At 51.1% G+C, this 57129-nt stretch carries 47 protein-coding genes, 2 pseudogenes and 1 other annotated feature; of the genes and pseudogenes, 13 read left to right on the forward strand and 36 right to left on the reverse strand.

Annotated elements, in window-relative coordinates; all coding sequences use genetic code 11:
• Together AB9F29_RS18525 and AB9F29_RS18530 are read left to right on the forward strand one after the other, a co-directional pair.
• Nucleotides 1-111: pseudogene (locus tag AB9F29_RS18525) on the forward strand (IS30 family transposase); the annotation flags it as partial.
• Nucleotides 112-299: 188 nt separating this feature from the next.
• On the forward strand, nt 300-1628 hold the full coding sequence (locus AB9F29_RS18530) for an MFS transporter (protein WP_369756755.1): 1329 nt from the start codon (nt 300-302) through the stop codon (nt 1626-1628).
• On the opposite strand, the pseudogene AB9F29_RS18535 reads toward AB9F29_RS18530, so the two are convergent.
• Nucleotides 1594-1789: pseudogene (locus AB9F29_RS18535) on the reverse strand (IS5/IS1182 family transposase); the annotation flags it as partial. The gene AB9F29_RS18530 and the pseudogene AB9F29_RS18535 sit on opposite strands and share 35 nt — an antisense overlap.
• A 627-nt stretch (nt 1790-2416) precedes the next feature.
• Here AB9F29_RS18535 and AB9F29_RS18540 point away from each other — a divergent pair.
• Nucleotides 2417-2965 (forward strand): hypothetical protein, encoded by a 549-nt coding sequence (locus AB9F29_RS18540; protein ID WP_369756756.1) that lies wholly within the window; start codon nt 2417-2419, stop codon nt 2963-2965.
• 490 nt (nt 2966-3455) lie between these two features.
• On the opposite strand, the gene AB9F29_RS18545 is transcribed toward AB9F29_RS18540, so the two are convergent.
• From AB9F29_RS18545 to fliF, 5 genes are all read right to left on the reverse strand, one after another.
• Complete coding sequence (locus AB9F29_RS18545) at nt 3456-4475, reverse strand: IS110 family transposase (RefSeq protein WP_369756757.1); 1020 nt, start codon at nt 4473-4475, stop codon at nt 3456-3458.
• A gap of 807 nt (nt 4476-5282) precedes the next feature.
• Nucleotides 5283-6023: a flagellar type III secretion system pore protein FliP gene (gene fliP, locus AB9F29_RS18550; protein WP_369756758.1), complete on the reverse strand. Its 741-nt coding sequence runs from the start codon at nt 6021-6023 to the stop codon at nt 5283-5285.
• Nucleotides 6024-6027: 4 nt separating this feature from the next.
• Nucleotides 6028-6309, reverse strand: coding sequence for a FliM/FliN family flagellar motor switch protein (locus tag AB9F29_RS18555; protein WP_082802213.1), 282 nt, complete (start codon nt 6307-6309; stop codon nt 6028-6030).
• Nucleotides 6302-6904 (reverse strand): flagellar biosynthesis protein, encoded by a 603-nt coding sequence (locus tag AB9F29_RS18560; RefSeq protein WP_369756759.1) that lies wholly within the window; start codon nt 6902-6904, stop codon nt 6302-6304. The genes AB9F29_RS18555 and AB9F29_RS18560 overlap by 8 nt, the downstream gene beginning before the upstream one ends.
• Nucleotides 6904-8580, reverse strand: coding sequence for a flagellar basal-body MS-ring/collar protein FliF (gene fliF / locus AB9F29_RS18565; protein WP_369756760.1), 1677 nt, complete (start codon nt 8578-8580; stop codon nt 6904-6906). Before fliF ends, AB9F29_RS18560 begins: the two co-directional genes overlap by 1 nt.
• 123 nt (nt 8581-8703) lie before the next feature.
• Between fliF and fliL the strand changes: the two genes are divergently transcribed.
• From fliL to AB9F29_RS18595, 6 genes are all read left to right on the forward strand, one after another.
• The gene (gene fliL / locus AB9F29_RS18570; RefSeq protein WP_369756761.1) at nt 8704-9192 is read left to right on the forward strand and encodes a flagellar basal body-associated protein FliL; all 489 of its coding nucleotides are present in this window, start codon (nt 8704-8706) and stop codon (nt 9190-9192) included.
• Between the two features lie 9 nt (nt 9193-9201).
• The gene (locus AB9F29_RS18575) at nt 9202-9594 is read left to right on the forward strand and encodes a hypothetical protein (protein WP_335586844.1); all 393 of its coding nucleotides are present in this window, start codon (nt 9202-9204) and stop codon (nt 9592-9594) included.
• 245 nt (nt 9595-9839) lie between these two features.
• On the forward strand, nt 9840-10202 hold the full coding sequence (locus AB9F29_RS18580) for a MotE family protein (protein WP_369756762.1): 363 nt from the start codon (nt 9840-9842) through the stop codon (nt 10200-10202).
• Nucleotides 10203-10271: 69 nt separating this feature from the next.
• Nucleotides 10272-11141, forward strand: a complete 870-nt coding sequence (motA, locus tag AB9F29_RS18585) for a flagellar motor stator protein MotA (protein WP_335586843.1) — start codon at nt 10272-10274, stop codon at nt 11139-11141.
• Nucleotides 11138-13543, forward strand: a complete 2406-nt coding sequence (locus AB9F29_RS18590) for a hypothetical protein (RefSeq protein WP_369756763.1) — start codon at nt 11138-11140, stop codon at nt 13541-13543. The genes motA and AB9F29_RS18590 overlap by 4 nt, the downstream gene beginning before the upstream one ends.
• Nucleotides 13544-13642: 99 nt before the next feature.
• A complete protein-coding gene (locus AB9F29_RS18595) occupies nt 13643-13792 on the forward strand; it encodes a hypothetical protein (RefSeq protein WP_369756764.1) in 150 nt (49 codons plus the stop codon).
• A gap of 254 nt (nt 13793-14046) precedes the next feature.
• On the opposite strand, the gene AB9F29_RS18600 is transcribed toward AB9F29_RS18595, so the two are convergent.
• The 4 genes from AB9F29_RS18600 to AB9F29_RS18615 all read right to left on the reverse strand — a co-directional run bounded on the left by AB9F29_RS18600 (nt 14047) and on the right by AB9F29_RS18615 (nt 20425).
• On the reverse strand, nt 14047-14394 hold the full coding sequence (locus AB9F29_RS18600) for a hypothetical protein (protein WP_369756793.1): 348 nt from the start codon (nt 14392-14394) through the stop codon (nt 14047-14049).
• A gap of 130 nt (nt 14395-14524) precedes the next feature.
• Nucleotides 14525-14635: a sequence feature (AL1L pseudoknot), on the reverse strand.
• Nucleotides 14636-15313: 678 nt separating this feature from the next.
• Complete coding sequence (locus AB9F29_RS18605) at nt 15314-18382, reverse strand: ubiquitin-activating E1 FCCH domain-containing protein (RefSeq protein WP_369756765.1); 3069 nt, start codon at nt 18380-18382, stop codon at nt 15314-15316.
• 530 nt (nt 18383-18912) lie between these two features.
• A complete protein-coding gene (locus AB9F29_RS18610; protein WP_369756766.1) occupies nt 18913-19677 on the reverse strand; it encodes a metallophosphoesterase family protein in 765 nt (254 codons plus the stop codon).
• Nucleotides 19678-19753: 76 nt separating this feature from the next.
• The gene (locus tag AB9F29_RS18615; RefSeq protein ID WP_335586432.1) at nt 19754-20425 is read right to left on the reverse strand and encodes a sugar transferase; all 672 of its coding nucleotides are present in this window, start codon (nt 20423-20425) and stop codon (nt 19754-19756) included.
• 399 nt (nt 20426-20824) lie between these two features.
• Here AB9F29_RS18615 and AB9F29_RS18620 point away from each other — a divergent pair, with 399 nt between their 5' ends.
• The gene (locus AB9F29_RS18620; RefSeq protein ID WP_369756767.1) at nt 20825-22996 is read left to right on the forward strand and encodes a GumC family protein; all 2172 of its coding nucleotides are present in this window, start codon (nt 20825-20827) and stop codon (nt 22994-22996) included.
• Between the two features lie 124 nt (nt 22997-23120).
• On the opposite strand, the gene AB9F29_RS18625 is transcribed toward AB9F29_RS18620, so the two are convergent.
• From AB9F29_RS18625 to AB9F29_RS18685, 13 genes are all read right to left on the reverse strand, one after another.
• Entirely contained in the window at nt 23121-24479 is a 1359-nt protein-coding gene (locus AB9F29_RS18625; RefSeq protein WP_369756768.1) for a polysaccharide biosynthesis/export family protein, read from the reverse strand.
• Nucleotides 24480-24624: 145 nt separating this feature from the next.
• Nucleotides 24625-24828, reverse strand: a complete 204-nt coding sequence (locus tag AB9F29_RS18630) for a hypothetical protein (protein ID WP_335586435.1) — start codon at nt 24826-24828, stop codon at nt 24625-24627.
• Between the two features lie 104 nt (nt 24829-24932).
• On the reverse strand, nt 24933-25622 hold the full coding sequence (locus AB9F29_RS18635) for a YjbF family lipoprotein (protein ID WP_369756769.1): 690 nt from the start codon (nt 25620-25622) through the stop codon (nt 24933-24935).
• On the reverse strand, nt 25601-27736 hold the full coding sequence (locus tag AB9F29_RS18640) for a YjbH domain-containing protein (RefSeq protein ID WP_369756770.1): 2136 nt from the start codon (nt 27734-27736) through the stop codon (nt 25601-25603). The genes AB9F29_RS18635 and AB9F29_RS18640 overlap by 22 nt, the downstream gene beginning before the upstream one ends.
• A gap of 139 nt (nt 27737-27875) precedes the next feature.
• Nucleotides 27876-29297 carry a mannose-1-phosphate guanylyltransferase/mannose-6-phosphate isomerase gene (locus AB9F29_RS18645; RefSeq protein ID WP_369756771.1) on the reverse strand — a complete coding sequence of 474 codons (1422 nt, stop codon included), beginning with the start codon at nt 29295-29297 and terminating at the stop codon, nt 27876-27878.
• A 21-nt stretch (nt 29298-29318) separates the two neighbouring features.
• Nucleotides 29319-30293, reverse strand: a complete 975-nt coding sequence (locus AB9F29_RS18650; protein ID WP_369756772.1) for a GDP-L-fucose synthase family protein — start codon at nt 30291-30293, stop codon at nt 29319-29321.
• Between the two features lie 3 nt (nt 30294-30296).
• Nucleotides 30297-31418 carry a GDP-mannose 4,6-dehydratase gene (gene gmd / locus AB9F29_RS18655; protein ID WP_369756773.1) on the reverse strand — a complete coding sequence of 374 codons (1122 nt, stop codon included), beginning with the start codon at nt 31416-31418 and terminating at the stop codon, nt 30297-30299.
• Nucleotides 31419-31605: 187 nt separating this feature from the next.
• Nucleotides 31606-32346, reverse strand: coding sequence for a glycosyltransferase family 2 protein (locus AB9F29_RS18660; protein WP_335586441.1), 741 nt, complete (start codon nt 32344-32346; stop codon nt 31606-31608).
• 140 nt (nt 32347-32486) lie between these two features.
• On the reverse strand, nt 32487-33425 hold the full coding sequence (locus AB9F29_RS18665; protein ID WP_369756774.1) for an aldo/keto reductase: 939 nt from the start codon (nt 33423-33425) through the stop codon (nt 32487-32489).
• A gap of 174 nt (nt 33426-33599) precedes the next feature.
• A complete protein-coding gene (locus AB9F29_RS18670; protein ID WP_335586443.1) occupies nt 33600-34331 on the reverse strand; it encodes a peptidase in 732 nt (243 codons plus the stop codon).
• 33 nt (nt 34332-34364) lie between these two features.
• Complete coding sequence (locus AB9F29_RS18675) at nt 34365-35162, reverse strand: transglutaminase domain-containing protein (RefSeq protein WP_369756775.1); 798 nt, start codon at nt 35160-35162, stop codon at nt 34365-34367.
• Complete coding sequence (locus AB9F29_RS18680; RefSeq protein ID WP_369756776.1) at nt 35163-36104, reverse strand: alpha-E domain-containing protein; 942 nt, start codon at nt 36102-36104, stop codon at nt 35163-35165. It abuts the gene before it with no gap.
• Nucleotides 36105-37529: a circularly permuted type 2 ATP-grasp protein gene (locus tag AB9F29_RS18685; RefSeq protein WP_369756777.1), complete on the reverse strand. Its 1425-nt coding sequence runs from the start codon at nt 37527-37529 to the stop codon at nt 36105-36107.
• Between the two features lie 324 nt (nt 37530-37853).
• Between AB9F29_RS18685 and AB9F29_RS18690 the strand changes: the two genes are divergently transcribed.
• Nucleotides 37854-38210: a hypothetical protein gene (locus AB9F29_RS18690; protein ID WP_369756778.1), complete on the forward strand. Its 357-nt coding sequence runs from the start codon at nt 37854-37856 to the stop codon at nt 38208-38210.
• Nucleotides 38211-38364: 154 nt separating this feature from the next.
• Nucleotides 38365-39426: a glutathione S-transferase C-terminal domain-containing protein gene (locus AB9F29_RS18695; protein ID WP_369756779.1), complete on the forward strand. Its 1062-nt coding sequence runs from the start codon at nt 38365-38367 to the stop codon at nt 39424-39426.
• Nucleotides 39427-39456: 30 nt separating this feature from the next.
• On the opposite strand, the gene AB9F29_RS18700 is transcribed toward AB9F29_RS18695, so the two are convergent.
• The 4 genes from AB9F29_RS18700 to AB9F29_RS18715 form a co-directional block, all read right to left on the reverse strand.
• Nucleotides 39457-40212 carry a hypothetical protein gene (locus tag AB9F29_RS18700; RefSeq protein ID WP_335586449.1) on the reverse strand — a complete coding sequence of 252 codons (756 nt, stop codon included), beginning with the start codon at nt 40210-40212 and terminating at the stop codon, nt 39457-39459.
• Between the two features lie 167 nt (nt 40213-40379).
• Nucleotides 40380-41078, reverse strand: coding sequence for a VIT family protein (locus AB9F29_RS18705; RefSeq protein ID WP_369756780.1), 699 nt, complete (start codon nt 41076-41078; stop codon nt 40380-40382).
• Between the two features lie 20 nt (nt 41079-41098).
• Nucleotides 41099-42973: a heavy metal translocating P-type ATPase gene (locus AB9F29_RS18710; RefSeq protein WP_369756781.1), complete on the reverse strand. Its 1875-nt coding sequence runs from the start codon at nt 42971-42973 to the stop codon at nt 41099-41101.
• Nucleotides 42974-43179: 206 nt separating this feature from the next.
• Nucleotides 43180-45375: a response regulator gene (locus AB9F29_RS18715; RefSeq protein WP_369756782.1), complete on the reverse strand. Its 2196-nt coding sequence runs from the start codon at nt 45373-45375 to the stop codon at nt 43180-43182.
• A 296-nt stretch (nt 45376-45671) separates the two neighbouring features.
• Between AB9F29_RS18715 and AB9F29_RS18720 the strand changes: the two genes are divergently transcribed.
• The gene (locus tag AB9F29_RS18720) at nt 45672-46886 is read left to right on the forward strand and encodes an MFS transporter (protein WP_369756783.1); all 1215 of its coding nucleotides are present in this window, start codon (nt 45672-45674) and stop codon (nt 46884-46886) included.
• Nucleotide 46887: 1 nt separating this feature from the next.
• Here the strand turns inward: AB9F29_RS18720 and AB9F29_RS18725 are convergent, their stop codons facing one another.
• The 9 genes from AB9F29_RS18725 to AB9F29_RS18765 form a co-directional block, all read right to left on the reverse strand.
• Entirely contained in the window at nt 46888-47823 is a 936-nt protein-coding gene (locus AB9F29_RS18725; RefSeq protein ID WP_369756784.1) for an MYG1 family protein, read from the reverse strand.
• 97 nt (nt 47824-47920) lie between these two features.
• Nucleotides 47921-49189: a hypothetical protein gene (locus tag AB9F29_RS18730; protein WP_369756785.1), complete on the reverse strand. Its 1269-nt coding sequence runs from the start codon at nt 49187-49189 to the stop codon at nt 47921-47923.
• Nucleotides 49186-50691, reverse strand: a complete 1506-nt coding sequence (locus AB9F29_RS18735) for a VWA domain-containing protein (RefSeq protein ID WP_369756787.1) — start codon at nt 50689-50691, stop codon at nt 49186-49188. Before AB9F29_RS18735 ends, AB9F29_RS18730 begins: the two co-directional genes overlap by 4 nt.
• A complete protein-coding gene (locus AB9F29_RS18740) occupies nt 50684-51670 on the reverse strand; it encodes a VWA domain-containing protein (RefSeq protein ID WP_335586856.1) in 987 nt (328 codons plus the stop codon). Before AB9F29_RS18740 ends, AB9F29_RS18735 begins: the two co-directional genes overlap by 8 nt.
• Nucleotides 51670-52152 (reverse strand): DUF4381 domain-containing protein, encoded by a 483-nt coding sequence (locus tag AB9F29_RS18745; RefSeq protein ID WP_369756788.1) that lies wholly within the window; start codon nt 52150-52152, stop codon nt 51670-51672. Before AB9F29_RS18745 ends, AB9F29_RS18740 begins: the two co-directional genes overlap by 1 nt.
• Complete coding sequence (locus AB9F29_RS18750) at nt 52149-53084, reverse strand: DUF58 domain-containing protein (RefSeq protein ID WP_369756789.1); 936 nt, start codon at nt 53082-53084, stop codon at nt 52149-52151. Before AB9F29_RS18750 ends, AB9F29_RS18745 begins: the two co-directional genes overlap by 4 nt.
• A gap of 9 nt (nt 53085-53093) precedes the next feature.
• Nucleotides 53094-54077: an AAA family ATPase gene (locus AB9F29_RS18755; protein ID WP_369756790.1), complete on the reverse strand. Its 984-nt coding sequence runs from the start codon at nt 54075-54077 to the stop codon at nt 53094-53096.
• Between the two features lie 282 nt (nt 54078-54359).
• Entirely contained in the window at nt 54360-54854 is a 495-nt protein-coding gene (locus tag AB9F29_RS18760) for a sulfatase-like hydrolase/transferase (protein ID WP_369756791.1), read from the reverse strand.
• A 56-nt stretch (nt 54855-54910) separates the two neighbouring features.
• Entirely contained in the window at nt 54911-56887 is a 1977-nt protein-coding gene (locus AB9F29_RS18765) for a multiheme c-type cytochrome (protein ID WP_369756792.1), read from the reverse strand.
• Nucleotides 56888-57129: the final 242 nt, after the last annotated feature.

The following is a 57129-nucleotide window of genomic DNA, read 5'->3' on the forward strand; positions in this document are numbered from 1 at the left end:
CAAGCAAAGCTCAGTGCAATCGCAAGGCAACTCAACGAACGCCCTCGCAAGACCTTGCAATATCAAACGCCAGCAGAGAAGTTCGCAGAGTGTGTTGCGTCGACCGGTTGAGATCGCCGCCTAAAATGGACATTGATGCTCAATGTAGCTAACGGCAGGTTTGAACCCGTTTTACCGAATGCAGCGCGCAGAACGCATGTCGTTTGTCATGGTCATGCGCTATAGGTTGTTTGAAATCTGCCGAGGGTATCCCATAAGATCGGGAGAACTTAGCCATCATTTATCAGGAAAAACAATTGATGAGCCGAGTTGAACGCCTTTCTCTCTATATTGCGCTGACTGCCCTGACTGCTTTCGCTATTGATGGCGTGCTGCCAGTAATGCCGATAATAGAAAGTGCTTTTGACGCTGAATCTTCGTTCTCAGGCGCGCAAATTATTACAGCCTTCGTGTTGGGCATGGCTGCCGGAGAATTGTTGATTGGCCCCATCAGCGACGCCTTCGGACGCCGCCCCGCTGTGATTTCTGGGCTGGTGGTGTTTGTCATTGGCACAGTGGTCGCCGCCACAGCAGAAAGCTTTTCGGCTGTGATTTTTGGAAGGTTCCTTCAGGGCATAGGCGTCGCTGGACCGAAAATTGGAACACGTGCAATGATCCGCGACCGGTATGAAGGCGCGGACATGGCTAGGATAATGTCGGTGATTTTCACCTTGCTTATCCTTGTGCCGATGATTGCGCCCACATTGGGTGCTTTGATCGCAGCCGCCGCTGGTTGGCGAGGCGTGTTCTGGTCGTATCTGATGTTGGCGGCGGGGATGGGCGCATGGCTGTGGCTGCGACATCCCGAGACGCTGCATTTTGAGAAACGCGTGCCCTTAAGTCCGCGCAGGTTGTGGCGAAATATCCGGAAAATGCTGTTTCGCATCGACGTTATGCCCATTGTCATCGCAACCGGTTTCGTCTTTGGCGCACAACTTACCTATTTTGCGGTGGCTGCGAACCTCTTTGGCGCGGTTTATGGTGTCTCGGCAATGATGCCCGTGTTCTTTGCACTTCTGGCAACAGGTACTGCGTTGGCTCTTGTGTTTAACGTTTGGCTGGTCGGGCGCACAGGGATGGAGGTTCCGATATTTGCGGGGCTAATGGTGCTGGGATTGTCGGGGACAGGGCTTTTGATCGCTGCCGTAATTTGCGGTGGTCACCCTCCGCTGGTCTTTCTGCTTGGTCTAACTTGGTTTCTTTGCCCTCGGCCTTTTGTTCGGCAACCTCAATGCGTTTGCTATGCGCCCGCTCGGAGACTTGGCGGGTCTCGGGTCGTCCATCATTGCTTCAGGTTCCAGTCTAGTGGCATTTGCCTTTGCGACTGCTGTAGAAACGGTCGTTGTCGCTCCGGTTTGGGCCCTCGCGTGGGCGTTCACCCTTGCCGCCCCCCTCTCCGCGTTCTTCATCTTACTCGCAATTCCGGCTGGGTCTCGAAAGCAGTTTTTTCAAACTATGCGCAACCAGAAGTGACCCAGCGGACAATGCCAGATCAATTCGGAAGCAAAGCCCTAATTGATCAAATGGCAGTCGCTGCTTGCAGCGATGAGAGGGGCGGCTCTTGGAGAACGTGGAATGATCGGGAATAGGATCCGTCAGACCCAGCTTGCAGAACCAATAACATGCGCATCATTCGTTATGGCTCAATAGAAGGACGACCCGTCGTATTGTAAAACTCAGACAAATGTTGGCGAACACTGGACAAACCAATTGCCCGAGATACGTGGTCAGATGGAACAGGATCCTCAATCCCTCATATCCACAAGGAAGCTGATTCAGCCAGGCGTTCTCAAATCAAGAAGGGTTTTCCAACAGAATAAGACGTGAGCAGACCTTGACGGTCGTCGCAGCGATTTGGTTTTATTCTGGCGCTCGGACTCGTGGCCGGACTTCTCAATTACTTGGTGGTTGACCTCCTTTGAGTTGAAGATCAGCAGGTAAAAAAATCGCTGCCTACGTCAGTGTCATCTTTTCGGAGGAAGCTACACTGGTTATTTTGCACCCAAATTGTTTACAGTCATCTTTCCACATAACTATTTGAAACTAATTTCTTTATCATCCGTTTGATACTTATGTTGTAGCATTGGGAACTATGGTTTCTTTATTTTTTCTGCAAGATCAGAAAATCGCGATTATGACACAGATTAGGTCCCCAAGGTTGTTGTCACTGATTGTAATTCTGCGGAATGCGGCTTCTTTTCTTAAAGTGAGCCTTGTTGTTGTCCTAGCTTTTGTAAACCCACCGGCAACCGCTAACCCCCTAGACAGCTCATTAACACCGATGCCGGAGGAGCGCTTTCCCTGTGCAGCCTTCACGGATGACGCGACCTAGGTTGACTTTTCTATCAGGATGCAGCTTGAGGACCGCCGTGTTCCGATGCGGGTGCCTAAACAGTACTTTGAAGATTTTTGGGATCGTAAAAGCGGCTATGAAACCACGTCGCAGCTGTTCCGCGTTGAAATTGGAAGCTTTGCATTGGTGAGTCGTCCAGAAACGTCAAAACGCAATCGCGTCGGTGTGCATAACTGGTTTACCTTCAATACTACCGACGTTGTCCCTCTCGATGAAGTGGCGGCGATTCATCTGAAACTGTCTATCTTGATAAAAGATCGAAAACGCATCTCTGGTGTTTTTACTCGATTGCCCGGGCCTCATGGATTGTATGAGTTGGGATTTTCAGGGGTACAGCTTCAATTCCGACGTCCGGAAAATGTGTATATAGTGGAAACGCCGAGCAAAGGTTTGACATCCGTCTTGGAATGCGACGCTCCTGAATCCGTTTTGAACCCAGACTGCCAGCTCAATTTTCGTGCGTCGGGCATGGATGTGACCTTAAATTTCCAACGTTCAGACCTTCCGAACTGGCGCAAATTTCAAGCCGATACCACTCGTTTTTTAAACTGTGCAACATCCTCAGGAGCTTGATTTCTCATGACGACTTTCGACCTCGCAACAATAAATGCACCTATCATTTATAGAAGGTGCGTTGTCAGAACGTCCAGTTAGCCCGTGGGCTGGATGCTACGGGCTCACAAAAATGACGCACTATTGGGGAAACCAAGGCCGAGCGATCAAGGGCTAAGAGATCACACTCAAGCCGCGACTCAAATTTCTCTTTCGGGTTTAGCAGAGACCTGATCCAGTTGTTGCAGCGAAGTGCATTTTATCCTGTGTGGATGGCTCCAGCTTTGCAAGCCCTTTTCGGTGATTGATACATTGTCAGATGCAGTCTTGTGTCCGGCCTGTTAGCGCGGCACATTTGACCGCTGGCCCTGATGGTTTCCACGAACCAAGCCCCATTCCGCAGTGCGAACATCAAGCGTTCAGGACAAAACACGGGGTATCTTGGTTTTAGGGCTGACAATTTTTCCATCACTTCATTGGTCTTGCAATCTCTTGTTCTTGATCTCTAGGGTTAGATAACTCTTACTTTGTAAGGTTCGTTGCGGGTTAAAACAGCCCAGATTATTCGCGCTGTTTTGTTGGCCATAGCAACCGCTGCCAACTCGGTTGGTTTTCGTGCCAGTATATCTGCAAACCACGGATCAAAGGCTTCTGGTGTCTTGGCAATCTGCCGTACTCGGGACACCATGCCTAAATAAAGTAAGCGTCGAATGTACTGGTCTCCCATCTTTGAGATGCGTCCCAGGCGTTCTTTTCCACCGCTTGATTTGTTGATTGGCGTCAGCCCTAACCATGCAGCAAACTCTCGACCATTGTTGAACTGTTTGCCGCTTCCAATCGTTGCTACAATCGCCGAAGCAGTAATCGGGCCGACACCCGGAATGGTTTGAAGCCGTGCAACGCGTTTCTCACGCTTGGCAATCTGGATTATCTCGCGGGAACAGCGTAGAATTTTTCCATGTAAAAACAGCATCTGGTCACCAAGCTCGACGATCACATTGCCAGCAACTTCAGGAAGGTCTGGCTGTTCTCCGTCAAGATAATTCTTCGCAAATTGAATAGCATGACCAACGCCCTGGGGAAGGACAACGCCAAACTCGGCCAATTGCGCCCGCAGCATGTTGATCATTTGTGTTCGCTGCCGGACAATAAGATCACGGGTCCGATGAACCGCAAGTATTGCCTGTTGTTCAGGTGTCTTCACTTCGACAAACCGCATTGTAGGGCGAGTGACTGCTTCGCAGATGGCTGCTGCATCAACAGCAACTGATTTACCGCGTTTGACATAAGGCTTCACGTGAACTGGCGGGATCAGCTTGACGTTATGACCCAGTTTGGTCAATTCGCGCGCCCAGTGATGACTCGTCCCACAAGCTTCGATACCAATGAGGCAGGGATCTAAGCATGCAAAGAACGGCAACATTTGCGATCTTCTTAAAGCACGGTTGAACGCTACATCTCCATTGTCGGCGATACCGTGGACTTGGAAAACGTTCTTAGCCAAATCAAGGCCAATCGTTGTAACTTGCATGGGGTGGCTCCTTTCAAACAGTTTATGACATCTGCAGTATGGCGCATTACGACGCCGATGGTGCAGGAGCCATCCACCCCATCCGCAATGCAGCCATCGGCGTGTATCGCGGAGAATGGTCGGTTCTCTGTTTCCTCAACGCCCGCAAGTTCGCTCACGTGGGCATGACAGATCGCACGAACGATAGTTCTTTACCTAAATTCCAACCGCAACCATACGCGACCTAAACGTTCGGCTCCGCAAGCTGCATATCGGACCGTTCCGGTAATGATTTGCACGAAACGAGCGCCTAGTGCTCGAGGCTGTAATCATCAACGGCCGCTAGAATTCGAAAGTCGCGTTCGTCAGTCAGAGCATCAGGCACTAAATCAAAACAAAAGCGTTGGTTTGGTCTTTCCGGCAGTACCTTTGGCTGGCACGTGCCCAAGGGTCGCCGTCCAGCGCCCGCGCCTCATCGGATCCGATGTTTCCCTTAGTCTTTGCAAAACGTTACCGAGATCTTCCGTGCCCCCGACATCTGTCAGCGGACTTAGAGAAAATATATTGCTCTTTGATCATCGATACGATCCGTTCGTCTTTAAATCGTGCCTTTATAGCTGAGTTTTTTTCTTCGAAATTAGGACAGGCGCAAACTCAAAGATTCTCCTTGAGTCTGCGCCTGTTTCTCGAGAAAAACCTCGGTGAGTTAAGGTGCAAAGCCCGTTTTTGAGATGAAATCGATTTCGACGCAGATGTCTCTGAACCCAATAGTAGGATCAGTCGTGCGATACTAAGGTATTATCTGGCGCGTAAATTACCTCAAATTTCTCAAAAATATCCCCTCACAAGAGATGTCGAAATTAAGGTCCATCCATCTGCAACCACGAAGAATGCCAGCTTGAATGGGAGGGACACAACGGCTGGAGGAACCATCATCATACCCATCGACATAAGCACGGCAGCTACCACAAGATCGATAATTAGGAATGGTAGGAAAACCAAAAATCCGATCTCGAACGCACGTTCAATTTCCGACAGCAAGAAAGAAGGCACTAGCAGCGACAATGGGTGGTCCTGCGTGCTTTCGCCAAGAACCGCGTCCGGCCGTAAAGCTGCGAGAGAATTAAACGTTTCGTCATCAATTCGGCCCGCCATGAATTCTCTAAAAGGCGCCATAGCTTCCTTGAAAGCTTCTTCCATTGGTATTTGGTTTTCAATTAATGGCGAAATTCCCTTGATCCAGGCTTCTGTAAAAACGGGCTCCATGACGAAGTATGTCAAAAAGAGCGCTAAACTCACGATCAACATGTTAGGAGGAGATTGTTGTAGGCCAATTGCTTGTCGAAGTATTGACAGAACAGTCACAATAAATGGGAAACAGGTTACCATAATTGCTAGACCCGGAACGATACTTAAGATCGTTATTAAAGCGATCAGTTGAACGCTTCGAGCTGCAATCGAGCCATCGTCCCCCAGTGAGAGGGATAACTCTTGGGCGAAGGCGGGCTGATTTAAAACAACCAAGAATACGGTTGCGGCCCCCATCGCCCAAACTGTTTTAAAATTCATGATCCTAGAGGCTTTCCTGAATATTGATAACTTCCGTCAGGCGAACAGCAAGCTGTCCGGCCTTGTCGCCCTCTAGTTCTTGAAGCTCACCTTTTGCTATGAGTCGATTGCCGACAAACAACTCGACGGGCTGGTCTATTGTTCTGTCGAGTTCAAGGATGGAATCTTGATCCAGAAGTAGTAAGTCTTTCACCAATGGGCGGGCTTTTCCGACCGAAACAGTGATTTCAATAGGTACCTTTGTGAAAGGGTTACCTTTCTTGCCGTCGACCGAAGAGCTATCCATAATTTGTTTCCTTATCTTCCGTTTCAAAAAAACCGTCCAAGGCGCTTGAAAACCCGTCGAGCAACCCGTCCAAATCCACTTGGGTCTCCGCTTCCCCAATGCGGATATAGACCTGCCCGTCACCCAAGGATTCTTCCTCAATTATTTTGAGGGGAAGACTATCTTGTCCTGCCGCTAGTTTTTCCAACGCTTGCCTGTTCATAGGTCCAACGACGAGTTCTACCGGGATCGAGCTTTGCGTTCCGGCCATCTCAATAATTTGGTCGGCGACGAGTGGTCCAATTGCGCTTTTCGCCATTTTTGGAAGGACCTTGGCGACCATTTCTCTCAGGAGTGGCTCTAGCGACTTTAGGATCGTGGCCCTTACTTCGTGGTACGTAAATGCAAGTTCATTGAGGTTTCGGGCGAAATCGGAAGAAATTCTCTCCTGATCAGAAACATGCGATGAAAGAGAATCGTCCCAACCAGCTTTGTAGCCTTGCTCGAAAGCCTCAAGTCTTGTTTCTTCTAGGGACGAAAAATCAAGCGCGTCGTCTTGCACGTGAGACAAAACCTTGCCGCTTTCAAATACTTCAAGTTTAAACGGTTTTGACATTACGCGGTTTCCTCATCTTCCATCCAGCTTTTCAGGGTTGCGACGGTTTCCTCTTGGCGCTCCTTAATCATTTCTCGAAGCCTCGCGACGGGATCATCGGAATCCAACTCATTCATAGAGTTCCCCGCGAAGCCGGAGGCCATTGGGAGACTAGGGAGCCCTCCTAAATCGGGCAGGTCAAAATCAGTAACGGTCGACATCGCGGGAGAAGAGAAGCTGTTATCGTCGATCTCTCCGTTTAAGGCGGGTGGTACCGAAAGGTCAAAACTGGGCATTGGGGGAATTGGCGGTGCGATAACTGGCTGCGGCGCACTACTGGCGATTTCAAGGGTGCCGCTGGTTAAAATTGGCCTTACGACAAACAACCCTAAAATAATTGCAACAAGGCCAAGGACCACCAGTTGAATAACCGTCATAACGTTGACACCCAAGGATGTAATCGTTGAAATTGTGGCCTCGGTGCCAACGTCGGCAAGCGGCTCAAAGGCCATGGATTTGATCGTTATGGTGTCCCCGCGCGATTCGTTGAAGCCCACGGTTGATGCGACAAGGTCTCTCAAGGATGCAATTTCTTCGTCGCTACGGGGTTGGAAGTTCTCGCTTCCATCTGCTTCAATAGTTCGCAATCCATCGACCAATACCGCGACACTTAAGCGCTTTATTGCTCCAGGAACCTTGAGGATTTCCCGCTTAACTTCGGAAACTTCGTAATTTGTGCGCTCCCGGATTTCACTGTTTTGACTGGTGCTGGTATCGCCACCACCTTCCGCATCTCCTGCGGGAAGATTGCTCGCAACAGTAACACTACCGGATCCACTTTCATTTGAATTTGTAGAGCGTTCTTCTGTGTCGGTGCTGATTGCAACCCGAGAATCAGGATCGAAAGTCCGCTCGAAAATGGATTCACTGTCGGTTTCCGTCTCGACGCTTACTTCTACAATAGCTTTTCCGACCCCAACCCGCGCCTCAATAATACGCTCCACACTTCGGCGCATTTCAAGGGCTTTATCGTCCGATGAACTCCCGCCAGACAGCGAATCATCGGCTCCGATAATCACTCCGGCGCGCGCATCGATGATTGACACATTTTCGGGAGTAAGACCCGCAACGGCTGATGCCACTAAATTTCTTAACGCCCGCGCTTGTGCACCGTCCACACCCGCGCCTTGACTGGAAACCGTCACAGATGCTGAAAGGCTCGTGTCGCGTCGGAAAGGTTGTGATGATGAGTTTGAAAGGTGAACTCTCGCGGCTCGAATATTTGGGCTGACCAGAATTGTCCGCGCTAATTCCCCTTCTTTTGCGCGCCAATATGCAGCATCGAACATTTGCGACGTTGTTCCAAATCCGGACAGCGTATCAAGGAGTTCGTAACCCTTAGTACTATTGGCAGGAAGCCCTTCTGCCGCAAGCGTCATGCGCAACTCATCGCGGCGGCTCGAATCGACATAAATCGATTCCCCTCGGACTTCGTAGTCAACATTGCGCTGCTCAAGGCTTTCTACTACATCCCCTGCCGCATTCGCTTCGACGCCTGCATATAAGAGGGCCATTCCGGGATTTGCGGCAATACGGGAGAGCCCCAGAATCGCCGCGAACATGGCCACAGTAGAGACGACGACCATTATTCGGCGGCGCGGGTTGAGAGAAAACCAAACAGACAGGAGCTGTTGCAAATTGATATTCCTTTATTCAGGGCTTCTGCCACTTCTTCAAAAATGACTTTCTGCGAACAGCCTTAACAATCGGTTAGTTTTCGTCTGCCTATAAAGAACATGTTGAAACTTAATGGTGATGACATGGCCGACAATGAGCAGCCTCCTGGCGAGAACGAACAGAAAAAGTCCTCCAAGAAACCTATGGTCATAGGTTTGTTCCTATTGCTTCTAGGCGGAGGCGGTGGCTTTGCTGCCGTTAAAACAGGGATGATTTTTGGCCAGCCAAGCGATGATCCGGAAATTGAACATGTGGAAATAGATGCGCTTCCCAATGTTGAGTTTGTTCCTCTAGATCCGTTGCTCATTTCACTGGGTGGTCCGGGCAGATCAAAGCATCTTCGCTTTACGGCTCAGATCGAAGTTGAGCCAAAAAGCGTTGCGGACGTTACGCGATTGGTTCCGCGCATTGTTGACGTCCTAAATAGTTATCTTCGGGCAGTTGATATCACCGAACTTGAGAGCCCGTCCTCGCTTATTAAGCTACGCGCGCAGATGCTGCGTCGTATTCAAATGGTAACTGGCGAGGGACACGTCCGGGATCTTCTCATCATGGAATTTGTTTTAAATTAGGAGGTTCCTATGACACTTATTGCCGACATATTACTCATCGCTGGCGCCCTTGGTTCCGCTATCTACTGCATCGTACTTTCCCGCCGACTCAAAAAATTCAATGATTTGGAGCATGGAGTGGGTGGTGCCGTGGCTTTGATGTCGACCCAAGTTGACGATATGACCAAAACTCTATCCAAGGCCCAAAACGCCGCAATTTCTTCCACTTCTTCACTATTAGAGTTAACGACGCGTGCTGAAAAATCCGCGCAACATTTGGAACTTCTCGTTGCTTCCTTGCACGACTTACCAAAAGCGTCTGAGCCTGAGTTACGCCCGAAGGATGATGAGAAAGTCGTTGAGTATGAGGATCTTCAGTTTTTGAGGCACAGTCAAAAACCAAAAGAGGAGACTACCGCATGACTGCGAGCAAGCGTTCAACTCCGAAAAAAAGGAAAGCGAGGCAAGGCCGTTACGCTCTTTTCATTGTTTCGGCGCTTTTTGTAATGTCGGGAGTATTAAGGCTCGGTGGTGGAACCGGCATCGCCATAGCTAAGGAAATTGAAGCGCTTCGTGCAAATGAGAGTGATGGGGAATCAGCTTTGTGCGAACCAAGTGCTGGTATTGCAAATTTGCTTTCTGACCTAAGTTCACGAGAAGAACGCGTCATGAACAGAGAACTCGCGCTTGAGAATCGTATGGTCGCTCTCGAGTTGGCAGAGAAAAAATATTCTGAGAGTTTGGCCGAACTCATCGAGGCGGAATTGGCGCTGGACGCCACTATAGTACGAGCGGACTCCGCATCAGAATCGGATTTAGGCCAGTTAACCGCGATGTATGAAAACATGAAGTCAAAAGATGCCGCCGCGCTTTTCGAAGAAATGGATCCAAACTTTTCATCGGGTTTCCTCGTGCGAATGAAGCCAGATGCCGCGGCGGATATTCTGGCGGGGCTCAAACCAGAAACCGCTTATGCGATTAGTGTCATTCTGGCGGGCCGAAATGCCAATGTTCCTCGAGAAGGCCTATAATCGAAAAACATTCTTAACACCCTTTTGCCATAGTGAGTGCAACAAAACTGAAATGGATCGATTTACGCTATGCTGGGAATTATTGGAATCATAGTCATATTTGTTATGGTATTTGGGGGATATCTCGCCGCTGGCGGTAAGATGTCAATTATCCTGAAGTCTCTTCCTTTCGAGTTTATGATGATTGGTGGCGCAGGTACTGGCGCATTTTTGATCTCTAACGATGGAGCCGGCGCGAAATCTACAATCAAAGATCTTGGAAAGGTCTTCAAAGGCGTTAAGTGGAAGCACTCAGACTATCGAGATATGCTTTGCCTGCTTTTTGAACTTATTCGTTTGGCTCGTCAGAACCCCGTTGGGCTTGAGGAGCACATAGAAGCGCCAGAAACATCGTCAATTTTCACAAGATACCCGAAAATCCTGTCGGACAAAGAGGCTGTTGCACTCATTTGTGATACCCTTCGCTCGGCATCGATGAATTATGATGACCCGCATCAAGTAGAAGAAGTGCTTGAGAAGCGCATGGAGGCCAATTTCCACCATGCGATGCACGGAAGCCACGCTATGCAATCACTTGCGGATGGCCTTCCTGCACTTGGAATTGTTGCCGCGGTTCTTGGCGTTATAAAAACAATGGCGTCCATCGACCAGCCGCCAGAAGTTCTTGGGAAACTAATCGGCGGCGCTCTCGTTGGTACCTTTTTGGGTGTATTTTTAGCTTATGGATTGATGGGTCCATTCGCTGCAAAAGTACAGTCTGTTGTAGAGGAGGATTCACACTTTTATGGCCTAATTCGAGTGGTCTTAGTGGCAAATCTACATAATCATTCGACAAACATTTGTATAGAAGTCGGCAGGCAGAATACGCCAAGTCATAGTCGCCCAAGTTTTAGCGAACTGGAAGAAGCTCTAAAAGACGTGAAAACCGAGGCCGCATGAAACGGATCGTTCAAATAGTTTTATTGTTGTTGGTTTCTTTTCCAGCATACTCCCAAACAATTATCGCTAGATCTGGGGAACATGAAAACTTTTCTCGTATTGTTTTGCCTTTTCAAAATGCGGTGACCTGGGAAATGGGGCGGTTTGATGGTGGATACATTGTACGATTTGAAACGCCAATTGATGAAATCGATTTTTCAAATGTGTATCGGCTAATACCGAGAACGCGGATTTCCGATCTCGAGTTTTCATCGCAGAAAAACGAAATTAGGCTGTTTTTGAATTGCACCTGCCATGCAAATGCCTTCGATTTCAAAGAAGGGAAGCTGGTTTTGGACGTTTTAGATGGCCAACCAATCTCGGGCTCTCTGTTTGAAAACGCTCTAAGGAGTATAGAAGATGAGGGGCCAGACGACAGAACTGTGATCGCGGCTCAACCTATTATTCGATTACTTGATACCAATGCGCCTCTTCAAGAAAAGAAAGACAATGATGTTAGTAAGTCAGAAATTGACAAAGCAAAAAATCATGCGCTAGATTTTGCTTTAAAACCACTGCCAGCTTCAGAACGCGGTGTTTCATTGTTGTTCGATACATTTCCTAGGCTTTTGAACGAACCCGCTAACACCGCCATTGCAGAAATTTCTAGTGGCAAAATAACAGGAATGGAATCGAGGTTGGCCAACCAAATTGGGCGCGCCTCCACCCAAGGTCTTCTAGAACCAAATTTGCTGGAAAGGCCGACCTTTCCACCTCAACCGATCATTCTGAATGAACCGCTTGCCTCAGGAAGTGTTGGCCCGACTGCCGAGGTTCCCAACAGAAAAGCTCCACATATCCGCATTCAAGCAACAACCAGCATTGATCAAGGCGTGATTGATGCGTTTGCCAACAGCGGTCCACTTCGAACGAATGGGCTAAAGAACGAATGTCTACCGAAGGAGGCATTTAGTGTTGAAAATTGGGGAACCGAGGGGGCGATATTCTCGGGAATTTCTAACGCTCGCATTCGGCTGTTTAGTGAATTCGACGCAGCATCAAATGAGGCGGCCGAAAGCCTCGCAATGGCGTATATTTACGCTACTTTCGGTAGTGAGGCAATGCAAGTAATTAGAACACAAAGTACTCAGCTTAGTAACCATAATTTGCTTTTTGAAATTGCTTGGACACTTGAGTATGGCAGCGGAATTCAGGAGGGTGTCCTGTCTGAACAGCTTAACTGCGCCACTGCGGGTGCCATGTGGGCAATTCTCTCAGGCAATGAGATTCCGAAAAACCATTCCATTAACCTACCTTTCGTGAAGAAATCGTTTTCTGAACTGCCACTACATCTGCGCCGCTATTTGGGCCCACGATTGGTGGAAAAGTTTTTACAAGCAAGCGATCGCAAAACTGCAGTAGAAATTAGGAATGCAGTTAGTAGGGCGGAAGGGCAACACGGCGACGAATTCACCTTAGCGGATGCCAAATTAGAAATTTCTCAAGGCTACTCGATTAAGGCAATAGATTCATTGTCAACGATTGCTGGAGGTGGCTCGGAAACCTCAATCGAAGCTCTACTTGAAATTGTTCAAAATGAAATTCTAAATAAAAAACCCATTTTAAAATCTAGAATTCTGGAACTCGAAGCTTTGACGTTTGAATTGCGAGGTACTGAAATAGAAGCCAAAATCATACCAACGTTAGTAGCAGCTATAGTGAAAAACAACAGTCTTCAGAAGGCGTGGGACATCTTGGCAGCGTCATCTGAAACGAACGTTTTGACACCAGAAATCAGCTTGAGCTTGTTTTCTCAAACTCTGATTGGGGCATATGAGAATATGGACACTGCGAAATTTCTTGAGTTTGTCTACACTAACGAAGAATTGATTGTTGCGCTGGACCTTTCACGTTCTTTGAAACAACGCTTGGCCAAGCGACTAGTTGACAATGGGTTGTCAAGTTTTCCGGTAAAAATTTTAGGAATTCAAGAGCAGGACGAAGAAGGTGACGCTTTGATATTTGCCGCCGCTGCCAACAATAGAAACGAGCCGCACATGGCTGTAGAGTTGACAGCAAATTACCCCAACAATGAGACAGCTACACGAATCCGAATTAGAGCCGCAGTTTTGTTAAAAGACAATAAGCTTAGAGCTTTTGAGGAAGCTAAGCTTGGCAATGATGACGCAGCCATTGAAGCTCAATGGAGAGGTCGAGACCTTGCGGCCATTTCTAGGCAATCATCTTCAGACTTGAGTGCGGCTGCAACGCTACTTGATGTTCAAGATAAAACTTCCGTGGAGAATAAGGTCGAAGATATCAAACTTGCTTCATTGAGGGGAAAACTGAATGAAATTCGTAACGTTAGGAGAGTCGCAACCGAACTTCTAGTTAAATTTGGGGGCCCTTTAGGAGATAATTGATGCGGTTTTCTTTTCGGAATAATATTGCCAGAATCCCCCCCAAAAACTGGTGGTGTTCGAAAGTAGAATTTCTCGGCAAGATAACTGAGGAGATTTTTGATGAAGACAACACTATTTAGCGACGCACAGATAATGGGTCTCTTGAAGCATGCCGATCTCTGTACGGTGTCGCGTACATGGAACAAACAACGCTTGAATGGTACCCATTTTACCGGAGACTGTTTAGCTCTTCTCAAACGACTTTACTAAACGTGTTCATGTTTGCATAGAATGCCTCCTCTGCTTCGGTTGTTGAACCAATCGGCCCATTTGAAGGTTTCCCATTCGACAGCATCAGCAGACTTCCATAGGACATAATCTATGTATGGCTTCGGCTTTGAGCAGGCCAATCATTGTCTCTGCCAGCGCGTTTTCCTTTACCCAGCTGATACAAAGTATCAATGAGAGGGTCTGTGTATTTGATCGACAGATATCGACTGCCCCGGTTGCCGTGATGGATCAGACTAACAGCGGGCTGTCGTTCGTAAAGCGCTTGTTCCATAGCATCCAGCGCAAATTGTGTTCGCTGTGATCTGGATGCCCGCCGATCGGCAATCTTGTTGGCGAGGTGCCACATACACAAAACCTTGCCACGCCGAGACATAGCTGAAGTCTGACACCCGGAACTTGTTTAACACGGTTGCGCGGAACTGCCTGTTCAGACGATCCATTGCGCAAGGCAGCGCCTTGTCCGGCAAAGTTGTCTTGATCTTCTTTCCGCGCCTACCACCTTCGATCCCAGTGTCATGCATGAGACGTTCAACAGTGCAGCGCGCCAAATCAATGCCTTTCCGTCTTATGGAATTCCACAGTTCGCGAGCACCACCGACCTGCTATCCCCCAAACACGCTTTGTCTCAGGGCGCAGTTCAGCATCCCGCTTTGCGGGAGCCGACGATTTGTCCAGATTGTTCTCGACGGCGAGATGTGCATAGAAAGTCGAGGGGGCAATCTGCAAAACACGGCAGATAGGCTCGCCCCCCCACACCTCTCGGTGCTCCTTATAAAGCTGATCATTTCCGAAACGGGCGGTCGTGCTGCGTCCCGTTACGCGGCAACACATGCTTGCATGTGTTGCCGCGGGAGTAAAATACGCTAATGCTTTCTTCAGGATTTCGTTGGCCTGTCGGAGTTGGTGGTTTTCTCGTTCCAACGCTTTGATCCGATCCCGTTCAGCGGTCGTTACGCCATAACGCCGACTGCTGTCAGTCTCAGCACGCCGAACCCAAGCACGTAGCGTACTTTAGTTAAATATCTGTTTCCACATTTGTTCTTTTCCATAACCCACCATCGTTACTCCTGGGCCTCCGCAGACAAGCGGCGGTTCATCTCCTCCTCCTCCATCTCCTCACTTGGAGAACAAACTCACCCTAAACGCCGGACATTTCACGGTAGAAGGTCACCCAGTTAACTAAGCTTTGAGCATTAACAAGCTTTCGGGAGGGAAAACCATGTGATTATTGCCGCCTATGCTCGGTCTGGGGCGTTTACCCATTTAGGCTGCGATACTCGCCGAATAGGCCATGCCACCTACTGAGCGAGTGCATTCACCCTTGCGAAGTATGAAGAGCGCTCTCGGGAATAAAACCCACGCCTTACTTGAGAGGGCATGGGTTTCAAAAATATAGTTTGGTCTCCTATGCTCGCAATCGAATGCGGATTGGCGAGGCAAGATCCGCACCGCATAGGTCAGCAGATAAAATCGAGAGTGTAGGCTCTACGTTTCCACTAATCAGTTACCCTGTTTCTGTTCGTCAAACTCAACTTCAACTTTGTATAGATATCGCGCGCTGGCTGCCACATCGAGTTTGACGTCAAACGTGAGATAGTGCTGACCACCGTGCTGCATCGTCCAGGAGGTTTCGCCCTCGTTTCCCACATGAACTACATAGTGTTTTTCGAAATTATCGGCGGTCACAATGGCGCTATCGTTTGGCACAACACTATGATTTTGCTGCACATTCAGCGAGTTGCCCTGAGCATCGTATTGGTAATGATATTCAGCGATCGAACGACCAACATTTGTGGTGGCAATGACCCGCAGGATGCCCCACCGCGTTGCTTGGTCTACATTCCCACCATTAAAAGCGCGGTATTTGACCGGAATTGTGTAATAGCGAGAACCCGTTACGCCAGAGGCCCCGTAGTTTTTGACCGCACAATTTAACAAAAGCTTATCTTTAATTCCGCACATTGGATTTGTGGCTGCATCAACAGTATCAACGGCCTCCTTGATTGTTGCCTTGCCGCCGGACGTGTAATCCGTAAACCCTGAGGTATCGAAATCAATGCCGGCGAGATCCGTCAATTCGAAAGTATTCGCAGTCGCGGAGGCAACTTGATAGTGAACTCGGTTCACTTCCGTCATACCGACCACGCCATTGATCCAAACGACATCGCCGTTTGAGTATCCGTGGGCCGCGGACGTAACTACGGCTGGGGTCGCCTTTGTGATCTCCGTGATCGGATGAATCGGTGCTTGGAGGGCGGCCTTTCCGTTCGAAGTATAGGAGTTGAAACCTGAACTATTGGTGCTGTCCAGTGAGTAGGTTTTGCTTGTCAGGATAGTGACGGTGTAAGTGTTGCCGTTCAGCTCGGTCATACCAGAGACGTCACTGACTTTCACTTGATCGCCAGTTGCAAGCAAGTGATCCTCTTTTGTTGTAACAACGGCGGGGTTCGCCCGTGTCACACCCGTGATATCCGCGATGCGTGTTTTGGTGCGATATCCGGTTGTCACGTCAACAGTCGCTCGCTTGCCTTGCATAATCGCACGATCAAACATACTCGATTTCGCAGGGCTGAAAAGTTCCGGCTCAAGGCTTCGAATGCGCGTTAAATCATCGATCTGAACAACAGTGTGATCCGCAATGTAATGCCATTGTGTTAGAGAATAGACATCACTTTCTTTGACGATGAGGCGGCCTTCTTTGCCTCCGCCCAAACCACTGTACGGCGCACGAAGTCGCTCAATACGGCGGTTGAACGTCGCGGCCATTTCCAAGTATTCAGCCTTCAAAAGTGGGGCGCTTGTGTTTGTAGTTCCTGCACCGTTTTTAGAATGAACAGCGCAATCGATCACCGTTTCCCCAAGGCCCCGAAGATCAACTCCAGAGAGGCCAGATTGCGTGACACTATCGTTAATATTGCGCCACGTCGGACGAATGCAGGGATGGCACTGAATGATCCCATCCGTTGAAATGCCTGTGATGTTCTCATAAAGAATATCTTGTGACCATGTATTTGCGTCCATGTGCCTGATTTCTTTGGCAACGCAATTCTTCACAGTGATGAAGCGCGAACCTTCTGTGATTTGAGGTGCGTATCGTAGCTTCTCAAAGTGGTAATTATTATAGGTCAAACGGTCACAGGTCACGGTGTAAAACCCATCGCTCCACCCAGATGACCAACCTGAAACCTGTCCGCATACTTTCCCGTTTTGCACGGTACTGTCGCACAGATACCTAAACGATAGGCTTGTCGCACTAACGCACTCAACGTTGATCTGATCCATATGAAACTGCGCGGGCGCGTAGGATGTAACAGTTGTCGACTCTGCCACAGTAAACCAGAAATCCAGCGCTTGATCGAGGAGAATGGTTGTCCCGTCGATCGCCGAAATTCTGCGTACACATTGCTTATGATATCCCCACCCGGTCTCAACCGCCGTATCGGTGTCGATGTGGATGAGGTCGCCCACTTCCATGTTGCTCACGCTCGTGAGGGTAATATAGCGGTCAAACTGAGCTGCATCTGCTGCAAGGGTTGTGTCTGTGATCTGAGGGGCTTGGATGCGCAGTGCCGAGTCCATAAATAGGGTTGTATTTCCGTCGGAAAACCACCGATGAACAACCCCACGGTTGAGATCTATGTTATTAGCACTGCTCCCAAGGTGAATAATCCCATCGGGAAACTTGAGCGGTATATTCGCCGCTAACGCAGCAGTCACCGCAGCGTTAAACTCTGTCCCAACATCAGTGCCGTCGGTAAGAACCCCAAAGTCTCGCGCATCAATGTACGTAAGCTTCTGGCGAGAATGGTATTTGAAAACAAGCGCGGCGCTCTCGACACGATACCGGGATACCTTTCCACCAAAGCTTTCATCGGCCATGACTTCAACAATATCGTTTTCCGAAAGACCACCTAGGGCCGCATTCGCCTCTCCCTTAGTGTCATAAAAATTAACATCTCCGGACGCTTCGGCTGCAGCCAATGCCTGAGTTGCGGACACCTCCGCCTGGAGTGCGTGTCCCGCAGAATTGGTCGCCTCGACCGCGGCCAGTGCGGCGCTAGCGGCAGCTTCCGCCGCGCTCAGTACCGCCTCATCCGAAGAGACTGACGCCGCCGATGAGGCAATTGCAGCGCTGTTCGCGGCGTCGTCAGCAGCTAAAGTGGCAACTGAGGCCGCCGATTCAGCCGCGGAAACTGAGGACGCAAGTTGCACGATATACTCGTCGACTCCCGCATCTTCTGGTGGTTCAACCGCCAGAAGATCGTCAAGATCGTATTCGCCAGCGCTCGGGACAATGATACTGCCGAGGTCGAAGCGTTGTGATGGAAGCGGGCTGCCTACAAACACGGCTACGTCGTATCGCGTCCCGCGCACACCTGCCGCATTTGGCCATAATTCAGTTAAAAACGTCCCGTCGTTATTGAAGCGTACCGCCAAAGAGTTTGGTAATACTGTTCCATCATCGGTATCGAACCCGCTCAGTGTAAATTCGATATACGAACCAGCGTCGGGTACGGTGTCGTTTGGAAGCGACACGATGCCGCTGATTGTTGCTGTAGTTAATGGCATGATGCTGCTCTCTTTTATCGGGTTTTGTCACGGTTCATGGGGTGGCGTGTCCGAAGAGTTATTCGCCCGTTCCAGAGTCGGTAAAGGAACGGTGCTTCAAACTGATCTGGTGCCAGGGAAGTAATGTCGACGGGTAGGCGCAGAGGCAGATTTACCTTTCGCACCTAAATCCAAAGCAATAGATCCCAGAGGTATTGCGGTTTCTATGATGTTAAGTCTTCGTTTGCTTCAGCTTCCAAAATATGGAAATAAAACTAAAGATTGCCTTCGACAGCGACCTGATCAGAAATGAAATTTTAACTAAGATCATCGGGCGATAGCATCAGTATTCGCCTTAGGAATTGGAGTTTGATCTGGTTCTAAACGGCAGTTGGAGCATCCATTGCCAAAAAAAGGTCGGATATGACGTTTTTTGTGTTCGCACACCTGCGGTTATCCGAATGAGTGTGTTTGCTTTTCAACAGCCGCGAGACAGCGTCAACTAATTGAAAAGTGTTCGAGCAACCCATCGTTTAACTCTGCAGGGCCGGTCAATGCGTATCTAAGAAACGAATAGGCGTATTTTTATCAATGACTGCGGCCGTAAGTCGACCAGTATGGTACGCCCCAGTATCAATCGAAATGCGCCCATTTTTTGCGTGGGCATCTTCGACCACGGTGTGGCCATGGGCTACCCAGTAGCCATCCGAGCGTGGCGTTTTGAAAAACTCTGGGTGCCCCCAAAGATAGGTTGATGGTTTTTGCAACGAGAGGGGAAGCGCGGGATCAACCGCCGCATGGACACAAACCAAATTACCGTTCCGAAAAAGCAGAGGCAATTCACGCAACCATTGTTCAACTTCGTAGCTCAAAGCCGCTTTGAGGTTACTTGCGGCCTCCTCAAGTGCTCTTGGGCCAGCCCCTTCGGCCACTCCGCCGACACCAAAACTCGCAAGAGTTTGCAGCCCACCATTTTTAAGCCATCGGCTACCGGTTCCAATTGGATTGTCTAAAAATTCAATTAACATTTTCTCATGGTTGCCCATAAGGCATGTCACGCGTTCGGATTTGTCCAATTCATACAACCATCGTAAAACTTCCGCGGAATGATCCCCGCGATCCACATAGTCTCCCAAAAAAATGAGATCATGGGGGCTTTCCAAGTCGACTTTTCGAAGTAACTTCTGAAGTAAGTCAAACCTGCCATGAATGTCGCCCACTATTACGCAAGACCTATCCACAACCATCGCGGATGTGAATGCAATATCTTCGGATTTTTTTCGATTGCCAGTAAAGCGTTTTAAAAATGTTAGCATAATGAAAAACTAAAGAAGTGGATCAGATAACCAACAGTAATCGAAATCCGCACTATGCGCCAGTTCCGCAATTTGTTTAAGCACCTGCGCGTAACGCCACGCACCGAATGGTCTCAAAAAAAAGTGCAGTGTCTTGCCTAATGCTTGCGTTTTTCAAGTACTCTAAATCCACAGCCGTCTTCGCATAAGTGCCCGCGGTGCCTTCGATATAGCCTAAGCGTACCTGGGCGAGTCCCGAAATTCCTGGGCGCACAGAATACCGAGAGCGGTAGTTGGGCACAGTCATACAAAACTCTTGAGCATGCTCATAATAATCCGGCCGCGGTCCGATCAAGCTCATATCGCCAATTAGGACATTTATCAGCTGAGGTAACTCATCGATTCTGCTTTTCCTTAGAAACCTACCGGCAATTGTAATACGATCGTGCTCAATTGGGTCTTCTAACCCCCGCTCCAGCTTGGAAATCGGCCGCATGCTCCTAAATTTATATGCAATAAAGGGATTACAGTTCTTGCCCATTCTTTTTTGCTTGTAAATCAATGGGCCCGGGTTCCAAAATGGATTAAGAACGATCAAACAAACTGCGCTGATGAGCAATGCAGGCAAGAGCAAGATGCTTAAAATGATATCAAACACATGCTTTGCCACCCAAAAGATACGGGTTCCACCAATAAAAGCCGGGATTTGTTTAGACGTAGCTACAGGTGAGAACGCTGGATCAGAATCAATAAATCTAAAACTATTCATTTTTCTCGCGCACCACTACTTACAGTTTAAAAAATTAACGAATTCTTAAGTAAGACGTAAATCAAAAAAACGAATAAAATGGAAGTCAGTTTTCATTGAAAACAATCAGATTCCTAAAAAAAAATACAAGAAATCGACGCATTCAATCTATGGTTGTGCGGAGCGGGACGGGACAGCAGAAAACTGTGAAAACGAATGGAATTTTGGCTGGTCGCTGAGGGTGATTTTAACCACCAGGTGGCGATCCGGTGAGGGTTTCAGTTGCCTTCGAACCAACGCTATGTGAAAACGTGACGAAACAATTATTGTACTACATATTGGTGGACATGGCAGATTAGAAAACTAATCAATCATTTGTAGGCCTCGTTGCAATATTCATTAATCTTGGAAGCTAATGCCTTGACCGATAAAAAAATGGTGACTTCGTCCCGCATGACATCCAGCACAACAGACGACGAAATCGATCTAGGGCATTTATTCCGTACCTTTTGGCGCGGAAAATGGTGGATTGCTCTGACAACGATTATTGCTTTCACATACGGTGGATATCAAGCCTATGTCGCGGCAACTCCAGTTTACACCGCGCAATCCTATGTGGTGCTAGAAACCCGAGTCGAGCAAAGGGCCAGCCTGCAAGGCGTTGTCTCTGGATTGGGGGGCGATTATTTGGGCATGCTCACTGAGATTGAAGTTTTGCAATCTCGGGAGTTGATAAGAAAACTGGTGGTGCGCCTTGACCTGCTCCAAGATTCTGAGTTCAACAGGCAAATGCCCTCTAAAGCGGCCACTCCTTCAGACCCGGTTAAATTTAGTGTATGGTCGATAATACCCAATGCTAGAAATGCTTTAAAGGTGTTAATTTTTGGCGAAACACCCCCAAGAATAGAGCCTACGCCAGACGAGATCCTAGATTCAACCGTTTCCAACGTGTTGGCCAAAATATCGGTAGCAATGGTCGAGGCGACCTATGTCTATGAAATCACGGCCACAACAACGGATCCCAAAAAATCCGCACTCATCGCGAATACACTCGCTGACGTTTACATTCTCAACCAGCTAGACGTTAAGTTTGAGGCCACTGAGCAAGCGACAGCTTGGTTGTCTGGACGTGTCTCTGAGCTCCAAATTGCGCTTGAGAATGCAGAAGCTGCGGTAAAAACATTCAGTGTTGGGACTACTCTTGTGAGTCCCGCCGCTCTGGAGGGCCTAAACCGACAAGTAAAAGATCTCCGAGAACGACTAAGTGGCGCGGTGACTGCCAGCAAGCTTGCAACGGCGCGGTATTCCGCGCTTGAAGCAGCATTCGAGACAGGCGATCGCGCGCATATGGTGGATGTTGCAGGAGAGAGTTCTTTAAAACGCACTTTTGATCTCGTCGAAAAGGGTTCGATCAAAACTGAAGTTTTCGACACACAGTTCGAGCGAGAGATTGCGCGTGGAAAAATAGACGTGACGCGATCTTCCACCCAAGAGGCCGCACTTCGCAAATCTATGGACGAGTTGGAGAAGGAAATTGGGCAACAGTCTCAAGACCTTGTGAAATTGCAGCAACTGCAACGCGAAGCAGAGGCCAGCAGGCTTATCTACGAATATTTTCTCGGTCGTCTAAAAGAAACCGCAGTTCAGCAGGGAATTCAACAAGCAGACAGCAGGGTGCTGTCGCTTGCTGTTGTTCCAAAAGCCCCCTCGGCGCCTCGAAAATCGCGGATTATGGCGATGTACGGAATTGTCGGCTTTCTTTTTGGAGTGGCTTTGATTTTTCTGAGGGAATTCCGCCATAACAATTTCCGTTCTGCGGAAGAACTCGAAGCATCCACCGGATATACCGTGATGGGTCAGATTCCGATCATTCCGGGTCGTAAGCGCAAGGTGGTTTTGGAATATTTGGTTTCAAAGCCAGCGTCCGCCGCTGCCGAAGCCGTACGAAATTTGCGCACCTCCGTCCTTCTGTCGAATGTTGATAAACCGCCTCAAATCATCCTTTCAACTTCGTCCATACCTGGGGAGGGGAAAACCACGCAATCAATTGCTTTGGCTCAAAACTTCTCAGGTCTGGGCAAGAAAGTCCTTTTGATTGAAGGGGATATGCGGCGTCGGGTCTTCAACCAATACTTCGATATTCGCGAGGAACGCGGCATTCTTTCGGTCATTTCCGGAGTGTTCAAGCTCTCGGATGTGGTTACCCATCACGACCAACTTGGCGCGGACATTCTTGTCGGAGAAAAAGCTGCTACAAACGCCGCAGACATCTTTGCTTCAGAAAGCTTTGCAAGAGTTCTCGCAGAAGCTCGTGAGATTTACGACATTATTGTTATCGATACGCCGCCGGTTTTGGTTGTGCCTGATGCACGTGTCATCGCTCAGTCTGCGGATGCCATTCTATATTCCGTCAAATGGGACTCTACTTCGAAATCCCAAGTCATCGAAGGCTTGCGTCTTTTTGAATCCGTAAATGCGCCTGTGACTGGGCTGGTCCTCAGTCAGATCAATCCTCAGGGAATGAAACGTTACGGATATGGCGGCCAATATGGTGCATATGCAAAATACGGCAAAAATTACTATAGCAATTAGTGATCTGAAACCCTGATTTCGAACAGGTATATGAGTTGCAATGGGGCTCTCTTTTTCAGAGAGCCCCATTGCAACTTGATAGCATAGAGCACAAAATCATATTGCCTAATTTGGGCCATCGGGCCTAGTTGACAACCCCAGCAACAGACGATGCCACTAGATTGGGTGATAGCTGCGTCAACACGCGATTCCAAGACGTTACGGGCTGTGCCGCGATGAAAATAACGTCGTTTGGACGCAATTCAAGGCGGGTTGCCAAAAGGAAGTTGGCTGCATTGCGTGCATCAAGATGCCACGCTGTTACTCCAGAGAATTCGGCGGGATTCAGAGATCCGCGCAGGATATATATTTGGGTGGGATCACCAGTTCGAGCGTCAAAACCACCTTCACTGTAAAGAGCATCAGCAAGAGTTGATTTGCGTTCAAAGGCCAGTGGAAAGCGGGCCTGTTTCTTAACTTCACCCGTTATGTAGGCGTAGTCCCGGTCAACAGCGTCAAAGGACAGCCTGCTTTGGAAATTTTCGCGACGCTCGCCAAGGTCAGCACGGCGAAGTCCAACTTCTGCATTGAGTTCGGCAAGGGCTTGATTGCGAGACGATTGACGATACTGCGCCAACTGAATTTGTTCGGAAAAATAGGCCTGCGCTTTATCGAGTTCAAAGTCAGAATCTACAAATAGGCTGTCGCCGTCAAGAAGCTGGATGTTTTGCAAATCGCGTCGCGAGTAAAGTTCTTTGACAGGGATTTGGTAGAGCGTGCCATCACGGAACAAGCGAATGGCGGCAAAGTCCAAATCGGTGAGGGAAACACCGCCGGCAGCGGAAAGGGCGTCATTCAGTTTCAGGCGGGATAGGCTGATCGGCACGACGGTTGGGTTGTTGACGGCCCCGCCGATTGAAACCTTTTGCGAATTGAAGCCCGCGATCTCAAGGCTAAATCCGGGGTTAATTTGAGCTTCGACGAGCTTGTTGAAGATTTCGTTCTCGGCTTCTTCAAGGGTAAGTCCCGCGAGTTGCACCCGCCCGACGTCAGGGATCGAAATCGCACCATCGTCTTGTACCTTATATCCTTGCCGACTGTTTTGTGCGGCCAGCAACCCCGAGAGCTCTTCAATGGAGGACCCCGCTTGGGGTGTCGCGAGCAATAACTCGTCTTCGATACCTATTTTGTATGGCTCGTGGGGAACATTTGGTGGAATGCGTGTTTCCAAAGATGCTGGGCGTTCCTGTTGTTGAAACACAGGCTCTGGAACCGCGCCACCCCCGCGTAATCCACTACCGCCACCTGCCGTTTGAAAAAATTCAGACGGTAGCGACTTGGGCGAATAAGAAGACCGATTTGCAACTAAAACAGTTTCTGGAGTGATCGGGATAAGGCGCACTTTTGCACCACTTGCTGCCTGTCCTTCGGAAACCGACGGAGCATAATAAACTGCACCACAGGCGCTAAGCCCGATTAATGCGACCAAATATAGTGCCTTCATCGGCCCACCTGCCTAAATAATTCTTTGAATACTGATAAGGCACTTTGCAGGAATTCCCCAGATCAATCCCCCCAAAGCGCAAAAAAAAGCGGACCTGTTGCAGGACCGCTTTTGTTCGCCAAAAGGCAAAATAGCTTATAACTTATTAGGTACCGCTGGTTGAGCTACCGGAACTCACAAGAAGCAACAACGCAGCTGCCACACCACCCGCAATAAGAAGCGCAGCTTTATCGTCATCGTCTTCTTTGTTCACTTCATCAAAGGCGGGGACAGAATCTTGAGCATATACTGGAGCGACAGTGCTCAGGCTCAATGCAGCGATTGCCGCCAAAGTTAAAAATTTCTGCATTAAGGTCTCTCCAAATACTTTTACGATAATCGTACACAATTGTTTAGGGGAATTAATCATATAGTAACTAGTTTTGCAAGCTTCATTGCACTCAAACCGATCCACTATTGCTGCGCTCGTTCAAACGTAAAAACCCCGACATGAGTGCTAATCCATTGTTCGGTCTTCCAAATGAATCCATCGCTCGGATCGACCCAATAAAGGTTTTCAATGGTCGTATCAGAATTAGTGCAAATTTCACTTACGCGAGACAGGGAACGTTTTTTTCCAAAAACAACAGTGTTTTCAATATCTTCCTGCGCTATGATGCAAACAAAGCTTCGGATGATAATTGTATTTACGCCGCTCAGATATCTGTGGACACGCGTGGCGGGCTGTGAACTTTTGGTCTTAATGCGGGCAATACTCTCTTCTACATCAGCATCCATAAGGTCGCCGCCAAGTCCTCGCGTTGCCGTTAACACACCGTCCTTAAACGTAAATCCAAGCTTTCCCGGCGCGTGCCATTGCTCGTAATCTCCATTTTTACTCACGGGGATCAGCAGCGTGCGATTCTCGCCGGTCGTTGCCAAAATGAGTGGTTCGTCGATGTTGGACTTTTCGACGATTGCTATTGCAGCCTTTTCAGTGGCCTCAGCCTCGCTTTTTTCGCTCGGAAGGGTCGCTTTTGCACCCTCCCATAAACCCTTATAGAAGTCCTTTTGCCCGTCATTTCCGCACCCTTGAAGCAAGGAAAAAAAGACCAATACCATTACGGTTTTTGGAAAAATTCTCATCTCCAGAACCTCGCCCATTGCGAACTCAGATACGGTTCACTTTGGTTGGAAACCAAACCAAACAACCTGTTGTTCAAATTCAAGCGTGCGCCCCCATCACGGGAAATTGGCTGAATTACGATTTCCTGACTAGTTTTATTGGGCCTACCAAGAGCCCAGAACAGGGGGATTTCAAGGGTAATGCCCTTGTCAAACGACCCTTCGCCAAAGTCCTCTGAAGATACGTCCGTAAGGGTTGCATATGCGCCAATTTTCCAACCGTTGTTGAATTCTCGAGCAACCGAAAACGTCCCCCCCACATCCCCCGCCAAATAGCGACCGACATCAACCTGTCCGTAAAAACCGTTCGCAAAAGTGTAATAGGCGGAGGCATGCCCTGTTGCTACGGAATAATCAAGCATTCCAAATAGTTGGTCATAGTTGCGTTGATACGTGTAGTTCATTTCAAGGCCCATTGCGAGGCGGCTGTCGGTGGGTTTCCACAAGATTTCGCCAGATACGCCCGCAAACATTTCTTCTAATAAACCCGCTGAAACCCGAGTATACAAGCTTGGCCCTGGGCGACGAAAGTACTCCGCCGTCAAATATGTGATCCCTGGATCGCCGTACTTGTCATAAAGGCCATAGTCAGACCGGACGTGCGGTAAAGTGGAGTCTGATAGGCGATCGGCATCGTCAAGGTTTCCGACCACTCTTTTGCGAAGGGCGCCTGAAAGTAGAACCCCTGGACTTGGCTCATACGTTCCGCTGAGTTCGGCACCAATTTCCATACGGAAAGGGGCCGACGGATCAAAAAGCCCTATATCCATATAGGGACCTAGTCCCCAAGTTAAATTTGGATAGGCATCTTCAATATCCCGTAACCCGTCATTATTAAGTAACGCAGCATCCTGAATATTGGCGCGCACGTAGCTTTTCCACGATGCGTCAGGTACGTTCTCCAAGTTTTCCATATCAGTACGGTTTAGGGTCACGGCAGTTGTTGCCATGCCATTGACCACGGGCACCAAGGTCAGCGTTTCTACGGAGTTGGGCAACCCGCGCGTGGCCGCACGGGCCGCGCGACCGATGGCCTGCGCCTCTGTCCAATATGTGTTATTTCGATAGTGAATAACGATACTGGTTTTTGTGTATTTGAACCCCTCTAACTCTAAGCCTTCCGTGCCCAAAGCTCTTTTCATATTCGCCTCAAGGGCGTTTGGGGTCTCGGGGTTGCTGATCCAGCCAGTAGTCCATGCTTCTGGGTTGGTTGCGCGAGAAGGGCGCACAAGGACGGGCGTTGGCGCGTTATCATAGCCGCTGGGGGCGGGTGGGTTTTTAGGGTTAACAGCGTAGTTGAATTGTAATGCGAATGTGGACCCATAGGCATAATAGGCTGCAAGATGGGCGTTTTCTGTTACTTTATAGTCGAGGCCAAAATTGAAGGGCGACTTGTGTTCAATTCCGCTGCGTTCGCCGTAAAAGCCAGTATAGGCATCGGAGGAGTATTCTGCTTTCAACGATAATTTTTCGTTAGCGCGCCACTCGACTCCGCCAAAAAAGGCAGCGTTTCCTTTGAACCATTGCCCCGAATTGAATTCGCCGCCTTGTTCGTCGTAACCACTTGGTCGTGTTTTGAAGCTATCTCCAAAAATTGCCAATGGGTTCGTAAATCCGTTGTAGGTTCCCATTCTACCCCAGCCAATTCCACCTGTGACGCGCACAGTTGGAAGGACGTTTTTCGTGGCGACAAAATATTCGCTTCCGTATTGGCCCGTGCCAAGGATGTCTCTAAATCCAACGGAAATCGCGGGTCGATACTTGCCTTCATCGACAAAACGGTACTGAAGATCAAAGCTACGGTCGAAGTTTATTCCGATGTTGTCGCCGTCACTGAAGCCGTCATCTTTTGTGACGGTGTACCTAAAACTTCCCGAAAATCGCGGCGTTATTTGGAAAGTAAGCGTGTTGCGCTGCTGGTGCCCGATCTTGGAAAATGCGAAAGCAAGTTCGCCATCGGCGGCACTCTGCGCCGACGGCATATCAATGAGTCCAGTAGTGCCATAAAGGTTATATGTCGGCGCAACACCGTCTTGAGCGTTCGCTTGAAACGCTAAAGCTGTGACACAACTCGTGATTAGGCCCCGTTTCAACACTTTTATTTGCTCGCTTTTTTGACTTGTGTGCCGTTAAGGCTTTCATAGGTCAAAACGGTCAAAGGAGCATATCAAAACGGGTAAATTCGAAACTTGGCTCAATTATGGTGCTGCCGAGTCACATTGATTTAACAAGTTATGACCGCGCGTAAACGTCTTCATAGCGGATAATATCGTCCTCGCCCAAATACGTGCCTGTTTGAACTTCAATCAGAACCATCGGAACTTTGCCGGGGTTTTCCATGCGGTGCACGGCGCCAAGGGGAATATAAACCGACTGGTTTTCGCTGATAAGTTTGACATCCTCATTCACGGTGACCTTGGCCGTTCCTTCAACAACAATCCAATGTTCGGAACGATGATGATGGCTTTGCAGCGAGAGCGCCGCACCCGGATGGACGACAATACGTTTGACTTGGAAGCGGTCGCCAATGACCAAGCTTTCAAACCAGCCCCAAGGCCGATGATCCTTGGGAAAGGCCGTTGCTTGACGGGCCTTCTTAGACTTTAGCGCGGCGACGGCCAGCTTTACATCCTGTGCGCGGCGTGAGTCTGCGATCAAAACAGCGTCGGGCATCGCAATCGCGATAATATTGCGCAGGCCGATGCCCACAACTTCTAGGCCGTCGTCCTCAGAGCGTAGGAGCGTGTCGTCGCAATCCAATGCAATCGCGGGACCTGAGGTGGCAACACCGCGTTCATCGCGTACGGATTCGCGCAACACGGCGTCCCAGCCCCCTAGGTCTGACCAACCTTTGGCAAAGGGAACGACCGACAAATTTGGCGCGCGTTCCATGACGGCGTAATCGATTGAAATATCCTCAACACGAGCCCAAGCCTCGGGATCAAGGCGCAGAAACCCGAGGTCGGGCTTCCCTAAATCAACCGCCGCTTGGACGGGTGTCATGAGTGTGGGAGCGTGCGCTTTAAACGCCTCCAAAATTGCGCGAACGGAAAATAGAAAAATCCCCGCGTTCCAGAGGAAATTCCCAGCGTCGACCATCTCGTCCGCCCGAGCTTGATCGGGTTTTTCGACAAAACGTGTCAAAGGCATCGTCGTGAGTTCAAAGTTCCCCGGTTTTTCGCTCAATTCAAGATAGCCATATCCTGTTTCGCCATGCGTGGGTTTGATCCCAAACGTAACCAACTGGCCATTTTCTGCCGCTGCGAGACCCGCCTGAACCGCTTCCCGAAACGCATCGGTGTCGGGAACAACATGGTCCGACGGCGCCACAAGCATCAAGCCATTTGGATCCGTTTTCTCAAGCCACATGGCAGCGGCCAAAACGGCAGGTGCGGTGTTTTTTCCTTCCGGTTCAATTAGAATAGCGCCCGGATCCATCCCCATTTCGGCCAGTTGCTCGGTTACAATGAACCGAAAATCCGAGTTGGTGAGGATGAGGGGCGCGGTAAAATCTGTACCCGATAGGCGTTCAGCAGACGCTTGAAAAAGCGTTTTGTCACCCAGCAATGGGACAAATTGCTTGGGGTAACTCTTGCGTGACAGAGGCCAAAGACGTGTTCCAGAACCACCACAAAGTAGGACAGGTGTAATCATGATGTTTGGCCTTTTCATAATTTATTTTGCGCGCAAATCACTATCGCGCTGCTTTAAAAACAATTGGTATGTGTCTTGAACCCCGAGGTCCAACGGAATTTTGTAAGACCAACCTAGGCGCTGCAATCGACTGACGTCCATCAGTTTACGGGGCGCACCATCCGGTTTTGTCGTGTCAAACCGCAACGCACCTTCGAAACCCACAACCTTTGCAATCGTTTCTGCGAGCTCTTTGATAGTGACGTCGGTTCCAGACCCCACGTTGATGTGGCTGAGCATTTCTTGGGTTTCGCGCTTGTAAACTTCCTCATTCAAATCCATCACGAAAAGCGAGGCTTCGGCCATATCATCCACGTGCAAAAACTCGCGCATTGGTGTTCCTGTACCCCAAATAACAACTTCGTCTGCACCGTCCTGTGCCGCGACATGCAAGCGACGCATAAGGGCCGGAACCACGTGCGAATTTTCTGGGTGGAAATTATCTCCGGGGCCATAAAGATTGGTCGGCATGACAGAGCGATAATCGACGCCATGCTGCCGATTATAGCTTTCACACAGCTTAATGCCTGCGATTTTTGCAATGGCATAGGGCTCGTTGGTTGGCTCCAGTGTTCCCGTGAGGAGGGCGTCTTCGCGCATCGGTTGCGGGGCCAGCTTTGGGTAAATACAACTCGATCCCAACTGAAGAAGTTTGGTAACGCCCGCTTCAAAGGCCTGATGAATGACGTTGCATTCGATCATGAGGTTTTCATAAATAAAGGGGGCAGGGTAGGTGTTATTGGCAATAATACCTCCCACCTTTGCGGCCGCCAAAATCACTTGATCAGGCCGTTCCTGCATCATGAAGTCCCGTACCGCATTTTGATTGGTCAGATCCAAATCGGCGCTGGTGCGGGTCACAAGCGTCAAATCGGCGCCTGCCTGCTTGCGAGCTTCCAACTGGCGCAGAATTGCACCGCCCACCATGCCGCGATGTCCAGCGAGATAAATCTTCATGGCTTAACTTTCGGTCGCAATGGGAAGGTCCATGCCATGTTGCTTCAAGAGCGAATGACGCCGTGCGGTTTTGTAATCTTCCGCCACCATTTCGGCGCACATTTCCTGCACTGTAATCTCGGGTACCCAGCCAAGGTCCTTCTTGGCTTTTGACGGATCGCCTAAAAGGCTTTCGACTTCAGCGGGGCGGAAATAGCGTGGATCAATCCGCATTATGACATCTCCAACGTTAAGCGCCGCCGCCTTGTCGCCGTCAATTTTCTCCACAATCGCAACTTCCGCCAGCCCTTCGCCCTCAAAGCGCAAGGTGATCCCCAATTCGGCAGCAGACCACGTGATGAACTGTCGAACAGAATGTTGGACGCCCGTCGCGATAACGTAATCTTCGGGCTTATCCTGCTGCAGCATCATCCACTGCATCCGCACATAATCTTTGGCGTGTCCCCAATCGCGCAACGCATCAATGTTACCCATATAGAGGCATGCCTCTTGCCCTAAAGCGATATTCGCTAGGCCACGGGTGATCTTACGGGTCACAAATGTCTCGCCGCGACGGGGACTCTCGTGATTGAACAGAATGCCGTTGCACGCATATATGCCATAGGCCTCGCGGTAATTCACGGTGATCCAATAGGCATACATTTTCGCGACCGCATAAGGAGAGCGGGGGTGGAAAGGCGTCTTTTCGGTTTGCGGGGTTTCTTGAACCAGCCCATAAAGCTCCGACGTCGACGCTTGATAAAACCGCGCTTTGTTTTCTAATTTGAGGAAGCGGATGGCTTCTAGCAAACGCAATGCGCCCAAGGCATCCACATCCGCCGTATACTCGGGGGCCTCAAAACTCACGGCAACATGCGATTGTGCACCAAGATTATAAACCTCGTCCGGATTCACATCCTGCAGTATCCGCGTCAGGTTTGAGCTGTCCGAAAGATCCCCGTAATGGAGCTTGAATCTCGCGTGGCTTTGATGTGGATCTTCATAAATATGGTCGAGGCGCTGTGTATTAAAGGAAGACGCACGTCGCTTGATGCCGTGTACTTCATAGCCTTTTTCCAAAAGTAATTCAGCCAAGTAAGAGCCGTCTTGGCCGGTAACGCCAGTGATCAAAGCGCGTTTCGTCATGTTTTAATGCCTCAAAATACAGTGCTATTCAGTTGTTGATTTTCGTACCAGAATTTTCAACTTTCTGACACCCCCGCGTTCTGCCGTGTGAAAGATACTTGGGTCCAAGATGAAATGCATGCAAGCAGTATGATCTCAGTGGAGGCGCAGGTGTAAAAAACACTCGGGAGACGAAAGCCAAATTGCGTCAAAAGAGTTGCCGAATTTTGCGCGTATTTTTCCGTATCAGAGTTCCAAGTCCCCCAACGCCATTACGCTTTATCGCGCGATAATCTTCTCTACTTTTTTGAACGACACGCCCAAGCGATTTGTTGCTTTCACCCCCTAGGCGCATTTTCACGAATACTTCTGGAACGTAGGAGAGGTTTATTTGGCCTTTTACGAGGTAGCGTAGCATTGCGTCGTAATCGGCCGCTATTTGAAAACTCGTATCATACAGCCCCCATTTATCGAAAACCTCACGACGTAAATAGAGGGTCGGGTGTGGCGGCATCCAGCCCGTGCGTAATTTGGATGGATGATACTCACCGGAAACCCAATTTCGAATTATTTTGCTGGGGTCGGATTTTGATACATAGTGTAAGTCGCCATAAACCCCGTCAATTTCAGGGTCCTCAAATGCGCCGGCCACGGATGACAGAACGTTGTTGTGGGCAAAAACGTCGTCCGAATGCATGAGCCCGATGACGTCCCCAGTACTGCGCGCGATGCCCCGATTGATGGCATCGTATATTCCCGTATCTGGGCCGCTTTCTAGACGGGTTCGACTGTCTGAAATGGCGTCAATTATCTCTAATGTGCCATCCATAGAGCCGCCGTCTTGGATCACGTGTTCATAGTTTTCAAATGACTGGTCCTGAACGCTTTGAACCGCCTGTTCAATTGAAAGTCGCCGATTGTAGACGGCTGTAACCACGGAAATTTTCATGCTCTAAGTCTATTTTCTTTTTGTACGGCCACGTCGCAATGGCCTGTTTTGCCAAGTTTTCTGAGGTGATGGCGCAAGCAAATAAAACTGCGGTTAGTGGCCTTACCAACAAGGTGTTTTCGGATAAGTTTTGGGCTCGTCTAAGAATCCTCTGAGCGGTCTGTGGCGGGAGCAGGTGCGCGAGTGGCGGCACTGATTTCGCCGTACAATTCGTCTGACAACTCATAGGTGATTGCGTCAAGGGAGGGGGCCAGTTGTTCGACAGAACGGGCGCTGATGATCGGATGGGTGATGGCGGGATTGCGTGCAACCCAAGCAACGGCAAGAGTCGCCGCAGAGACGTCTATTTTACCCGCGATTTCGGAGAGTTTGCGTGCTGTCTCGTGCATCCAGTCATTATTATATCGCGCGTTATACGTTTTGTTTTCGGCAAGTCGTCCACCCAATCCATTGGAATATTTACCCGTGAGCAATCCACCACCAAGGGGCGAGTATGGGGCAACATTAAAGCCTTCGCTGGACGCCATGGGCAGGATTTCTACTTCGACCTGTCGTTTCACTAGGTTGTACATCGGCTCAAGTATATCGATGCGAACCCCGTGTTTTTCAGCGATATTGGCCGCTTTCATTGTTTGCCACGCAGAAAAATTCGAAACCCCCAGATAGCGAAACAAGCCTTGCTCCTGAAGCTCAGCAAGCGTTGAAAATGTTTCCTCTAGAGAGGTGCTATCGTCCCATTTGTGTAGATATAAAACATCGATCACATCCGTCTTTAAACGTTTGCGGCTTTCGTCCAGCTGGGTGCGGATGTAAGTAGAGGCGGCCCCTGCTACAGGAGCGCATTTGGTGGCAACAACAAGGTTGTCGCGTTCCTTGGCTGTAAATTCACCTAAATATGTCTCGGACAAACCGTCCGTATAACCATAGGCCGTATCAAAGAAATTCAAGCCAGCGTCCCGACTTGCTTCAAATAATTTCTGACTCTCTTTCTTGTCCGCTTTGCCGCCGAATTGCATTGTTCCAAAGGAGTATTTCGATGCGGGTGTGCCATTGGCAGATGTAAGGATAAGCGGTTTCATTGTAACTCTCCGGAATTCTAAATCGTTTTCTTTAATGGGCACATGCAATTGGTTTGGAAAAACTATCCCAATGGGCCCAGCAAGTATAGCTTGCTGGGCCGTTATTTAGCATGGGTTCTGAAAAAAACGGGGTCAACTAAGTGATTGGCAGAAGAAGGTTAATTGCGAAGCGAGCTATACTTTGTAGCTAGGCAATAAATGAAAAGCGTCCTTGAGCGCGTCACCCCAGCCAGTTGAAATAGCCTGATACACCAAATCCTCACTATCGATCCGCTTTTGGCGGCTGCCATCAAAAGAACCCGTTTCGTAAATCTGAAGGTCCAGCGGCAATCCCACGGATAGGTTGGATTGGATGGTGGAATCAAAGGAAACCAAAAGGAGTTTTACGCAATCCTCGAAGCTCATTTTGGGATCAAAAGCGCGCACCAGAATGGGTTTACCGTATTTGGTTTCGCCAATCTGAAAAAACGGCGTGTCGTCTGTTATTTCGATAAAATTACCTGCGGGGTAGATCATAAAGATTGTGGGTTGGCCGTCGCCGATTTGGCCGCCGAGAATAATCGATGCACCAAATTGGTCGTCTGAGGTTTGGCCCGCCGGAGAACTATCTGCAATGACCTCTTTCAAGGTGGCGCCCACAAGCCGCGCGACCTGAAACATCGTTTCTTGCCGCAGGATGCTCGGGTCACGGTCCTCAACGGTTTTTGAACGTTCTTCAAGCAAGCTAATCAAGGATTGAGTCGTCGCAAGATTGCCCGCAGTCATGATGGTAATGCAGCGCTCACCCGGGACGTTCCACGTAAACATCTTTTTGCTAACAGCAAAATTGTCCAAGCCCGCGCTGGTACGGGTGTCCGACATGAACACGAGACCTTTTTCCAGCCGCATACCAACGCAATATGTCATCTTTTCCACCTTAGGAGAGTTTAAGCACTCTCTCTATTGCTGGACTTGTAAAGATACAATCAATGTTTCATCGGCGGCACCCTGCCGTAACCCTTCAACGGGCGCGGCGTCGCGCGCGTCGCGGCCGGTGGCAATACGCACATAGCGTTCATCAGGTGATATCCCGTTCGAAATATCAAAACCAACCCAGCCTAATCCATCGACATGGGCTTCCGCCCAAGCATGGGTGGCGTCTTGGTCAACAATGTCGTTCATCATCAAATAGCCACTGACGTAGCGAGCGGGAATGCCCGCGACCCGAGCGGCCGCAATGAAAATTTGCGCGTGATCTTGGCACACACCGCGCCCGCCTGTTAGCGCGGCTTCTGCTGTAGTATTTGTTTGTGTGACGCCAAATTGATAGGGGACAGCCGCCAAAATTGCGTGCGAAAGTTCGTGCAAGCCATTGAGCTGTGAAGCATTATTGCTGACAACCTGCGACATGGCGCGAATGGCTTCCCCAGGGGTGGTTTGGGGTGTGGGTTGCTTGAAATGCCACAAGGGCGCACGGCCATAAACCATGCCCAAAACGCCGTTTTCGGGCTTGGTCAGGACAGTGCCCTCGGCGCGAATAGATAGCGTCTGAGCCCCCGGTTCGATACTGAACAAATCGACGTGGTTCTGGTAATGATCCAAATACTGCGTCTCGTGCTTGCCACCCGTAACGGTGATGTCCCAATTTAGAACGTCTTGCAGGCTTGAATTGAGCGGCCGCAAACGCACTTTTTGGAGCGCGTAGACCACGGGTGTGCTGTATACATATTCCGTTTTATGGGCGATTTTAATTTTCATTTATCCACTGAACCGGTAATCGATTTCGATTTGCTGGGCGAGTATAGATGTATCTTTGATTATATTCCCGACAAAAACGTGCAGCCCTTCGTCGAAAATGGAAGAAATGTCGCGTTTTGTTGTTTTTGCAAGCAAGGCATCCGCCAAATCGTGGGCCACGCAGCGACTGTTATATTCATCGCCAAGGTCGTTGAGGTTTTCAACGAGTTCACCCGCACAGAACGCGAGCGAGCGTGGCATTCGGGGATCTAGGATCAAAAAGCTGGCAATCGCAGGGGCTGTAAAATCATCGTCTATTGCCCAGCGAAAAGACCGGTGCGCCGACACGGAGCGTAAAATCGTTTCCCATTGCACATTGTCCATTCTACTACCGACAAAGGAAGGCGAGGGCAGCAAGGAATAGTATTTCACGTCAATGAGCCGCGCTGTCGCGTCGATACGCTCAATTGCAGTACCCAAGCGGCAAAAGTTATAGATATCATTGCGTAACATGGTACCGTAAAGGGCGCCGCGCACCAGTCCAGATTGCTGGCGAATAGTAGCTAAAACGCCGGACAATTGAGTGACGGGGATTGGGTCTTTTAAGAGCTTGGCAAGTAGCATCCAAGTATCGTTGACTGCGAACCAAACCTCAGATGTTAAGGCCGTACGTGTTAGGCGGGCATTGTCCCTTGCGGATTTGATTGCCGACAAGACGGAACTGGAATTCGTCGCCTCGCGCAGTAAAAAATCGGTAACGCGCGCGCTGTCATAGCCATCATGGAGCGCTTCATAGGCCGCTTGATTTGCTGAGCTGACAATGATGGATTTCCACTCGGACTCCGCATCATTTGAACGTGTAAGGGCAATTCGGAATCCAGCTTCGATGAGGCGCGCTGTATTCTCCGCGCGCTCCAAATAGCGGAACATCCAATAGAGACCACCTGCGGTTTTTCCTAACATCTAGTCTTCCAATACCCATGTGTCTTTGGTGCCGCCACCTTGTGAAGAATTCACAACCAACGAGCCTTCTTGAAGGGCCACGCGGGTTAAACCGCCGGCCGTGATGCTCACGCCCTTGGGGGACATCAAGGCAAAGGGCCGCAGGTCTACGTGGCGCGGTGCGAGGCCTGAATCGGTGAAGATGGGCACAGTCGAGAGTGCCAAAGTTGGCTGGGCGATATAATTGGCGGGGCGCGCTTTTAGCTTCTCTGCGAAATCAGCCAGCTCTTGTTTGCTCGCGGCGGGGCCGACCAGCATTCCGTACCCCCCAGAGCCATGAACCTCTTTGACGACCAAATCGACAAGGTTCTCCAGAACATATTTCAAGGTATCTGGCTCTGAGCATCGGTGGGTTAGTACGTTCTTCAAAATCGCGCGCTCGCCCGTATAGAACTCAATAATATGAGGCATGTAGCTGTATATCGCCTTGTCATCCGCCACCCCAGTTCCGGGTGCGTTTGCGATTGTAATATTTCCTGCGCGGTAGATATCCATGATGCCCGGAACCCCGAGCATGGAATTCGGATTGAAGGTCAGCGGATCGAGATATTCGTCATCCACACGGCGATAAATCACATCGATCACTTTATAGCCACGCGTCGTGCGCATGGCGATATGCCCGTCGACAACCCGCAAATCATGGCCCTCAACCAGCTCAACGCCCATTTGGTCCGCAAGGAAACTATGCTCGTAATAGGCTGAGTTATGCATTCCGGGTGTGAGGACCACAACGCAAGGCCTGCCTGAACAGGTGGCGGGAGCGGAGGCTTCGAGCGCGCGGCGCAGGTTCTTGGGATAGTCGCTGACCTGCTGAACTTTGATCGTGCTGAAAAGCTCGGGGAACATCTGCAACATCGTCTCGCGGTTTTCCAGCATATAGCTGACACCAGACGGTGTGCGCGCATTGTCTTCCAGAACAAAGAAATCATCTTCGCCCGTGCGTACAATATCGGTGCCGGTAATATGTGTGTAAACATCCCCTGGAGGACTGAAATCCATCATCTGGGGGAGGAACGCATCGTTTTGGGCGATCAGTTCGGTCGGGATGATCCCCGCCCGCAGAATTTCTTGCCGATTATAGATGTCATGCAGGAAGGCATTGATCGCAAAGACGCGTTGTTCAATGCCTTTTGAAAGTTTGGACCATTCTTTATTGTCCAAAATTCGCGGGACCAAATCAAACGGGATCAAGCGTTCTTCTGCGTCGGATTGACCGTAAACATTGAAGGTGATCCCCGCACGGCGAAAGAAAGCTTCCGCCTCTTGAGATTTTGTCATCAGGCCATCTGCGTCTTGGTCTTTGAACCATTTATCATATGTGCTGTAAGGGCTACGCGCAGTGGCGTTCGAATGCATTTCGTTGAAGCAAGGGCTTTTTGATGTCATGCTTTTAGGTTAGCGCAACTTACCCAGTCATAGCAATGCTGCGTGTATTTCCGGCGTTTGGATATACTTTTTTCGATTAAATGTTCAGCAGAATGCGCTGAGTGGCCCTAATTTTTTGCCGAAATGGAACTTTGTCGAGCACTCAATGTGGCGCATATTTGAGGCAGTTTTATCGAGCTAAATCGCCAGACTACAGTAGGGCCCGTCCAAGGATGCGCCCTACGTCCTTCGCTTTACCAACAGCTGTTCCAGATCATGGTTTGGCAAAGACCACAACGGAACCAGCACCAAGGGCAGTCCTTTAAGTACCCCAAATTAGGTGGCATGCGCGAACAGTTCATCCACGCGATTGACGTGGTGCCAACCTTCTTTGAAGGGTCTGGGATTTCTGCACCGGACTTTGTTTATGATCCTAACCTCGGGAGGCCGGTTGGCGGGATATGGGGTCTACCTTCTCAAACGCAAGATCTAAAGAAAACCCTGCCGATGATCCTTCAGTGGAATGAAGCCTTTGACATTTGCTCTGACGCGCTGACGGGTTTGAACGATGCGGAATACGAACCGCTGTTCAAACTGACAGCCAAGGCCGATAAGTTGACGGACAAAGCTGATCGACGCGATGCAAATTGCCAGCGACAACAAGTAAAACCAAGAAGTTCGGCAAATTTCGCGACGGTATGACGGGAAGAATTCCCAGGGAGCGTAGCGCGACTGTGATCTATAGTTTGCCCGTTGATGAGTGCAGCTTGGGGCATAGCAATTTGGAGACTGCGAAGTTAGGATGAAGTCACACGGATTTACTCCGTCCCGTTCTTTTTGATTGTGAGTTTCCCACATGGCACCGCCCAAAACCCCCTCCAGCGACACCTCCCACAATACTTCCGTCGAGGAATCGCAGTCAGACGCTGTTGCGCGTCGCTTAAAGGGTGAATTTGTCCGTGGGGTAAGTGGGTTTCGAAGCGTTCTGGAGGAGGATCCTGACTTTCCCGCCGAGCCAAATCGCTACCACCTTTTCGTCGCGCTCAATTGCCCATGGTGCCACCGCGTGACCCTCGCACGAAACGTCCTTGGCCTCCAAAATAGCATCACCATGGACGTGGCTTTTCCTAACCGCACCTTAGAGGACGATCCCGTCGCGGCCAGCCTTTGGGAGTTTAATCCGCAACGGATCGCAACGCTCACGGGCGCGCCGCTTCCTGAATGCACTTCAGAAACCGCAACGGGACGGCAGTTTCGTTTGGTAAAGCAAATCTATGAAGCGGAGGGCGCGTTAGAAACCAGCGTGCCGATCCTTTACGACAAGAAAACCAAGCGCATTGTGGCAAATGAAAGTGCCGAGATTATACGGATGCTCAATAGGTACGCGGGGAAACTTGGCAGTACACTGTCCGATGCTGACCGTCCGGATTTGTACCCGACGGACAACGCGCCCCTGTGTGATGAGATCGACCGTCTAAACCACCAAATCTACGTCAATATCAACAACGGGGCCTATAAGGCGGGTTTCTCTTCGAGCCAAGACGTCTACGCCACGGCCTTCGAAAACTATTTTGAGGCGCTGGGCGTGTTAGAGCAGCACCTCGCAGCAGACAATCGCCCCTACCTGACAGGTGAAACCTTTACGGAAGCTGATCTGCGCCTGTTCCCGACCCTTTTTCGCCATGACCCTGTGTACTATCTGCGGATGAAGTTGAACGGGGCCATGATTTTGGACTACCCGCATCTTTGGCGTTGGCTATGCCGTGTCTATGCACTTCAAGGTGTCGCGGACAGCAGTGCGCTGGTGCATTGTCGCCAAGGATATTTTGGACGGTCATGGAACAATGTGGTGCCGCTGGGGCCGTTTCGTCCGATGACCTACCCCGAGGCCTTTGCGCACCCAGAACTTGCGCGTTAGGCCCCCCGAAAGTAACCAAATATGCGTTGATTAAAGCATTAGCGCCTTGTTCACGAGATCGTCTTTGCCAAGATACTTTGAGACATCGACGCCACGCTCCTCCAGTGCTTCGACAAGTTCAGTCTCGCTCAATTCCTTAATCGCCTCGGTGGTCATTTTCAGGAAATTGATCTTGCGCTTGACCGGAGGGTTTGTCTCGCCAAATACGCTGCGGTTTTCAAAGGCAAACTCCTGTGCATATTTGCCCATAAAATGGGTGAGGAACGTGTTGATACTTGGCCGAACTCTTGGGTCATCGGTCATGTGTTTTGCCGAGGCGTCGAGGGACTCCAGCATCAGTTTTGACCAGCGCTCAGCCCCTTTGTCATTCATTAGTTGAATCGCATTATGCGTGTGATGAAAGTTCAGCCGGAATTCCGCACCGTGATAGAAGGGGCCGCCGCCCATCACATCAATCCACATCGCCGCTTGAGTATTTATGTGGTGGTCAATGCCGCCAACGCGGGCAAAAACCGAGGTAAACCATGCTTCGTCCGCAAAAACACGCTCGTAAAAATCAGCAACGATATTGACGATCCGATCCTGCCCCAACACGGAATACAACTGCCAGAATTGAACCGGCTTTGAGACATCATTTGCTGCCGTAAGCGAGACGATCTGGGGAAGTCTGTGTGCGTCGGGCGGAAGCACCTTTTTGGTGATCGCGGAGGTGATGTAATCCCTTTGGATTTTTTCGGACATATAGCCATGCCGCGTTGGAAATCGGGGAAACTCAAATTTGGTCACAAGCTTGTCCTTTCGCACATAGATATGGGAATGATGTGTTCGTCGGATCTATATAGGGAGCCTGACACCGCCTTAACAGGGGGGCAATTTTTGGCCTGAGTACGTAATCGGGCAGCACCAAGGGTGGTACTGCCCAAATTTTGTGGGGTGTATTGATAGCTGAACCGCTACAAAGCGACGCCGAAAATCAATCCAGCAGCAGCAGTTGCGACCATGGCGAGTGTGCCCCAGAAGATCACACGCAAGGCGCCTTTCACGATCCCAGCCCCTCCGACGGACGCGCCAAGTCCACCCAGCGTCGCAAGAGCGACAAGCGTTGCAAGTCCAACAGCGATTGGCACCTGAGACACTGGCACTAATGCGGCGACAATCAAGGGAGCACCCGCACCGATGGCGAACGTCACCGCTGACACAACTGCAGCTTGAAGAGGACGCGCAGCAACCATATCGGAAATACCGAGTTCGTCCCGAACATGCGCGCCAAGGGCGTCTTTTTCGGTGAGTTGGATGGCAACTTGGCGCGCCAAATCTTCATCCAAACCACGCTCGACATAGATACGGGCCAATTCTTCAAGTTCGGCTTCGGGTGCTTCCACCAACTCTTTGGCTTCCCGCGCGATGTCAGCCTGCTCTGCATCTGATTGCGAACTGACAGACACATACTCGCCCGCCGCCATAGACATCGCACCCGCGACGAGGCCCGCGAAGCCCGCGATCAGAATTTCGGGGTGGCCAGACCCCGCCGTTGCAACCCCGATAATCAGGCTGGCCGTTGAAACAAGGCCGTCATTCGCCCCCATGACGGCGGCACGGAGCCAGCCAATGCGATGCACAAAATGTTCTTCGTCGTGTCTTGAAATGCTCATTTGGGTTGGCCTTTTTGCTCTTACGATTTGGGGCGCGTAACGTCTTGAATTGCGGCCAAGGTAGTTTCTCGTGGTTTGATCCTCAAGGCACGAAGTGCGTTCAGAATAACCGCGACGTCAATTACTTCCTGAAACAACGCGCCCTGCACAGGCGAAAGGTATCCAAAGGCCGCGGCGATCATCCCCGCAAAGGAAAGGCCAATCCCCGCAATCACACTTTCCAATGCAATCCGCCGCGCGCCCTGCGCCACCTCGATTCCTGAAAGCAGGGGACTCAGGCGGTCAACAAGAAGCACCATGTCTGCCGCCTCGGCGGAGGCCGCCGTTCCGCGCACCCCCATCGCCACGCCAATGTTCGCCGCCGCAAGAGCTGGTGCGTCGTTCACGCCGTCACCAACCATCATCACCGGTCCGTTTTCGCGCTCTGACAAAACCAGACGAACCTTTTGATCGGGCGTCAAATCGGAGCAAACCGCGTCAAAGCCCAACCCCTCGGTTACTGCTTCAGCAACGGCGCGCCGGTCGCCCGTTGCGAGCAGGATACGTTTGATGCCCGTCCGACGAAGCCCTGTCAAAAGCTCGGAAGTGCCCGATCTCAAAGCATCGGCCATCACCAAATGACCCGCCAATTGTCCGTCCACAGCAAGGGCCACAAGGATAGCGCCCGGTTCTTGAGGGGCCGCGCTAGAACTTGATGCTCCCACTTGCTCCATCACAAAGTTTAACCCGCCAACAAGAACGGGCCGCCCGTCAACCGTACCGCGAACACCATCGCCGGGTGTCTCGACGATATCCCGCGGGATCGGCAAAACAATATCGCGCGCCTGCGCTGCGGCGACGATTGCCTGCGCGATGGGGTGTTTGGACCCTTGATCCAAAGCCGCCGCAAAATAGAGAATTTCGTCTTCTGATAATGCGCCATGGCTTTGGATCGACACAATCTGTGGGCGGCCATCCGTGAGCGTGCCTGTTTTGTCGAGGATCAGCGTTTGAATGCCCGCCAAAGCTTCCAGTGGTTTGGCACCCTTGATCAGGGCGCCGTAATGAGCGGCGCGCGACAATCCCGCCACTAAGGCAACAGGTACGGCCAAAATGAGCGGGCAGGGCGTCGCCACAACCAGCACAGCCACTGCTCGGATTGGATCGCCCGTGAACCACCATGCTGCAGTTGCCACCACGACAGTCACCACCAGAAAAAACAGCGAATAGCGGTCTGCCAGACGTGCCATCGGCGCTTTGGACTTCTGCGCGGCTTCGACCAATCGAACGATCCCAGCATAGGTACTCTGTGCGGCGGGGAGAGTCGCGCGCAAGTCATAGGCCTCGCCGGAATTGGTTGAACCGCTCATGATATCGTCGCCGCGCGCAAGACGCACAGGCATGGCTTCGCCCGTCAAAGCGGATTGATCGAGCATCGCGCGATCGCTCTCTAAGGTCCCATCGACGGGGGCAATATCTCCCTGCCGGATCAGGAGCAAATCGTTGGGTTTGATATCGTCCAGCGGCACCTCGTCCAACGCGCCGTTGCGATGCCGTGTTGCGGTTCGTGGCACGCGCGACAACAGATTGCTCATCTCGCGCCGCGCCCGTCCTTCGGCAAAACTTTCGAGATAGGTCCCACCCGAATACATCAAGGCCACGACGGCAGCGGCGAGAGTCTCCCCAAAAACAAGGGCCGCTGCCATTGACAGCGCAGCAACGATATCAAGTCCAACTTCGCCTTTTCGCAGACTACGGGCAATCTCGATGACAAGGGCGGCAAGAACCGGAAGCACTCCAACTGTCCATGTGTAGGTGGCCAGCTCGGTGAAATCTGCCACCAAAAGTCCGAGACCAGCAAGCAAGCCGACAAGCGCGATTACCAAAAGGACGACGTTGAGGCGATTTGAGATCATAAGAATATCTTTCCCGAAAAAAGCCATACTCTCCCGTTGATGCAGGCCGCGAGCCGCTTCAAGTTTGGAACGAGTCTAGAGTCGAATTTTCAACCCTTCAAGCAGTCCGCTTTCCCAAACTAAAGTGGACTGCGATGATTTAGCAAAGCGCAGATTGCCGCATAGCGGTGACGATCCGCACCCCAAAAGGGGTTTTGAGAGTGGGGTTACTGAAGTTTCGAGGTGCCAAAACTGAGGGAGTCAGTGACGGCTTTCACCAGATCTTTTCGGCGCACGGGTTTACTCAGGCGAATATCTTCGGCGCGCAACCCGTTGCCGTGGACGGCGGCCTCGCTGGCATAGCCCGTCATGAAAACGACCGCAAGATTGGGGTAGTCTCCGCGCAATGCTTTTGCGAGGGTGGTGCCCTGAAGGTTTCCGGGCATGACAATATCCGTCAAGAGCAGGTCGAAGGTAGGTTTGTTCTCGAATATTTTAAAAGCCTCATCGCCATTTTCGGCGGCCGTAACCTGAAAGCCTTCCCGTTCTAGCAATTCGCAAATATTATCGCGGACCCCTTTTTCATCTTCCGCCACAAGGATATGTGCTTTCGCCTTTTGGTCTGCAGAAATCTCAATTCTGGGCTTCTCTGGCCGGACACTATCCGACCCTAATGCGTGGAAATAGAGCTTGAAGGTTGTCCCGACACCGGGTTCGGAATAGACCTGAATTGAACCACCCGATTGCTTGATAAATCCCTGAACCATTGGCAATCCCATGCCAGACCCCTCGCCTGGACCTTTCGTCGTAAAGAACGGGTCGAAAATATTCTCCAATGTGGCGCTCGAAATGCCGACCCCCGTATCACTCACCGCCAGCATCACATAGCGGCCAGGTCGAAGGTCTTGATCTTTAGCGCTTATGTAGTCTTGATCAATCCGCACATTCGCGGTTTCAATCGTTAGTTTTCCACCTTCCGGCATCGCATCGCGCGCATTTAGAATGAGGTTAAGCAGGGCGCTGATGGTTGTGCTTTTGTCTGCCTCAACGGGCCAAAGCCCCGCCAGCAAGGAGGTTTCGACCTCAATGTTTTCCGGCAGCGTGCGGCCAATCCAATTGCGCGCGCTGCGCGTAACATCGTTGATATCAAGTACCGTGGGATCAAGGGGCGCCTTGCGGGCAAAGGCCAACATGTTTTGCGTAAGTTCGCCGCCCCGCTCTGTCGCTTCAAGGCAGTTTTCGATCATTTCGCGCAAATCGTCCTGCTGCAAATCCTCCAGCATTATCTCCAAGTTGCCCATGATGATCGCAAGGATATTGTTGAAATCATGCGCAACGCCCCCCGTCAGTTGCCCGATACTTTTTTGCCGCTCCGCCTGTTGCGCAATTTCTGTTTGCCGGCGAGCTTCTTGTTCCGCGCGCACCTCATTCGATACATCCAATGCAATACAATACCACGTTGTTAGACCCATTTTATTCAAATGGGGGCGGCCGCTTACATGGATCCATTTTTCCTCGCCTTGTGGCGTGCGTGCCTTCCACCGTCCAGTCCAAGCCTTTCCTGTAGTTTCGGAACTAAAAATGGCATCTCGAAACTCCTGCGTGTGTTCTGGTGTGAAAATTTTACGGAAACTATCCATGTCATGTTCAATTTCGTGCCCATGCATGCCCCACAATTCAAAACATCCGGGGCTTATGTGCCGTATTATGCCTTTGCGTTCATTATCGAGTTCGAGTTCAAAAAACACACCGGGTACTGCCTCGGCCACAGACTCCAACCATTGCTCGGCCACGCCTCTTTTAAGATCGCTCGCCATGCGACGCTTTGTTTCTGTGACCAACTCTGCGTTTGTTTCCCTCCAATAATTAAGACGAAACCCAGCAACCAATATTCCAAGAAGGGAACTAACAACTGAAATGAAAATAAATCCGAACCAATTGACGGGATTTTCATGGTAGGTCGCTATGTCAATTATGGGAAGTTGGCCGCCATCTAAATAGAGACGTGATATGGCGAAAGTGCCACCCATGGCTGCCGCAAGCGTTAAAAAACCAGGGCGAACACCCCAAACCACAGTTACGACAATCGGTAGGACCGCCAAAAAGGACAAGGTGGGTGCCGCTAGGCCAAACCGGACAACACCCAGAAGGCTAAGCCCAATAAGAACGGCAATCGCAAGCGCAAAAACGTTTAGCATTGGAAAGCGTTTGCGAAGTAGCAATGCGGCTACAAAAAGCATTGCCAACAACGTTTGGATTGCAGGCACAACGCCCCATCCGTACTGATAGAACCGAAGAACCATTACCACAAACCCGAAGAGCGTCACCCACAACATAACACCCACGAATTTCTCAACAACACGCGCTTGCTTTTGTGCAGCTTTTGACGGGTTTAGATCTGGAGTATTCTCTGTGTGATCCATTCGAATACTTCCTTTTCACGGTTTTTTTCAAGGAGACGCTATTATCCCGATTGGGGGCAAACAAAAATCAACAATTCTAGAAACTATTTCAACCGATAGTTGATTGTGCGGCTTTCTGGTCGACACTTATGCCAAGAAACCCCTTTGAATTGATTTATTAACGTCAATTTTCAAAAATGCGGTGATTTTTGACTTTCTAATCGCTGAGGACCCTTGCAAGACGAATGTCGGTATTCGGCAATTGTACCTACTAGGCGCCTCTGCGATGATAGGCTTCGCTTCAGGGAGGCACACGCATGGAAAATCCAACAAAATTCGATCAGAGCCCCCTTTATCGGTGGGTCATTTTGGGCGTGTCGATGGTGATCCTTGCGGTGACGATGGGCCAGCTTGTGAATGGGTTGTCTGTGTATTTCGTGCCCATCGGCGCGACCGAAGGCTGGAGCCGTGGCGAAATCGCTTTGATCAACACGTGTGGGCTTTTGGGGCTTGGGGTTGGCTCGATCCTTATGGGCTATGCTGCCGAACGTTATGGCATCCGCAAGGTTGTGCTCTTTGGCATTGCCGCGACGGGGATTGCGATTACCGTTGCCTCGGGTGCCACGGCACTTTGGCAATTCTATTTGCTCTTTTTCTTGGCGGGGGCGCTGGGCGGCGGGGCAATTTCCGCACCGCTTATGGCACTTGTCGGGAATTGGTTTGTGGTCGGCGCGGGATTGGCAATTGGGTTGGCGTCGGCGGGACAAGCGCTCGGGCAAGGCGGCGTACCGTTCTCGGGAGCATTTCTGATTGAGGCGCTGGGCTGGCGCGGGGCAATGATGGCACAAGGGTTGATTACCTTGGCCGTTTTGTTGCCGCTTGGCATGTTCCTGCGCGACCCACCCGTGATTGCGCATAGTGCCAAACTCTCTGACGAGACTCCGTCCGGCTTGCCGAATAGTGTGATTACCGCGTGGATTTCCTTGGCGGTGATTTTCTGTTGCACTTGTATGGCCGTCCCCCTGATGCACCTTGTTCCGCTTATCCAAGGGCGCGGATTTGAAGCCCCTCAAGCGGGTAGCGTTCTGTTTGTTATGCTGATGGTCGCGATACTTGGCCGCCTAGCGTTTGGCAAACTGACCGACCTTATCGGTGCGATCCCCTCCTACTTTCTCGCGTCTGCATGGCAGACCGTGCTGGTGCTTGGATTTGTGTTTATCGACCGTTTGGATGTGTTTTATCTCTACGCGATGATTTACGGATTTGGCTATGCGGGCGTAATGACAACCATCATTGTCACCACCCGCAATCATACGGCACCCGCCCGCCGCGCGTCTTCCCTTGGGATCATTATGGCGTTCGCTTATGCGGGGCACGGGCTTGGCGGTTGGCAGGGCGGATACTTTTTCGACCTGACGGGCAGCTACCATTGGACCTATGCGAATGCGGCCATCGCGGGCGGCATCAACCTTGCGATTGTTGCCGCTCTTTGGATCACAGTGCGCAGTCGTCCACGCGTGGTGGCTGCGTAACTCAGGCTTCCGTTGGAGCCAGTTGCGCTTCTTTCACGGCGATTTCCGCCATCGCAAGCATTGCTTCGCGCGTTTGTGCGGCGGCGATGAAACGGCCGTTGTGGCAAAAAGTTGCGCCGGCAACACCGGAGGCGGCCTCAAGGTCCGCATTGGTGAGGCCCGCCCAAGACGCGGGCAAATCTGCCCGCAATTCAAAGCCTTCATCGTTAAGGCGGATACCCATCAGCGACCAATCTTTGCCGCGTGGGGTCACAACATACAAAAGGTGATCAGCCCCCGCCTTTTTCACAGCGGAGCGGTAAGGCATGCCCATGGGCAGTTCCAGAATCTTGCTCTCGCCCGCGGCGACGATGGCGGTATGAACAACAGTCTCTGCGCGCAGTTTGGCGGCACTTCTGGCGATCCGAGCCTCTACAAAAACACGGGCCACATTAAGCGCCGTGTGGAAGGCTTCGGTTTCGGCGTCTTGACCCGTCACATCAAACACTGGCTTGAGCGTTTCGAGCAATGCAGAGAGCGTAAGTCCCGCGAGCGGCCCCGCGATGGACGGGCTAAGCGCTCCGTTGTCCACCAAATCGATTGGCAAAACAAAGCCCTTGTCAAACGAGGCAAAAACCAAATCCAAATCCGCTTCAGGCACGCCCGAAGCCATCAAATAATCGCGCCCGTAATGCTTCCAAATCAGGCCAAAAGAGCTGTAGGGTTGTTCGTCGTCCCGCAAGGGGGCATCGCGTTGGTGGTGGTCAAAAATCCGAAGTTCAGCATCGTAGGAGCCACCCACATCATAAATAATTTTGTCTTCGCTTGGGGTAATCCATTCGGGCGCGCGACTGCGCATAATTTCGGCTTCGGGGAAGATCCGCGTCAAAATCACACTTGAGAGCAATTCATCCGCATGGAAACCGCCGGAATGGGTGACAAGGTAAGTTGGGGTCATTTGGAAATCACTTTGCAAGTTTAGAGAGGAGGGCCCGTTGAGCGCCGTAGATAAGCCACATACGGGCAGGAAATCAACAGGGGCCGTGAAAGAAAACTTAGGAACCTTGGTTGCCGAGATCGTGCCCAAACGCGCGGTGGGGCTGGCGTTTTAGTCCCAAAATAGCCCCAATTGAAACGCGCGGTTGCGCCTTTTTCAAGTGGTGCGCAATCTCGGTCCAGTGGCGATCAATCTCAGATTCGGGCGCGGCTGTGGTCCCGTAACGTGCGTGGGTTAAGTTGTGCAAGGCGGCCTCTAAGGCATCACTCTGTTCGAGGTTGTCCACTAGGGAAAGTAGGCGCGTGAGATCGTATGCTTGAGCAGCCTTCCGCGCGCTCCGAAAGGCTGCGTGGGGCGAGTTGTTATAATTCGCCCGTAAACGATGCCTGATCCTCTGAAAGCGAGCGCGGGCAAATCGGGCCCAAAGCAACCAGAGAAGCAAAGCGAGAAGCGGGGCAACAATAAGCGTTCCGATCAAGTTTTTGTCCAATGATCGTTCGACAATATTGGGTTGGGTTATGGCCACTGACAGGCCCGGAAGGTCGACCGTTTCGATGGAGTTGGTTTTGAGATTAAACCACTCAAGCGACAGGTCCGGAAGAACGGCCGTGCCCGCAGTTTGCGCAATGTAAACCACGCGTTCCTCTCGCGTCCCGGACATGACGCCGCGGTTGGAAGTCTCGGTCACCTTGGGGTCTTGCGGGTAAATAGCGACCCCATCAATATCTTCGGACCCCAAGAAGGGCGGTATGAAGAGGGGGGAAGTGCCATCAATTTTGACAATAATTTTGCGCTCAATCGAGTCGCCCACTGCGATGGGGCCTTCTTGCGGCGTAAGGGTTTGGGTGGCGGAGAGGCCCTGCGCAAGGAGCGGTGGGCTGAGGTCCTCAGCGCCTTTGGGCAGCGTGGCGTTTATTGTCAGTTCCGGTATTTTTCCCGTGAAGGTGATTTCTTGATTGGTTTCAGGGGACATATAGAAAAGGGTGACACTTTGGGCGGGAATTTGCGTTTTCCCGGCGACCATTGGGTACATCCGATAGGACCGCGTGATGCCCGACCACGTCGTTCCACTGATGACCTTGCTGGTCGGAGTAGTGGATCGCTCGGGCAGGCGAACAATCATATTTTCGGTCTCAAAGCTCGGAAATATCGGTGGTTTCGGCATGTGTGTTGGCACAAGAACCGTAACGCGCAGCACGAAGGGTTGGCCGACAGTAACGGCCTTTTCTGAAAATTCCGTGGTGATTGTCGGGGTCTGTGCGAAAGCCGCGCTTTGAAATGCCAAGAAAAGGAGCGCGAGAAAACCAGCAAGGAGCGTGCGCATCATGGGTTCCCCTCTGACGTTTCAAGCATAAATCTCGTACGTAGAAAATCGCTCACATCCGTGTCAACGCTGCGCATCCATTGCTCATCCGTCAATGTAGCTGCGGTCTCCTCGCCGCGCTCGATTTGGGTTTCCGCACCCAAGCCGCTTTCGTTGTCAAAAACCGTGTCATCTGCCCCAATGCCCGCCTCTTCGCCTGTATCTGATTGTGATTGCGTGCTTTCCACATAAGCCACGATGGCTTGGGCGACGATCAAATTGTGTTGCGCCGCTTCATTGGTAGGGTCGCGTTCGAGCGCCTTTTTAAAAGCCCGCACACCGTCGCGATATTTTCGATTTCGCAGCAGCGCCATCCCCTCGCCCAAAGCGCCGTCGGACGTTTCAATTCGGGAATAGGCTTCTGTTGCTTCCTCATATTGCCCACTAATAAAGAGCGTATAGGCCCGCCATTCAAGGTCTTGGAAATGGGTTGCAGCCTCGGTGAAATCTTTGTTCGCATAGGCCATTTGCCCCTGCTGGTCCGGAGTGAAAAACCAGTCCTTAAGCCCACTGGCCTGTGCGCTGCGCGGGAAAGGCAGCATGAGCAGCAAGACTACCGCCCATTGCATCGTCCAACCCCGCCGAAACGTAAGTAAAATCAAGAGAGCAACAGGCCACGCCAGAAACCATCCGCGATCATTCCACGCTTGGGTTTCGTCTTCGAGAAGGGCTTTGCGATAGGCCGAAAGTACAGTGCGCTCAATTTGCTTAATATCGGAATCGTCGACGGTCATGTGGACGACGTCGCTATTGGGAATAGACTCTATTTGGGGGACTTTGAGTGTTTCGGGGCCCGCGATAAGGAAAACAACGGGCGAGCGTTCGTCGGCGTTTTCGGTGAATGCGGTCAGATTTGCAGGGTTAAAATCGTCCAACACAAAAAGGATCGCGCCAGGCGTTTCTGCACGGGAAAGTTCCGTTAATGCCAGCGTTAGAGCCGCATCCGCTCGGTCGCCTTCCTTTGGCATGGTGGCCGCCGAAAGGCCTTGCAGGTAGGAGCTTATGATATTCGGATCTTGGGTGAGGGGCGCCACGCGATGGGCGGAACCCGCGTAGGCAATCAGGGCAGTTTGCGCCCCCGAACGTTGTTTTACCAAGTCGATGATTTTGAAACTTGCACGTTGGAGGCGCGAAGGTTGTACATCGGTTTCTTCCATAGACGGTGTCACCTGAAGCGCGACGACAAGCGGGGCGGTCTGCGCCAAAAGAGGGTTTGGCATGCGGCTCCAAGTTGGGCCCGCGACCGCAAGGGTGAGCAAGGCAAGCGCGAGGGCCAGTGTGTCGATCGGATAAAAACGGCGGTCTTCGTTGGCGCCGATCAACAGGGCTTGGGCCAAATGCGGCGCGAGCCCCTCGGTGAGGGCTTGATCGGACTTTTTCTTGGGGCGAATGATCCACCACAAGCCGACGATGACGGGCAGCAATACGAGCCATTCGGGGCGGAGAAAGTGAAAGACCTCAAGCATTTTTCTGCTTTCGTTTCGCTGTGAACACCAACCAAAGGAGGGCAGAAAGGGTAAGGCAGAGAGCAACCCCGAAAGGGATATGTGAAAGCGGTTCGCGCGGTTGGAACTCTGCACTGTCGATGACACGCGGATTCAACGCATCAATGGTGTCGTATATTTCGCGCAACCCCTCGGAGTCGTCGGCAAAATAAAACTGGCCATTCGCGCGATCTGCGATTTGGATGAGAGCCTCGGTATCCACTCGCGCTTCGCCTTCGCCGTCTTCTTTGCCGATGCCGATTGTGTAAATCGAAACGCCCTGACGTGCAGCAATATCGGCGGCGTTGATTGGGCTCATACGGCTGTTTGTGTCGGCGCCGTCGCTGAGGAGAATGACGAGTTTTTGGTCAACATCGCTGCCCTGAAACGTGTTCAGAGCGAGGCCAATTGCATCGCCGATGGCCGTATGTGGCCCCGCCATGCCGACCTGTGTTTGGTTTAAAATTTCCGCCGCCGTTTCGAGGTCTTCGGTGAAGGGCACTTGTAAATAGGCGTCGCTGCCAAAAACGATGAGCGCAATACGGTCACCTTCCCGTTCAGCAATGAAATCCCCCACAACTTGCTTTACGGCATCCAGACGTTGCAGCGGTTTTCCGTCAGAGCCAATGAGGTCGCGTTCATCCATCGACCCCGAAATATCGACGGCAAGAACGACGTCGCGCGCGGAGGTTTCAATCGTGATGGGATCCCCGAGTTTTTCGGGCTGGGCAAGGCCGATCACCATCAAAACCCAAACGAGCGCACTGGCTATAAACTGCAGTTTTGTATGGCTGCGGACAATGGCACCGCTGGAATGGGGCATATCGACGGCTTGTGCCATAGAGCGAAAGAATGGCACGCGTAAGGCGGAGGAGCGTTCCTGATAGGGTGGCGCGAATTTCCAAACCAGCAGAGGGATTGGGAGCAGGAGAAACGCAAGGGGCAGGGCGAAAGATAGCATTATGCCCCTCCTCTTTTTTGTACTTTATGGGAGGTCACCCATTCTTTGGCGCGTGCGGGCAGGTCGCTGGGCATGTGCGCAGATTGATAGGGCGCGTGGATCAATGCGGTACCTGCAGCGGTGTCGGTGAAAAGTGGTTTTCCTGCGGTGCTATCGAGAAAAGCGAGCCAGCTTTCACCGATCAAGCCTGCCACATCTTGCCTTGGGAAGGCCGCCAGTGCCGTTTTCCGCAAGACATTTGCAAGGGCAACGGGATCATCACCCGCGCGTTTGAGAGCGCCGATTGCCGCGCGCCGATAGGCATTTTCGCGTCGGTATTTGAGCCAGTGATTGAGTAGAAACCCAAGGGTCGCGCAAAGTGCAATGCCCAGCCAAATCCAACCGACCGTTTGGGGGAACATAGAGATATCCGCGGGAGCAACAGGCGGAATGAGTTCGTCGTAAAGCTCGGACAGGCTCAGCGTGGAAAGGTCATCGCTCATTTGGGACCCTGGCTTTTCCCCAACAACTTAAGGAGTTGCGGCAGGGTGTCTTGGGAGCAAGTTAAGGGCAAGACTGGCAGGCCAAATTTATGTGCGAAGGTCATCAATTCTGCCAAACGTCCCGTGGTGAACTCCAGCAGTTTCTTTCGGGTTTGTGCTTCGTTGGTTTTAAGCAGGCCTTGAATTTCGCCATCTGATACAACGATTTCGATACCTTCGGGGAGCGCTTTTGAAAACGGATCAGAAATTGAGAAAAGGATCACATCGTTTTTCTGGGAAAGGGTGCGCAGCAGTTTAAATGTCTGTTCGTTCATTCCGTCAAAATCACTAAAAATCAGAACCTGCCCGTTGGTTTTGGCAAGACGGCAGGCCGCTTTGAGGGGCTCATTCAGCGACATCGTGTCAATCGAGGGCCCCTTAGCGTGGAGCGCACAGTTCGCTTTTGCGAGCGTGGCGATGAATTGGCTCAGGGCTTTGGCGTTTGCTTTCGGGCGGAGTTCGGTCATTTCGGTGTCGTTGAAGACAATACCGCCAACACGGTCGGCGTTGGCATGGATGGCTTGCGCGGCGAGGGCGGCGGCCTCGGCGGCGGTGACGGATTTCATGTTGTGTTTGCTGCCGAAAAACATCGACATGCGTTGATCAACGATCAGCAAAACCGAATGGTCGCGCTCTTCTGTATAGACCCGCACATAGGGTTCGCCGGTGCGGGCGGTGACTTTCCAGTCAATTGTGCGCACATCGTCGCCAACGGAATAGTGGCGCAATTCTTCAAAGTTGAGGCCGCGTCCCTTGAGTTTAGACGCATGTTGACCGTTGAGAATACTTTTCGAAGGTTGGGCGGGGAGAAAGGAAATCCCGCGGGCACGGGTCGCAAGCGCCCGTAGATGAGCGGCATCAACATGTATCCGAGGATCAAGTTGCTCTGTCATTACAACCCCTTACGGTAATGCCACGAGCGAGATTACCGTATCAATCACCATGTCGGGGGTGATCCCCTCGCCCTGCGCTTCATAACTCAATGCTATACGGTGGCGCAGCACGTCATGGGTGACGGCTCGCACATCGGCAGGGTCGACATAATCACGTTGAGAAAGCCACGCATGGGCGCGGCCACATTTATCGAGGGCGAGCGAGGCGCGAGGGCTTGCGCCGATTTCGATCCAGCGCGCCAAATCTTCGCTCAACGCGGCGGGTGTTCGGGTCGCGTAAACTAGGTCCGCCATATAGCGTTCCATTGCATCGGAAACGTGGATTTGTGCTATCTCGCTGCGAGCGTCGAAAATGGCGGATTGCGGGATGCTCGCGGGGGCAGCTTTTGCTCCGCCCTTGGGCTGGTTTTTGGCTTGCTCTTCGCGGCGCACAAGGCGGATCACTTCGACTTCGTCCTCAACGGGCGGATAATCGACGCGAACATGCATCATAAAGCGATCCATTTGCGCCTCGGGGAGGGGGTAGGTTCCGTCTTGCTCAATCGGATTCTGCGTCGCCATAACAATAAACAGCGGGGGCATTTTATGGGTGGTACCCGCGACCGTTACTTGGCGTTCTTCCATCGCTTCGAGGAGAGCGGCTTGCACCTTGGCGGGGGCGCGGTTGATCTCGTCAGCGAGAACGATGTTGGCGAAAATCGGACCCTGTTCAAATCGGAATTCCGCGCCGTCTTTGGTTTGGTGATAGACTTCGGTGCCCGTGACGTCTGAAGGCAGCAGGTCAGGTGTGAACTGGATGCGGCCAAACTCGGCCTCAAGGTTATTCGCCATCGCTTTTACCGCGCGCGTCTTGGCCAGTCCTGGGAGGCCTTCGATCAGTAAGTTCCCATCTGCCAGAAGGCCAATAATCAGGCGTTCTACGACAGCCTTTTGACCAATAATGGAATTGCCCATACGGGTCCTGAGGTCTTCAATCTGCTCAAAGGTGTTCATCGCGGAATGTCCTAAGTGAAAAAAGTTCTATTCAAATTTGCGGCGCGTGAGATTTGATATCAGTGGCGCCACAAGAGGTCCCCATTAGACTGGAACAGTTTTCAGGTTTAGTTGCTACCTGAAATTTCGGTAAATCGGTCCATTACGCGCCCAAGAGAGAACGACGCCGCTTTCTGACGTGGCGGGAAACCTTTGACGGTCGCAAAAAATGTTCCAACCAATCATAGTAGGTATTGGATGTACGATAAGAACGCTCATATGGGTCGCGAGGCAGATTGAATATCAAAGGAATACACAACTCTGTCCAAGGTTCGATCCGTGCGCGAAGGGCCGTGTATGCTTTTTGCTCAAGGGAAACGATCTTCCAGCCGCTGCAAGGAACGTTGGTAACCAATTCATGTGGTGCATAATTTCGTTGCGAACTGAACCTGCTTCGATCTTACAGGGCCAGCGAACTATCGAAGGAACGCGCCAGCCACCTTCCCAGTTGGTGTTCTTTTCGCCCAAGAAAGGCGTCATGCTGGCATCTAGCCACGTGTTCATGTGAACGCCGTTATCTGTAGAATAGTGAACGATTGTGTTGTTTGCGGCAATAACGGCTCTCACTGAAAGGGCAAGAGTTGCACTTGCGCCGACCATTCGCCCAAAAATAAAGGGGCCTATAGGTTTATACATCTCATTCTCCCTATAAGTAAGGTGGATGATAACTTGAAATTCTCTTTTTTCCTCAAACACATAGCTAAAATGAATCCGCGGATGTGTTAAGGTCGCAGTCAAACACTACACTTTTTTGGACACATTTCGCTAGAATGTTTTGAAGGAAATATCCCTCCCTACTCCCTGTCGCTGAGGTCTGATTGTAGCTGGCGAAGAAATGTGTCGTTCGGGACGTTTTCAACAGCCCGATTTGCAGCCTCAAGGGCTGCGGGGTAATCCTCAAGGGCGGCATGGATGCGAATAACCATCCCCCAAGCCTGTGTTTGTTGCGGATCAAGCACAACGGCCTCCTCGAATGCGGCCAAAGCAGCATCCATATTGCGGGTCGTGAGGCCAATGCCCCCCAACACCAATTGAGCTTCAGGGAAGTCGGATTTTACGGCGAGGGAGTCTTCCCATTCGCCCATTGCATTGTTCAGATCGTCAGTCATTCGGTCGGGCATCCGCGCAATCCGCATCCCCAAGAAGTTGCGTGCGGCAGCGATGCGGACCGATTTTACGGGATCAGCAAGCATCCCTACAAGGCGTACCGAGCGTTCGGTTTCGGGCGCACCCCTTTGAACTGAAATGGCGCCTTCGCGTACGAGCGGGTCACTGTCTTCTAGTAGGGGTTCGAGGCGGCTTGCGATTTCTGGGTCTGATATGCTCGCCAAAATCTCTAGTGCCGAGGCCCGCACGATGGCGGGGAGCGATTGATACTCGGCAATCTCGATCAGATTTAAAACGTTGCCCGTCGGATTGAGGCGGGCCGAAGCGAAGGTTTGCCCATAGTGGCGTGTGCGGTGTGTACTGTCTGGGAACCATGCCTCAAGCGTTTCGGCGGCCCATTTGGCGGATTTGTCGTCGTGACAATCGTTGCACGCATTCGGCGTTTCGATGCCATAGGTAAGGTCGGGGCGGGGAATACGGAACGAGTGATCGCGGCGTCCGTCGACACCCATGTAGGTGCGCTCAATCATATGACAGTTTTTACACTGCGCGCCATCGCTGCCGTCGGGGTGAAAGGTATGGGATGGATCGTCATATGTTTTGAGAGGGAGGGACACGAAATCAGGATTGCCCGCCTCGGAGTGACATTGTGTGCAAACGGCGTTGCCTTCCGCTTTCAATTCCGCGGTATGTGGATTGTGGCAATTCGTACAGGTCACACCCTTGGCGTTCATCTTGGATTGGAGGAAGGAGCCATAGACATAGACCTCGTCCAAAATCTGCCCGTCGGCATGATAGAGCGTCTCGCGCAACGGACTCAGCCGATAAGCGTCATGAAATCCGGTGCCGGGCAGGGGGTTGCCATCGCCAAACGGCTCGCGACGGGAATGACAGGTCGCGCATTGTTGCACTTCAATCTCGCCCCCTTCGGAGAGGTCGATGGTAAAGCCCGTCGCATCGATTTTGTTCCAGTCCGCCATGTCGAAATCCGAATCCGGCTCTGCCCATTTAACATGCGCTTCGCCTGGGCCGTGACAACTCTCGCAGCCAACCCCAATTTCTGCCTGCGTGCTGGCATAGGTTTTGGTTTCGGCGGAATAGTTTTTTTCAAAACCGGTTGCGTGGCATTCTGCACACCGTGCGTTCCAGTTCTTATAGGGACCGCTCCAATGGTATCCGTCACCCGCTGGTAAATCCTGTGTCGGATATAAGTGGAACCATGTTTGCCCCACTACATCCCATGCAATGTCAAACGACTGTAGGGTTCCTGGCTTGGTCTCAATCAAATACTGCTGCAACGGTGTGATGCCGACGACACCTGTAACGGGATAGGTTGTCATCTTCCCGTCAGGGCCTTCGGTGTCGATCATATAGATGTCGTCATTGCGGTAGAAACGCGTGGCAACGCCTTGGTGTGTAAAGGTCACATCCGAGAAGTCCCCCAGAATGGTTTGGGCATTGGGCTCGGTCCACGCCAAAGCATGGTGCGATCCCTCCCATTCCTCGGCGGCGGATTCATGACAGGTGGCACAAGTTTGGGTGCCAACAAATTCGGGAATAGTTTGCGCGTGTATAGAGTGTGCGCTGAAAGCAAGAACCGCTCCTATAAGAGCCGCTCGGAATAAGAGGTTGGTAAGGGGTGCCCTTAGAGGGAAGTGATGCACGGAGTTCTCCCGAAAATATCTGGCCGTATAATGATTTGCGGGAAAGGTCGCTTTTTGCCTTGGGATTGGCAAGGGATAATCGCGCGGTCAGGTTTGGGTATGTCGACAGGCCTTTCGGATTCGTGACAATTCCGCGAAGCCACACCTTGAGTCTGTGGATAACTGTTGATTTGGAGTGTTTTGGTTGGATTTCTTGCCGTGGTTGTCTGGAATTCGGGTGTTGGTCCGCGATTTTTCACACC

Source organism: Falsihalocynthiibacter sp. S25ZX9 (assembly GCF_041205405.1).
Lineage (GTDB): Bacteria > Pseudomonadota > Alphaproteobacteria > Rhodobacterales > Rhodobacteraceae > Falsihalocynthiibacter > Falsihalocynthiibacter arcticus.

Bases quoted from the DNA above. Each gene is read 5' to 3' on its own strand.
- AB9F29_RS18675 (WP_369756775.1), bottom strand. From the start codon at position 35,162: ATGAAAATTAAAATCGCCCATAAAACGGAATATGTATACAGCACACCC.
- gmd (WP_369756773.1), bottom strand. From the start codon at position 31,418: ATGACGAAACGCGCTTTGATCACTGGCGTTACCGGCCAAGACGGCTCT.
- AB9F29_RS18725 (WP_369756784.1), bottom strand. From the start codon at position 47,823: ATGACCCCAACTTACCTTGTCACCCATTCCGGCGGTTTCCATGCGGAT.
- AB9F29_RS18730 (WP_369756785.1), bottom strand. From the start codon at position 49,189: ATGATGCGCACGCTCCTTGCTGGTTTTCTCGCGCTCCTTTTCTTGGCA.
- fliL (WP_369756761.1), top strand. From the start codon at position 8,704: ATGGCCGACAATGAGCAGCCTCCTGGCGAGAACGAACAGAAAAAGTCC.
- AB9F29_RS18665 (WP_369756774.1), bottom strand. From the start codon at position 33,425: ATGAAACCGCTTATCCTTACATCTGCCAATGGCACACCCGCATCGAAA.
- AB9F29_RS18715 (WP_369756782.1), bottom strand. From the start codon at position 45,375: ATGGATCACACAGAGAATACTCCAGATCTAAACCCGTCAAAAGCTGCA.
- AB9F29_RS18605 (WP_369756765.1), bottom strand. From the start codon at position 18,382: ATGCCATTAACTACAGCAACAATCAGCGGCATCGTGTCGCTTCCAAAC.
- AB9F29_RS18560 (WP_369756759.1), bottom strand. From the start codon at position 6,904: ATGTCAAAACCGTTTAAACTTGAAGTATTTGAAAGCGGCAAGGTTTTG.
- AB9F29_RS18740 (WP_335586856.1), bottom strand. From the start codon at position 51,670: ATGCTATCTTTCGCCCTGCCCCTTGCGTTTCTCCTGCTCCCAATCCCT.
- motA (WP_335586843.1), top strand. From the start codon at position 10,272: ATGCTGGGAATTATTGGAATCATAGTCATATTTGTTATGGTATTTGGG.
- AB9F29_RS18735 (WP_369756787.1), bottom strand. From the start codon at position 50,691: ATGCTTGAGGTCTTTCACTTTCTCCGCCCCGAATGGCTCGTATTGCTG.
- AB9F29_RS18555 (WP_082802213.1), bottom strand. From the start codon at position 6,309: ATGGATAGCTCTTCGGTCGACGGCAAGAAAGGTAACCCTTTCACAAAG.
- AB9F29_RS18580 (WP_369756762.1), top strand. From the start codon at position 9,840: ATGAACAGAGAACTCGCGCTTGAGAATCGTATGGTCGCTCTCGAGTTG.
- AB9F29_RS18750 (WP_369756789.1), bottom strand. From the start codon at position 53,084: ATGACAGAGCAACTTGATCCTCGGATACATGTTGATGCCGCTCATCTA.
- AB9F29_RS18660 (WP_335586441.1), bottom strand. From the start codon at position 32,346: ATGAAAATTTCCGTGGTTACAGCCGTCTACAATCGGCGACTTTCAATT.
- AB9F29_RS18545 (WP_369756757.1), bottom strand. From the start codon at position 4,475: ATGCAAGTTACAACGATTGGCCTTGATTTGGCTAAGAACGTTTTCCAA.
- AB9F29_RS18540 (WP_369756756.1), top strand. From the start codon at position 2,417: ATGCGGGTGCCTAAACAGTACTTTGAAGATTTTTGGGATCGTAAAAGC.
- fliP (WP_369756758.1), bottom strand. From the start codon at position 6,023: ATGAATTTTAAAACAGTTTGGGCGATGGGGGCCGCAACCGTATTCTTG.
- AB9F29_RS18745 (WP_369756788.1), bottom strand. From the start codon at position 52,152: ATGAGCGATGACCTTTCCACGCTGAGCCTGTCCGAGCTTTACGACGAA.
- AB9F29_RS18615 (WP_335586432.1), bottom strand. From the start codon at position 20,425: ATGAATAGTTTTAGATTTATTGATTCTGATCCAGCGTTCTCACCTGTA.
- AB9F29_RS18625 (WP_369756768.1), bottom strand. From the start codon at position 24,479: ATGAAGGCACTATATTTGGTCGCATTAATCGGGCTTAGCGCCTGTGGT.
- AB9F29_RS18530 (WP_369756755.1), top strand. From the start codon at position 300: ATGAGCCGAGTTGAACGCCTTTCTCTCTATATTGCGCTGACTGCCCTG.
- AB9F29_RS18575 (WP_335586844.1), top strand. From the start codon at position 9,202: ATGACACTTATTGCCGACATATTACTCATCGCTGGCGCCCTTGGTTCC.
- AB9F29_RS18720 (WP_369756783.1), top strand. From the start codon at position 45,672: ATGGAAAATCCAACAAAATTCGATCAGAGCCCCCTTTATCGGTGGGTC.
- AB9F29_RS18755 (WP_369756790.1), bottom strand. From the start codon at position 54,077: ATGAACACCTTTGAGCAGATTGAAGACCTCAGGACCCGTATGGGCAAT.
- AB9F29_RS18595 (WP_369756764.1), top strand. From the start codon at position 13,643: ATGAAGACAACACTATTTAGCGACGCACAGATAATGGGTCTCTTGAAG.
- AB9F29_RS18670 (WP_335586443.1), bottom strand. From the start codon at position 34,331: ATGACATATTGCGTTGGTATGCGGCTGGAAAAAGGTCTCGTGTTCATG.
- AB9F29_RS18610 (WP_369756766.1), bottom strand. From the start codon at position 19,677: ATGCTAACATTTTTAAAACGCTTTACTGGCAATCGAAAAAAATCCGAA.
- AB9F29_RS18680 (WP_369756776.1), bottom strand. From the start codon at position 36,104: ATGTTAGGAAAAACCGCAGGTGGTCTCTATTGGATGTTCCGCTATTTG.
- AB9F29_RS18705 (WP_369756780.1), bottom strand. From the start codon at position 41,078: ATGAGCATTTCAAGACACGACGAAGAACATTTTGTGCATCGCATTGGC.
- AB9F29_RS18630 (WP_335586435.1), bottom strand. From the start codon at position 24,828: ATGCAGAAATTTTTAACTTTGGCGGCAATCGCTGCATTGAGCCTGAGC.
- AB9F29_RS18685 (WP_369756777.1), bottom strand. From the start codon at position 37,529: ATGACATCAAAAAGCCCTTGCTTCAACGAAATGCATTCGAACGCCACT.
- AB9F29_RS18695 (WP_369756779.1), top strand. From the start codon at position 38,365: ATGGCACCGCCCAAAACCCCCTCCAGCGACACCTCCCACAATACTTCC.
- AB9F29_RS18645 (WP_369756771.1), bottom strand. From the start codon at position 29,297: ATGATTACACCTGTCCTACTTTGTGGTGGTTCTGGAACACGTCTTTGG.
- AB9F29_RS18635 (WP_369756769.1), bottom strand. From the start codon at position 25,622: ATGGGCGAGGTTCTGGAGATGAGAATTTTTCCAAAAACCGTAATGGTA.
- AB9F29_RS18590 (WP_369756763.1), top strand. From the start codon at position 11,138: ATGAAACGGATCGTTCAAATAGTTTTATTGTTGTTGGTTTCTTTTCCA.
- AB9F29_RS18650 (WP_369756772.1), bottom strand. From the start codon at position 30,293: ATGAAGATTTATCTCGCTGGACATCGCGGCATGGTGGGCGGTGCAATT.
- AB9F29_RS18690 (WP_369756778.1), top strand. From the start codon at position 37,854: ATGCGCGAACAGTTCATCCACGCGATTGACGTGGTGCCAACCTTCTTT.
- AB9F29_RS18710 (WP_369756781.1), bottom strand. From the start codon at position 42,973: ATGATCTCAAATCGCCTCAACGTCGTCCTTTTGGTAATCGCGCTTGTC.